Here is a 56560-nt window from a genome sequence, read left to right as displayed (position 1 = left end):
CGGTGGCGTCCACGACCGCCCCGAGGTTGACGTAGGCGATCGCCTCGCTGATCGCGTCGCCGGCCCGCGCGGCCAGCTCGGGCGCCTTCTCCAGGTGGACGAGGGCCTCGACGTCCCGGCCCTCCTCGTGCAGCACCCAGCCGAGCAGCGCCCGCGTACGGGACTGCGCGTCGAGGTCTGCCTCCCGCTCCGCCGCGTCGAGCCCGGCTTCGAGGAGCGGCGTCCAGCCGTCCCTGATCCGCCACAGCATCAGCGGCCACTGCGCGAGCGCGAGCCGCCAGGCACGGTCGTACAGGCCCAGGGCGGCGGCGGCGGCGACCGCACCCTCCAGGGCCGGCCGCTCCGCCTCGTACCAGGCGAGCGCCGCCGAACGGTCCTCGAACTCCCTGATCGCCGGGGGCCTGCGGAACGCGGGGGGCAGCGAGTAGCAGGGCTGGGAGCCCGGTTCCGCGGCGGCGTCGGCCGCGAGTCCCGTGTAGAGGTAGTGGTCGAGGAGGCGGTGCAGGCCCTCGGGGTCCGCCTGCGGGGCGAGCTCGCGGGCGTAGAGGCGTACGAGGTCGTGCGGCGCCCAGCGGCCGGGGACGGACTCGGTGAGCAGATGGGCCGCGGCGAGGCGGTCGAGGTCGGCGGAGGCCTGCGCGGGGGAGGTCCCGGCGAGCGCGCTCGCGGCGAAGCGGTCCAGATCGGGTCCCGTGTGCAGGCCGAGGGCGCGGAACGTGCGGGCGGCGGACTCGGGCAGCTGCTGCACGGTCAGGCGCAGCGCCGCCGCGACCCCGGTGTCCTCGACGTTCAGGACGGCCAGGCGTCCCTGCTCATCGGCCAGTTCGCCGACCATCGCGCCGAGCGTCCACTGCGGACGCTCGGCCAGGCGGGCCGCCGTCACCCGCAGCGCGAGCGGCAGCCCGTCGCACAGTACGGCCAGCCGCGCGGCGGCGTCGGGTTCGGCGGCGACCCGCGGCGCGCCCAGCACGCTGGTGAGCAGCGCCGCCGAGTCGGCCGGCGGAAGGTGCCCGAGGGGGACCGGCCGGGCCGCGTCGGAGGCGATCAGGCCGCCGAGCCGGCCGCGGCTGGTGACCAGGGTCGCGCAGTGGTCGCCGCTGGGGAGCAGCGGCCGGACCTGCTCGGAGGAGCGCGCGTTGTCGAGGACGACGAGCAGCCGGCGGTCCGCGGTGAGCGACCGGAACAGTGCGCCCATCGCCTCGGCGGTCTCCGGCATCCGCTGCGGCGGGGTACCGAGTGCGAGGAGGAACTCCCTCAGGACGGTGCCGGCTTCGGGGGCCGGGGCGTCGCTGAATCCGCGCAGGTCGGCGAAGAGCCGGCCGTCGGGGAAGTCGGCGCGCCGCTGGTACGCCCAGTACACGGCGAAGGCCGTCTTGCCGACCCCGGCGGGCCCGGTGACCAGGCAGACGGGTGCCTCCCCGGCGCCGACGGCCCCGGTGAGCGCGGCCAGTTCGGCGTCCCGCCCGGTGAATCCGCGCGGCGGCCGCGGCAGCAGCTCGGGGATCTCGGCCTCGGCGGGCGGGGCGGGCGCGGCTTGCGCGGCTTCCGCGGCGGGCGGGGCTTCCGCGGCGGGCGGGGCGGGCTGCTGCGGGAGCGGGGGCGGGGGCGGCGCTACGGGTTCGGCGGAGCGCAGGAGCGTCGCGTACGCCTCGCCGAGCGCCTCGCCGGGGTCCACCCCGAGCTCTTCGGCCAGCAGCCGCCGCGTGCGGTGGTACCAGCCGATCGCGTCCGACTGCCGCCCGGAGCGGCCCAGCGCCAGCATCAGCGCGGCCGCCAGGGATTCGCGCAGCGGGTGCGCGACGGCTTCGGTACGCAGCACGGCGGCGGCCCGGCCGTGCTCGCCGAGCTGTCCGTACGCCTCCGCGAGCGCCTCCACCGAGGCCAGCCGCAGCTCCTCCAGGCTGCCGGCCGCCGCCTGGAGGTGGCGGCTCTGCACGGTTCCGGTGAGCGCGGGCCCCTGCCAGAAGGAGAGCGCCTCCCGCAGCATCCGTACGGCATCGGCGGGTGCGCGCTGCACCCCGGCGAGCGCGACGAGCTCCTCGAAGCGGTGCGCGTCCACCAGGGACTCCGGCATCCGCAGCGCGTACGCCGAACCGTGGGTGGAGAGTTCGACTCCGTACGCCGACGCTCCGTGCTCGGCGAGCAGCGCGCGCAGCCGCGAGACATGGCCCTGGAGCACGGTCCTGGCGCGGGCGGGCGGCTCGTCCTCCCACAGGGCGTCGATCAACTGGCTGACCTTGACGGCGCTGTTGGGCCGCAGCAGCATCATGGCCAGCAGGCTGGAGCGCTTGGCGGGCCCCAGCGCCACGTCCCCGCGCTCCGTCACGACGGCAACGGAGCCGAGCAGCCGGAATTCCACCTGGCACCTCCATGATCAGCTCCCCGCCAGACGTCGAGGATACGCAGCCACGGGGCACCCGCCCGACCGGCCGAGACCGCTTACGGCGCCTGAGCGGCGAAGAAGGCGGTCATCGCGGTCGTGCCGGGCGCCGGGGTGTCGTCGGGCGCGAGCCAGTCGGTGGGGCCGGTGGCGTTCTCCCAGGCGGCGTGGCGGTCGGCGAGCGCGGCGATGAAGTCCTGGGCGAGCAGCGAGGCTTCGTACAGATCCTGGTCGGGGCTCTGCGCGCTCGCGCCGACGATCAGGCCGCGGACCTCGGCGGAGTGGCCGTAGCGGAAGGCGCCGTCACCGCAGAGGTGCGGGTCGGTGTGCACGGCCTCGCCGTAGTTGCGGCCGAGGCGGCGGTGGCCGGCGGCCTTGGCGGCGGCGTTCGGCAGGAAGCGGTGGCCCTCGTCGCCGATGGTGATCGCGCCGAGTACGGCCTCCTCGTGCCGGACCCAGGGGTCGGCCGTGGGGTCCAGCAGGACGAAGCCCATGGCCAGCCGGGGGTAGGGGTCGCGGGGCGCGGCGGCGGGCTCGGCGTGGTGGTGGCGCCAGATGTTGGCGGCGCGGCGCAGGCCGAGGTCGAGGAGAAGGGAGTCGAGGGCGGAGCCGGACAGCAGGTACCCGTAGGGGTTGTGGTGGTGGCGGGCGCGGACGGTGAGGCCGTCCGGGGAGACCGCCTCGGCGGGCGGGCAGAGCGGGCCGGGCCGGCCGAGGGCGCTGGGCCGGCCGAGCGAGCTGAGGGGGCCGGGCGAGCTGAGGGGGCTGAGGGGGCTGAGGGCAGGGGCGGTCACGCGATCTCCTCCAAGGATGCGAAGAACATGAGCCATCGAGCGCTGTCCCGCCGGCGGGACAGCGCCGGAACGCCGGGGCGGGGTCGGCGGGGTGGTATAGACCTTGCTGCGGGATGGGGGCGTGGTCAACATGAGCGGTGTCGGGGCTCTGCAAGAGCCGTGTCGATCGCTGGTGTCGAGGTGGAGACGTGGGACCCGTGGGCCGTGATGGGGCAGAGGTCAGGCTGAGCGGTGCGGTGATGGCGCACCCGAAACGGATGGAGGAGGCCCGTCGGCTCGCCGAGGCCGATCCGCGGGGACGGATCCTGGTGACCACGGACCCGGACCCGGACGGGCGTCCGACCGCGCTGCGTACCGCGCTGGTGTCGTGGGGCTGTGTCGCGCCGGACGCCACGCACCACCTGGTGCTGCAGGACGACGTGGTGCTCGCCGAGGGGTTCTACGAGCACGCCGAGCGGGCGGCGGCGGCCGCGCCCGCCGGGGAGGCGATCTCCTTCTACGGCGGCTGGGAGGCCCGCAACGGAGCGGTCGCCCGGCTCGCGGCGCTGACCGGCGCCACCTGGGCGTACACCCTTCAGGAGCACGTGCCGTGCCAGGCGCTGATGCTGCCCGCCCAACTCGCCAGGGAATACGGGGAGTTCCAGGAGAAGCACGGCGGCGGCTGGCCGTACGACGTGGTCGTGCAGCGGTTCCTGAACGAGCGCGGGGTACCGGTCCGCTTCTGCACGCCGAGCACGGTGCAGCACGACGTACTGCCCAGCCTGGCGGGGAACAGCTACCACGGATTCAGGCAGGCGACCTGGTTCGAACGGACGGCCCCGCGGGACGCCGGGGCGGGCGACTGCCCCCGGTTCGCGGTCGTGCCGTTCTACCAGTACGGGGACGCGCGGTGCGCCGTGCGGGACGCGGACACCGGCACCTGGGAGTACCTGGAGACGGAGCGCTGGCTGCGCCGGACCGGGACCCTGGACGACTGCCTCGCGGCGTACGAGGGCGCGGGGCCCCGGCCCGCCCGCCAGGAGCTCGGCGAGCGGATCGCCCGCGCCGTTTGGCTGACCGGGTACGCGCTCGGGGTCGTACTGGCGGACGGGCCGGCGGACGGGCTCACGGGCGCCGAGGAGCCCGACCGGCGGACCGCGTCCACCGTGATGGAGACGCTGGGCCCCGGCGGGCTGTGCGAGGAGTACACCGCCGAGGAGCTCCTGGCGATGGCGCCCACCATCAGGGATCTCGCGCTCGCGGCGATGGACGAGGGCCGCGGGGCGGACCGGTCGGCCCGGGCCGACCGGGTACGGGCGGCCCGCGACGGCTCCCTGACCCGAGTGACCGGCGGTGAGGGCCGGTTCGGCCGGCAGCTGGCGGGGACCCTCGGCGACCTGGGCCTCCCGGCGCGGCACGGAGCGGCCGGGGCCGGGGCCGGTACGGACCCCGGCGCGGCCTACGTCGTCCACCTCGGCGGAGGCGACGGCGCGGGCCTCGACGAGGCGCTGCACGCCGCGCGTACGGCCGGGGCGGAGCGGTTCGTGTACGTCGGGTCCGCCGCCGTCTACCGGGGCGGCGCCCCCGGCGAACTCGCCGAGGAGGCGGTGGGCCCCGACGCCCCGCAGGACGAGGTGGCCCGCGGCTGGTGGGAGGAGGAGCAGCGCTGCCGGGAGTGGGGCGAGGCGGCCGGGATCCCCGTGCAGGTGCTGCGGATCGCCGATCCGGTGGGCCCCTACGCGCCCGCGGACACGGCCTGTGTGCGCTGGGTGGACCTGGCCTGGACGCGCCGTCCGCTGCTGCTCGACCCGCACGGCGTGCACCAGATCCTGGATCACCGGGATCTCGCGGACGCGCTCCGTGCCGTGCTCGCGGCCCCGCCCGCCCAGCCGGTTCTGAATGTGGCCTCCGCCCGGCACGGTGAGGTGGAGCTCGCCGGTCTGCTCGCCGATGTCTCACGGCGTACACCCTGGGAGTGGAGCCAGCAGCCGCTCTCCCCGCGCTGGTCCATGGCGACGGGCCTGATCGAGCGTGAGCTCGGCTGGCGGCCCACCGCTCCCGTCACGGAGGCGATGCGGGCGCTCGCCCAGTGGTACGCCTGCGACATCCACGGGGACTACGACGAGACCGCCGCCCTTCCGGCCTCCGGCTCCTGACCCGACCTGACCCGCCTCAACTCGCCAACTCGCCAACTCGCCAACTCGCCAGCAGAAAGGTCCACTCGCATGTCAGCGATAGCCGGATGGGTCGACTTCGCGCGCACCGCCGAGACGCCCGACCCCATAGCCGCCATGACCTCGGCACTCGCCGGGCGCGGTCCGGGCGGCGAAGGGCTCTGGCGGTCGACGCACGCCGCACTCGGTCACCGGCGCACCTCGCCGTCCGACGCGCAGCCGCTGGCCACCGGCGATGCCGCGGGAAGCCGCACCGTCCTCACGTACGCGGGGCGCCTCGGCAACGCGCAGGCGCTGCGCGCCCAACTGCGCTCCCTGGGCCGCGCGTTCGTCTCCGACGGCGAGGCGGAGGTGGTGCTGCGCGCGTACGAGCAGTGGGGCGAGGAGTGCGCCGAGCGGATCGAGGGCACGTACGCCTTCGCCCTCTGGGACGAGCGCCGCGAGGAGCTGCTCCTGGTACGCGACCGGATGGGGGTGAAGCCGCTGTTCTACGCACCGACGGCGCACGGCGTCCTGTTCGGCTCGGAGCCGAAGGCGATCCTGGCGCACCCCCGGTTCACCCCGGCCGTCGACGCCGGCGGGCTCCGCGACATCCTCTCCATCGCCCGGGTGCCGGGGCACGCGATGTTCCGGGGCATGCGCGAGGTGCGGCCCGGGTGCGTGGTGCGGGTCGGCCGGGAGCACGGGCCGAGCGAGCGGACGTACTGGGCGCTGCGGGCCGGGGAGCACACGGACAGCCTGGACAAGACCGTCGCGACCGTGCGGGAGCTCCTGGAGACGGTGGTCGCGGAACAGTTCGGGCCCGGCGGCGAGCCACCCGCCTCGCTGCTGTCCGGCGGCCTGGACTCCAGCACGCTGACGGCGCTCGCCGCGCGGACGGCGAGCGAACTCGGGACCGGCCCGGTCAGCAGCCTCGCGGTCAACGACCAGGACGCCGAGGACGCCGAGCACGCCGAGGGCACGGACGGCACTTCGGGCAACGAGGACCACCTCTACGCGCGCCTGATGGCCGAGCACGCCGGGACCGACCACCACGAGATCTCCCTCGCGGGCCTCGACCTCCTCGACCCGAGGCTGCGCGCGGACGTCCTGGCCGCGTACGACATCCCGATCAACAAGGGCGACCAGTACGCCTCGCTGCTCAGCCTGTTCCGCGCCGCCCGCGGGTACGCGCCCGTCGCGCTCTCCGGTGAGCTCGGTGACGACGTGTTCGGCGGCTACAACTGGCAGCGCTTCGACCGCTGGGTGCACACCGACACCTTCCCGTGGGTCGAGGAGGGCCGCGGCCGCTTCGACGGCATGGCCACCGTCTTCGACGCCGGGCTGCTCGCGTCCCTGGACCTCGCGGCGTACGAACGCGACTGCCACCGCGACGCGATCGCCGAGCTGGGCGCGCGCGAGGCCGTCGCCGATCCGGCCGAGGCACGGCACCGGGAGGTCACCTACCTCGCCCTGACGCGGCACGCGCGCGTGCTCTTCGACCGGCTCGACCGGCTCGGCACGGCCGCGGGCCTGGACATCCGGGTGCCGTTCGCCGACCCGCGCCTCCTCTCGTACGCCTTCGACATCCCCTGGTCGATGAAGTCGCACGACGGCCGGGAGAAGAGCGTGCTGCGCGCCGCCCTGCGCGACGTACTGCCGGAGCGGGTCGCCATGCGCGTCAAGACCCCCTACCCCAACCTGCGGGACGCGGCTTACGACCGCGTCCTTCGGGAGCGTCTCGCCGCTGTCGTACGCGCCGGGGACAGCCCCGTCCTGCCGCTGCTCTCGGACGGCCTGCGGCACACGCCGGCGCTGGACGGGGTCGGCCGGGCGGTCCTGGAGACGGCGCTGCAACTGGACGACTGGCTACGGACGTACGGCGTACGGGTAGAGCTCTGAGATGACCGACTCCCCCTCCAGCTCCCCCTCCGGCTCCACCGCCACCTTCCTTCCGCCATCACCCCGACCGCCCCTGTGGACGCGTAACTTCACGCTCTACTTCACGGCCCGGATCGCCTCGCTGCTCGGCGACGCGATGCTGCCCGTCGCACTCTCCGTGGCGATGCTGGCGCTCGGGTACGGGGTGAGCGCCGTCGGGTACGCCCTGGGCGCCTGGATGGGGGCGTTCGCTCTGTTCGTGGTGTTCGGCGGCGTCCTCGCGGACCAGATCCACCCGCGGCCGCTGATGATCGCGGCGGATGCCGTGCGGTGCGCCCTGATCGGCGCGATGGCCTTCGCCTTCGCGACCGGGCGGCCCGAACTGTGGTTCATCATCGGCGTGACGGCTCTCGGCGGACTCGCCACCGCGATGTTCCAGCCGGGCGTGAACGGCCTGGTCCCGCAGGTCGCCGCCGACCCGCAGAAGGCCAACGGCGTACTGCGGGTCGCCCAGGGCATCTCCACCATGGCGGGGCCCGCGCTCGCCGGACTCCTCGTCGCCGCGGCCTCCCCGGCCTGGGCCTTCGCGGCGACCGCGGGCACCTTCGCGGCCAGCGGCCTGAGCCTGCTCGCGCTGCGCCTCGGCGCGTACGCCGTGGACCGTTCGGCGTCCACCCTGCAGAACCTGAAGACCGGCTGGCACGAGTTCCGCTCCCGGTCCTGGCTGTGGGCGGTCATCCTGATCTGGTGGGTGCTCGGCGTCTTCGTCTGGGGCCCGGTCGTGCCGCTCGGCGCGGCCTCGGTCACCGGGGCGCACGGGAGCGCCGCGTTCGGCTACGCGGAGGGCGCGTTCGGCGCCGGGTGCGTGCTCGGCGGCCTGGTCGCCATCCGGATCCGGCCGGTGCGGCCGCTGTTCGGCGGGGCGATAGCGATGTTCCTGTTCCCGATGATGCCGCTGGCCGCCGGCCTCGCCCCGGACCTCGGACTGCCGGTGCTGCTCCTCGGGTACGCGGTCAGCGGCACCGGCTGGGCGTTCTGGGGCGTGCAGTGGGCGACCACCGTGCAGACCCAGATCCCCGAGGACCGGCTGGGCCGCGTCTCCGCGTACGAGATCGCGGGCTCGATCCTCGCCGTCCCGCTCGGCCAGGTGATCGCCGGACCGGCCAGCTCGGTCGCGGGCGTCCATGAGCTGCTGCTGCTCGCCGCCCTGGTCAGCACCGGATGCGCGGCGGCGCTGATCGCCACGGCCCCGATCCGGCGGCTGCGGCGCGCGACGCCCGACCCCGCGTGAAGCGGGTCCCACCCTTGACCACACACCACTCCACCCACGACCCCACCCACCACCGAAGGACAGGAACATGCCCAAGCCGTACCGCATGACGGTGATCGGGAGCGGATACCTCGGCATCACCCACGCCGCCTGTATGGCAGAGGCGGGACACCATGTCCTCGCCCTCGACATCGACGCGGAGAAGGTCGCCCGCCTCAACAAGGCCGAACTCCCCATCCACGAAAAGGATCTGGGCGATCTCCTGAAGCGGGGCGTGGCATCGGGCCGCCTTCGCTTCACCACCTCCTACGAGGAGGCCGGGGCGTTCGGCGACGTGCATTTCCTGTGCCTGGGCACCCCGCAGCGTTCCGACGGATTCGCGGCCGATCTCTCACAGCTCGATGCGGCGGTCGACTCCCTCGCCCCCCATCTCGTACGGGAATGCCTCGTCGTGGGGAAGTCCACCGTCCCGGTGGGCACCGCGGAAAGGCTCGCCACCCGTATAGCGCGGAAGGCGCCGGCGGGCACCGGAGCGGAACTCGCCTGGAATCCGGAATTCCTGCGCGAGGGATTCGCGGTGGCGGACACGCTCCGACCGGATCGCATTGTGCTCGGCGTACGGAGTGAGCACGCCGAGCGCACACTCCGAGACGTGTACGCACCCCTCGGCGGTGAAATCCCGTACGTGGTGACGGATTTCGCGACGGCGGAGCTGGTCAAGAGCGCGGCCAACGCCTTCCTCGCCACGAAGATCTCGTACATCAACGCGATGGCGGAGGTCTGCGAATCGGCGGGCGCGGACGTGGTCCGGCTCGCCGAGGCGCTCGGCCTCGACGAGCGGATCGGCGGGCGGTTCCTGCGCCCCGGCCTCGGGTTCGGCGGAGGGTGCCTGCCGAAGGACATCCGGGCACTGTGGACACGGGCCGAGGAGCTGGGCGCCGGGCAGGCCCTGGGCTTTCTGCGCGAGGTGGACGCGATCAACCTGCGCCGCCGGGAGCGGGTGGTGGAGCTGGCCCGGGAGCTGGTCGGGGGCACCCTCGACGGGCGCAAGGTGGCGGTGCTCGGCGCGGCGTTCAAGCCGGACTCCGACGACATCCGGGACTCGCCCGCGCTCGCCGTGGCGGCGGCCCTGGAACGGCAGGGCGCGGTGGTGTCCGTACACGACCCGGTCGCCCTCGACCACGTGCGCAAGGCGTACCCCCTGCTGAACTGCGCCGCTTCGGCGTCGGCGGCGGCGCAGGACGCGCAGGTGGTGCTGCTGCTCACGGAGTGGCGCCAGTACGCGGAGCTGGACCCCGAGGACCTGGTCGCGGCCGTCGCGGAGCGGCGGATCGTGGACGCCCGGCACGCCCTCGACGGGGATCGGTGGCGGGCGTCGGGATGGGAGTACCGGGCGATGGGGCGACCCTGAGAAGGGCTCATAGCTGAGTCGATTGGTCTGGACCTTGCCACGGGACGGCGCAGCCACCATGATCGACGCGAGTCGATCAAGGAGGCGCGATGCGAAGCCCTGGTGATCTCAGACGAGTTGAGGCGGCCCCCCGCCGTGCCGCGAGGGGCCCTTCACCCACAGGCCCCGGCCCTGGGTCCGGCCCCGGCCCCGGCCCCGCCGCCATGGCCGGAATCCCCGCGGGCCGCGGCGCCCCGGCCGGCGCTCCGCCGCTGCGTTCGGACCGGATCTCGCTGCGGCTCCCCGCCCGGCTGCACATCGACGACTGGCTGCACATCGGCCAGACCCTCACCACGGCCGCCGACTCCGCGGCCTGGTGGCTGGGCGACTGGCTGGTCTACGGCCAGGACCGCTATCCGGAGCGATACCGCCACGCCATCGACGGCACGTCCCTCGACTACCAGACCCTGCGCAACTACGCCTGGATCGCGCGGAAATTCGCGGCGGACCGCCGCCGGGCCGGCCTGAGCATGCAGCACCACGCGGAAGTCGCCGCCATGTCCCCGGCCCTCCAGGACACCTGGCTGGACCGCGCCGGGGCGGCGGGCTGGTCCCGCAACGAACTGCGCCGCCGTATCCGCGCCGAGGCATCCTCCTCACCCCCGGCAACAGGAACAGCGGAATCAGCGGAATCAGCGGAATTGCGGCTCTCCGTCTCCGCGGAACGCCACCGCCAGTGGGAGGCAGCCGCCCGGCGCGCCGATCGGAACCTCTCCGACTGGATACTCGACTCCCTGGATTCCGCTTCCGCCGCAGCCATCAACTCCGCCACCAACTCCACCCCACGACAAGGTCATTGACCACACCGAATCCCTCTCACTACGTTTTCACCATCTGAAAAGGACATGTTGTTTCACGCTCGCACGAGGGGAAGGGTTGAGCGCGGTGACGATGGAGACCGGAAACGATCGGGCACGAGTATTCAAGGAGGACGGATTCGCAAAGGTCGGCCAACTCCTCACCGCGGACGAGGTCGATACGTACCGCGAGATCTACGACCGATTCCTCAGCGGCGCGATAGTGAGCGGCGACAAACGCTCCGACCTCGGCAGCCACGTCGGGGAGCGGGACGGCGGCCGGGAGAACATCACCCAGATCATGTGGCCGTCCGCCCTCTACCCGGCACTGCGCGAGATGCCCCTGCACGAGCGCGCCCTCGACATGGCCCGCGAACTCATCGGCCAGGACGCGGTCCTCGACTTCGACATGCTGATCCACAAGGACCCGCACTCCGACGTCGCCACGCCCTGGCACCAGGACATGGCGTACTGGATCGATCTCCCCGACACCCGCGCCGCCTCGATCTGGATCGCCCTCGACGACGCCACGCCCGACAACGGCTGCATGTGGTACGTCCGCGGCTCCCACGAGCTCCCGCTGCGCCCGCACCGCCCCACGAGCGACGGCCGCAACATCGAGTGCGACGGCTCGGAGAACGAGCCCGGCGCCACCGCCGTCCCGCTCCCCGCAGGACACGGCGTCGCCCACGCGGGCGGCACACTGCACTCCTCCCGCGGCAACACGACGGACCACACCCGCCGCGCGTACATCCTCAACTACCGCCCCGCCGCCATGGTCGCCCTCGAACGCGCCCAGGGCGCCGACCACGGCCTGAACGAAAACGTCCGCAAGGTCCGCAACTCGGACGCGACAACACCCTGACCCCCGGGCGGCGTCGATCCGCCGGGGATCCCGTGTGGGGATGCCGTGTGGGGATCCCGTGTATCGCGGGCGTATCGAAAATCGCATACGCCACCGCAACGGCCCTCCGTCTCCAATGGGGGCATGAACCAGAACGCGTCCCTGTCAGCACCGCCACCGCCCCGCCGCACGCGCGGGATCGTGCTCATCGGCCTGGCGATCCTCGGCATGGCGGGCGCCGTGTCCGTCGTGCGGGGGCCGCTCATGATGTCCGCTCCGAGGTGCATGGCCGGGCGGTGGCACGGCTGCTTCGACACGTTCAACGGTGTGGTGCTCATGACGTTGGTCGCGTTGCCGTTGGCCGTGCTGGTGGCGTGGGCTCTGGCGCGCCGCCGACGTGCCGCCGGCATCACATCGGCGTGGCGGATGTCGCTGGCCGAGGTGGGCATGGTCCACGGGACGGTGCCGTTCCTCTGGATGACCATGATGCCGGGCGCCGGGGCCGGCATCGTCCCCGCCCGGGTGAGCCTGGTACCGCTGCGGGACCTGGTCACGATGGGGCCGCTCGGGATCGTCGGCAACCTGCTGGTCTTCGCGGCGCTGGGGTTCTTCGCCCCGATGCGGTTCGCGGCGCTGGCGTCCCTGCCGCGGATCCTGGCGCTCGGGGCGGGCTGCTCGGTCCTGGTCGAAACCGCGCAGTACGTCTTCCAGCTGGACCGGGTGTCCTCCGTGGACGACGTCCTGGTCAACGCCACCGGCGCCGTGCTGGCCGCGCTGGCGTCGCGCCGCCGGTGGCGCACTACGGCGCAAGCGCCGTCGGACCAGCCCCGCCCCGCACTGGCACCGGCAGGCTGAGTCGTGTGCTTAGGCTTCGGACATGCGCGTACTGATCGTGGAGGACGAGCCCTACCTGGCCGAAGCCGTCCGTGACGGTCTGCGGCTGGAGGCGATCGCCGCCGACATCGCCGGCGACGGCGACTCCGCCCTGGAACTGCTCAGCGTCAACTCCTACGACCTCGCGGTCCTCGACCGCGACATCCCCGGCCCCTCCGGCGACGAGGTCGCCCGGCGCATCGTCGCCTCCGGCAGCGGCATCCCGATCCTCATGCTCACCGCTGCCGACCGGATCGACGACAAGGCTTCCGGGTTCGGGCTCGGCGCCGACGACTACCTCACCAAACCGTTCGAGCTGCGGGAGCTCGTCCTGCGGCTGAGGGCGCTCGACCGCAGACGCGCGTACGCCCGGCCCCCGGTCCGCGAGATCGCGGGCCTGCGGCTCGACCCCTTCCGCCGGGAGGTCTTCCGCGACGGACGCTACGTCGCGCTCACCCGCAAACAGTTCGCCGTGCTGGAAGTCCTCGTCGCCGCCGAGGGCGGGGTCGTCAGCGCCGAAGAGCTGCTGGAACGGGCCTGGGACGAGAACGCCGACCCCCTCACCAACGCCGTGCGCATCACCGTCTCCGCACTCCGCAAACGGCTCGGCGAACCATGGATCATCGCCACGGTGCCGGGTGTCGGCTACCGCATCGACATCGGCCCCGATACCGGCCCCCACACCACCCGCCCCGGCAGTGGCAGTGGCAGTGGCAGTGGCAGTGGCAGTACGCATGCGTAGACGCCCAGGGCTCCCAGGGCTCCCAAGGCTCAGCGCCCGACTGAAACTCACCCTCAGCTACGCCGGGTTCCTCGCCGTCGCCGGCGCTCTCCTGCTGGCCGTGGTGTGGGTGTTCCTGCTGCGCTACGTACCCGACACCCCCCAGGGCCTTCTCGGGATCTCGCCCAACCGCTACCTCCTCGTGCGCACCTTCGCCCCCGCCGCGGTCGTGGCGATGGTCTTCCTGCTCGTGTTCGGCCTCGTCGGGGGATGGATCCTCGCCGGCCGGATGCTCGCACCCCTCACACAGATCACGGATGCGGCACGGATGGCCGGGAACGGGTCACTGTCCCACCGGATCCGCATGAAGGGCCGTCAGGACGAATTCCGTGAACTCTCCGACGCGTTCGACGCGATGCTCGAACAACTCGATTCACACGTCGCCGAGCAGCAGCGGTTCGCCGCGAACGCCTCCCACGAACTGCGCACCCCGCTGGCGATCTCGCGGACGCTCCTCGACGTCGCCCGCAAGGACCCCACGCGGGACCGGGGCGAACTCATCGAACGCCTGCACGCTGTCAATACGCGGGCGATCGACCTCACCGAGGCCCTCCTGCTGCTCAGCCGCGGCGACCGCGGAAACTTCCGCCCCGAGAGCGTCGACCTCTCCCTCATCGCCGAAGAAGCCGCCGAAACGCTGCTTCCCCTCGCCGAACAGCGCCGGATCACGCTCGACGTCACCGGCGGGGCGGCCCCGACCAGCGGCTCCGCGGAGCTCCTGCTGCGAATGGTGACGAACCTCGTCCAGAACGCCGTCGTCCACAACCACCCCGCCGGCGGCACCGTGACGGTCCACACCGAGCCGCACGGCGACACGAGCGTGCTGCGGGTCGAGAACACGGGCCGTCGGCTCCCACCGGAACTGGTACCGACCCTCACCGAACCCTTCCAGCGCGGAACGGAACGCGTACGCACCGACGAGCACGCCGGCGTCGGCCTCGGCCTGGCCATCGTGCACAGCATCGTCCGCGCCCACGACGGGACCCTCGACCTCGTCCCCCGCCCCGCCGGCGGTCTCCTCGTCACGGTCCGGCTTCCCGGCACGCCGTAGGGATCTTCACAGGCCGACGAAGCGCCGTAGCAATGTCGCCAGCGGCCTGAACGGCGGACCCTGGAAGAGAGAACCCTGGAGGCTGCCATGGAGATCGTGGAGGAGCGCCCGTACCGCTACCGCATCGATCCGCGGCGCGACATGAGGGTGCCCGGGATCGTGTTCGCCACACGCGGGCTGCTGCGGGACGCCGAGAAGTCGTTGGAGCAGGTCGCGAACGTGGCGACGCTGCCGGGCATCGTGACCGCCTCGTACGCGATGCCGGACGTTCACTGGGGTTACGGCTTTCCCATCGGCGGGGTGGCCGCGACCGACGTCGAGGAGGGTGGGGTCGTCTCCCCCGGTGGTGTCGGGTTCGACATCTCCTGCGGCGTGCGGCTGCTGGCCGCCGACTGCGATGCGCAGGACCTCGCGCCCGTGCTGTCCGCGTTGATGGACGGACTGGGCTGGGACACCCCGCGCGGTGCCGGACGCGGTGCGGTCTGGCAGCTGGGCAGCACTGCTCAGCTCAAGCGGGTACTGGAGGGGGGTTCGCGGTACGCGGTCGAGACGGGCCACGGAGAGCCGCGCGACCTGAGCCGCTGCGAGGACGGTGGGGCGGTACCCGACGCAGACGTGAGGCAGGTGAGCGAACGGGCGATGGAGCGGGGGCTCGGGCAGGTCGGCAGCCTGGGCGGCGGCAACCACTTCCTGGAGGTGCAGCAGGTCGCCGAGGTCTACGACGAAGCGGTCGCCGCCGCCTTCGGACTCGCCCTCGGCCAGATCTGCGTGATGATCCACTGCGGCTCGCGCGGTCTGGGGCACCAGGTCTGCACGGACCACGTCCGGACGATGCACCTGGCGATGCCGCGGCACGGCATCACGGTTCCCGACAAGCAGCTCGCCTGCGCCCCGGTCGACTCGCCGGAAGGGCGCGCGTACCTCGGCGCGATGGGCGCCGCGGCCAATTACGGGCGCGCCAACCGTCAGCTGCTTTCCGAGGCGGCGCGCCGTGTCTTCCGCCGCGAGCTGGGGGCCCGTCTTTCGCTGGTCTACGACGTGTCCCACAACCTGGCCAAGATCGAGACGCATCTCGTGCAGGGGAAGCCGCGTACCTTGTGCGTCCACCGCAAAGGTGCCACCAGGGCGCTGCCGCCCGGCCACTCCGATCTGCCGGAGGACCTGCGCGGGGCCGGGCAGCCGGTACTCATTCCCGGCACCATGGGCACCGCCTCCTACGTCCTGACCGGGGTCCCCGGCGGCGACGCGTTCTCCTCCACCTGCCACGGGGCGGGCCGGGTCCTGAGCCGGCATGCGGCCGTGCGCGCGGTGCGCGGCCGGGAGCTACGGTCCCGCCTGGAGGCGCAGGGGATCGCGGTACGCGGCGCGTCCTTGCAGGGCCTGGCCGAGGAAGCACCGGAGGCGTACAAGGACGTCTCCGCCGTTGTGGAGGCGAGCGAGGGGGCGGGGCTGTGCCGCAAGGTGGTCCGGCTGGTCCCGCTGGGCGTGGTGAAGGGGTAGGTGCTGGATCGGACCGTCATGGATCAGTCCGTCATACGTCGACCGTCACCGCGCAGGACCAGCCGTACGGGCCCGGCGCAAGGTGCACGTCGCTCCACGACACGGCCTTGGGCGTGGCGCCGGTGACCCGTACCGCCGCCAGATCGGTCACGGCCAGCCGTATGTCGAGTCCCCCGTCGTCGGTCGCCTCCGTCTCCACGTCCACTGGCACCTCGCCGTGTACCTCCAGCCGGTAGATGACCTCGTCCAGCGACGCGATCAGCAGGTCGTCGTCGGCGGCCGCGGCCAGCTCGACCTGCCGCACGGCGGTCGGCCGCGCGCCGGAGACGTCCGCGAAGCAGCCCACCATCCCGAGCACAGCCTCCGCCAGACACTGCTCCCGGCTCGCCCCCCAGGCTTCGATCCGCACATCGGCCGTGTGCGGAACCGTCCGGTGACCGCTCTCCTCCTGCGTGTCGTCCTGTGTGTCGTCCTGTGTGTCGTCCTGTGTGTCGTCGGCCATGTCTCCATCATGTGCCCGGTCCGGCCCCGGGGCAGGTGGGCCCCGGGCACCCGCCCGCCCGCCGAGCAACACTGTGAGTAGGCGGACACCGTACCGACCCGATCATCCGGAGCGCCCCGAGGGCCTGCGGCTCGGGCGGAGGGCCGCCTGCTTCAGCCAGGGGAGACGGAGATGAACGGCTCGGTACGGATCGGACGCATTCTCGGCGTGCCGCTGCGCATCCACTGGACGGTGCCCGTGCTTGTGGTCCTCTTCGGATACGGCCTGGGAAGCCAGACGCTCCCCGCCTGGCTCCCGGGCCGGTCGAACGCCACATACACGGCCGCCGGCCTGGTGGGGGCCCTGCTGCTCATCGCAAGCCTGCTGGCTCACGAGGCCGCGCACGCGATCATCGCCCGGACGAAGGACATCCCCGTCCAGGACGTCACGCTCTGGGCGCTGGGCGGGATGACCCAGATGGGCAAGCCGCGCACGGCCGGCGCGGCCTTCCTCGTAGCCGTCGGAGGGCCACTGACCAGCCTCGCCGTCGGCGCGGCGGCGCTCGGTGCGGGCGTCGGGCTGAACGCCCTGTTCGGCTGGGCGGTACCGGCGGCCGTTCTGGTGTGGCTGGCGTGGGTGAACTTCCTGCTGGGAGTGTTCAATCTGGTGCCCGCCGCGCCGCTCGACGGAGGGCGTGTGGTGCAGTCGGTGATCTGGTGGCGTACCGGAGACCGGGACCGGGCCGAACGGGCTGCCGCACGCAGTGGGCAGGTATTCGGCTTCCTGCTGATCGCCGGCGGCTGGTTCTACACCCTGCGCGGCGCCTTGGGCGGTCTGTGGCTGATGGTCACCGGGTTCTTCGTCCTGATCGTCGCCACCGCGGAGCGACGGAACGCCGGAATGGCGGCGGCCCTGCACGGGGTACGCGCGGCTGACGCCATGTCGAGCCCCGTGGAGACCTGCCCCGACTGGCTCACCGTGGAACGCTGTGTCGACGACGTGGCGATGCGGGCCCGCCATTCCGCCCTGCCGCTGATCGACTTCGAAGGCCGCCCCAGCGGCCTGGTCGACCTGTCGCACTTCGCGAAGATCCCCGTGTCGCAGCGCAAGGAAATACGCGTACGTGACATGGCGACCCCGCTGTCGCAGTGCACCACGTGCGCGCCGGACGACCTCTTGGAAGACGTACTCGAAGAGGCCCGCCCGAGCGTGAGCGGCACGCGGATCCTCGTCACCGAAGGCGGCCTCCTGGTGGGCATGATCACCGCACGTGACATCGCCCGGCTCGTCCAGCGCCACTCCCTCCGCGGTACGGACGGTAGTACGAGTTGATGGGTCTCCGTCCCCTCCTGCGGGGCGAAGGGGACAAAGCGCGGGTTCCGCTCGGCGTCGCGCAGGCCCGGAAGATCGTCTCCGGATTCCGGCCGGATATCGTGCTCGCCACCGGCGGGTACCTGGCCGTCCCCGCTGACGGAGTGCGGTCAGTAGTGATAACGAGCCGCAAGAATGACAATTTCCTTGCCCGTGACCAGATAGACGAGACGATGCTCGTCGTCGATCCGCCTCGACCACACGCCGGGCAAGTGGTACTTGAGCGGCTCGGGCTTACCGATCCCCGCGAAGGGGTCACGCTTGACGTCCTCGATCAGCTTGTTGATCCGAGCGAGCATCTTGCGGTCGTTCTTGAGCCAGGACGTGTAGTCCTCCCAGCCCTGATCTTCGAAGACGAGCCTCACGCAGCGCCCTCACGTGCCGCATCCGGCGAGTCGGGGTCGATCAGCTCCCGCTCGGACACGTTGATGTTGGCCAGAGCGTTCTCGTACGCCTTGAGCAAGCGGCGAGCGTTCGCCGGAGAGCGCAGCAGGTACGAGCCTTCGCGCAGCGCTGCATAGTCCTCGGCCGAGACGAGTACAGCATTGCCGTGCTTGGAGACGATCTCGATGGCCTCGTGGTCTTCGTTGACCTTCTTGATCAGCGGAAAGAGCGCCTTGCGGGCTTCGCTCGCAGTTATGGACATGACCTGACCCTTTCCGAGAGTGGTACCGAATAACGTACCACTCATTCTATCCGCGGGGCGAGCAGAATCATGAACGAAGGGCTAGGTACCCCAGCACCATCCCAGCACGGGGACAGCAAGGGGTCGACTCCCGAGGAGCCGACCCCTTGCCAACTGCGAACTTGACGAAAGCGTCTAGCGTACAGTAACGAGCCGATCACACATTGAAGTGGAACGTCTGAAGCCAGATCCTGACCTGCGGCGGAGCCGCATACACCGCCCTGACCAGGCATTTCTCCGTTGGCGTGCGTTGGGCCCCGACGGTCGCTTACGGGTGTCCTGCGGACTCTCTGCGGACTGACCCCTTCGACCTCCACCTCGACCTGGGATGGCGGATGCAGGAAGGGGGACGGCACACCTCGCCCGCGGCACCGGCGGGCTCTATGCGTGTACGAGCTCGGCTGCCATACACCGGGTCGCCGTCCACGACGGCGATGTGGAGGCCTCGACGGCCTCCACCGAGCAGGTTGCCCTGCGCCCGACAGAGGGCGCAGGCTGGACCTAGCGGTGACCCGGGGTGACCGGGTCAGGAAGCGAGGCTTGCGATGAGCACGCTCAGGGAACAGATCGACATCGATGCTCCGGCGGCCGCCGCCTGGGAGCAGCTGCACCGCTTCGACGATTACCCGAAGTTCGTTTCCGGCCTGCGGCACGCGAACGCGCGCGGCGCCGATGTGGCCCATCTCGACGTCAACGCGGGCGGCGGCGAGCGGGAGTTGGAGGCCACGATCACCGACGGCGACGCCGGGCGGGTGATGGCCTGGGAGACCGCCGCCAGTCCGGGCCTGAAGGGAGAGTTCACACTGCGGGCATTGGACGCCGACCACACCCGCGTCCAGGTCCGGCTCGACTACGACCCGGACGCAGTCCGGGAGACCTTCGGCGGCCCGAAGGGCTTCGCCCAGTCCAACGCGATCGCCCAGACCGTCCGGGGCGACCTTGAGCGATTCAAGGGTCTGGTCGAAGGGTGACCCCCTGGGCCCGGCCGACGGGCCGGCCCGCGTCAGCGGCGTGAGGGGTTTGGCTCAATGAGCCAAACCCCTCCAGTGTGCGGCGCGGTCGGACGTCGAAGCGCAACGGACCGCCAACCTGCGCTCGCCAGCCCAGACTGCCCTCACCCAGCGTCTTGCTACCGCTGGCAGGATCCGCACCATGAGCAGTAGCAGGAAATACTCAATCAGCCTGCCCGAGGACCTCGCCGAGGCCGTACGCGCCCACGTCGGGCCCGGCGGCTTCTCCGCCTATGCCGCCGAAGCCCTCGAACAGCGGGTCGCCATGGACAGGCTCCGGGAGATCGTTGCCGACTTCGAGACCGACAATGACGAGCTCACCCGCGAGGAGGTCGAGGCCGCCCGCGCAGTGTTGCGTCATGACCACCGGCAGGCCGGCGGAGCCGCCGCCTAATGCCCGGCACTCTGCTGCTCGACAGTGAAGGCCTCTCGAAGCTCTACCGCAAGGACCGTACCGTTGTGGCCCTGGTCCAAGCGGCCTCGGAAGAGGGCGTCCGCGTGGCCACAAGCGCCATGACCACCCTTGAGGCCAACTACGAGCGCATCCACCCCGCCCGCATCAAGTGGGTCCTCTCCCGCGTCGACGTTCAAGACGTCACCACGGCGATCACCGAACAGGCCGCCACCCTCCTGCGGGCCCACCACCTCCACGGCCACAAGTACGCCATCGACGCCGCCTTCGCTGCCATCGCCCGCACCGCGCCCCAGCCGACACCGCTCAGGATCGCCAACGCTACACAACAGCGACGGCAAGGAGCCGAGGTCTGCGGGACTTCTCCCAGCGTCTGCAACCTGATCGCGGCGCTCACCAACTCCCGTGCCTCGCCTGCAATGCCGCAGCCGTGTCCCAGCCCTTCGCGCGCCTTGCGCAGCAGCTCGGTCCCCAGGAACCCACCGCCTCCGGTGATCAGCACGTTCATGCCGCAACGCGCCAAAGCACGCTGCCGCGGGTCGCCGTTGCTGCCAACGCACGGAAAGCTGGTGCTACAACGGTCCCAGAACCTCCGCACAATCAAGGGCGAGGCGTCCGATGCTTCCGGCTTCACCAGGGGATCGGATCAAGGAATAGATGAAGAGCCCAGCGGCGGCCAGTCCGTGAAGAACCCTGACGTATGTGTCAGTGTTGAAGCTCCACGGGCTGCGGAGAAGTGCCTTGTTCAGCATGATGACCTCAATGGTCACGCTAACGATCATGGCGCATGCCGTGTAGACCATGACCCACCAGATTGAAGGTCCGGGCTCAGCCTCGAAGACAAGTTGCAGACTGGTGCCACTTACGAGCAATGGCACCGGGGCAAGTAGATAGAGCAGAACCGTGACTGGGATGTGCCACGGTCCCATGTAGAAGACATACTCGCCATCGTCGTCATCGTCCTGGACCGTCTCGCGGAAGCGAGGTGTCGCGGGGTCGAAGTGGTAGTGGTTCTGAACGAAGTGCTGATCTCTACCGGCCTGATGTACCTGGGCGGCATCGGAGGCATCGGCCCACATCGACCAGGACTCGTTCATCTCTCCGTCATGACGGGGCAGAGTCACGACTGGGTGATCCTCTGGTCGCGCCCGGCCTGGAACACCTGCCCATTGCCGCTTGCATGGGCAGTCATATTCAGGGAGGGATGGGCACCACCGGTGTTCTCTTGCGCGAGCACCGCGTTGAGCTGCCTGAGGGCGTCAAGAGCCTGAGGCTGTGCGACGAGCAACCCAAGCAAGTACCCGTTCCATGCAGCGACGAGCGCGGCGTGCGTATGTTCCTCACCCGCTTGGAGAGAATCGACGAGAACCCTCCGGTTCTCCTCAAAATCCTCATGGATCGAGTCGGCGGACTCGGGCCGGAACCGTTGCCAGAGCTCTACGACGCCGTCCCTCGCACGCTGCCAGCCATCCGTAGCCATCGCCGAGACGATGGCGGTGCCAGCCGCGCCGGCAACTGCGACGATCTGCGGGACCACACATTCCCCCTGGAAGACGCGGGACGATCTCGTGACTCCATGTGCTGTCGTAACTATAAGGGCGCGTACAGCAAGTCATCAGCTATAGCACGCTGTTGATGGCTCGCGACAGGTCTTTCCAGGAGCTCTCCAACTCAGCTTCGTGCAGCTCGAAGCGCACATGGCGCCAGTCTCCCTCAGCGGCAAGGAGTCGCTTGAAGGCAGCGAGCGACGGTGAAAGCGAGCTGCCCTCCAAGTCCTGATCCGGCGCTACGGGGCACTGCCCTTTCACGCCGCGAACAAAGGGAGATCACACCGCCACGAGCCGCACACGATCGCCGCAGAGCTTGACCATGTCGTCGATATCGGAGGTCAACATGGCCACAGGGCGGTGCTGCCGCAGAGCGGCCTCGGCGACCGCCGCATCGATCGCGTACTTGTGCCCATGCAAGCCAGCACCGATCAGCAGCTTCGAGGTCGCCCTCGCCTCCTCGTCGCCCACCGCGACCACGCGCAGTCCGGAGAGCGCCCAGTTCAGGCGAGACTTGTTCGTGCGGGCGTGGACGACCTCGATGATGGTGAGTGCGCTGATCACGACCTCCATGCCGCGCGAGCGTGCCTCAGCAACCAGCGCCACCACCTGCTCGTCATCGGCGAGTAGCTTCGAGAGCCCTTCGCTGTCCAAGACCAACGTTCCCTCGTGACTCAGCTTGCGGCGGGCCACTCACCCTCCTCGGCGAACACCTCGTCGAAGACCTGCCGCGCTCGCTGGCGAGCCTGCTCGGAGACCGGCCCCTTGCGGTTCTCGTAGTCCGCCAGATACTCGTCAAGGACCTGCCCGCGCAGCTCACGCTCGACCGCCTCGGCGATAAACGCGGAGAACTCCCGCTTGCCCACCCGCGCCCTGATCGCCTCCGCGGTCCCCTCCGGCAGCGACAGGCTCACCCGCGTCGCCGGCCCTTCCCCGATGCTGTACGTCGTCTCGGCCATAACCCAAGTGTGTCAAACGAGTAGGAAAAGCGCTACGGCCTGCGTGCCCGCGAAGCGTCGCGCGACACACAACCCAGCACAGACGCCCTCACCCCATCCCAGCGCAGGAAAAAACCAAGGGTCCGACTCCGAAGAGTCGAACCCCTCTTGACCTGCATGTTTGCCAGATCAGCGGCGTGGTGACGTCAGCCGCTACACGTTGAAGCGGAACTCCACCACGTCGCCGTCCTGCATGACGTAGTCCTTGCCCTCCATGCGGGCCTTGCCCTTGGCGCGGGCCTCGGCGACCGAGCCGCAGGCGACCAGGTCGGCGAAGGAGATGATCTCCGCCTTGATGAAGCCGCGCTGGAAGTCCGTGTGGATGACGCCGGCGGCCTCGGGGGCGGTGGCGCCCTGCTTGATGGTCCAGGCGCGGACTTCCTTCGGGCCGGCCGTCAGGTAGGTCTGAAGGCCCAGGGTGGCGAAGCCGACGCGGCCCAGGGTGGCCATGCCCGGCTCCTCCTGGCCGACCGACTGGAGGAGTTCGAGGGCCTCGTCGTCGTCCAGCTCGACGAGGTCCGCCTCCAGCTTGGCGTTCAGGAAGATGGCCTCCGCCGGAGCGACCAGCGCGGACTGCTCCGCCTTGAAGGCGTCGTCCGTCAGCTCGTCCTCGTCCACGTTGAAGACGTAGAGGAAGGGCTTCGTGGTGAGGAGGTGCAGCTCGTGGAGGAGGTCGCCCTGCTCCGTGCCCTTCGTGATGCCCTTCGAGAAGAGGGTGTCGCCCGCTTCGAGGATCTTCTTGGCCTCGACGACGGCGGCGAGTACCGCGACCTTCTCCTTCTGGAGGCGGGACTCCTTCGTCAGGCGCGGCTCGGCCTTCTCGATGGACTGGAGGTCGGCGAGGATCAGCTCGGTGTTGATCGTCTCGATGTCGTCCTTCGGCGAGACCTTGCCGTCGACGTGGACGACGTTCTCATCCTTGAAGGCACGGATGACCTGGCAGATCGCGTCCGACTCGCGGATGTTCGCGAGGAACTTGTTGCCCAGGCCCTCGCCCTCCGAGGCGCCGCGCACGATGCCCGCGATGTCGACGAAGTCGACCGTGGCGGGCAGGAGGCGCTGCGAACCGAAGATGCCGGCCAGGACGGCCAGGCGCGAGTCCGGGACGCCGACGACGCCGACGTTCGGCTCGATGGTGGCGAACGGGTAGTTGGCCGCCAGCACGTCGTTCTTGGTCAGGGCGTTGAACAGGGTCGACTTGCCGACATTCGGCAGGCCGACGATTCCGATCGTGAGCGACACGTTGGCGACTTCCCGTAGCTGGAGGGGGCGGCGGCCCGGAGTGGGCCACCGGACAGTTTACTTTCCGATGAGTGGGGGTGGACGTACGCGTGTCCACGCACCGGAAGCGCACACTCCGCGCCTAGTTTGGTGGGGTGGAGCAATACAGGACGCGTTCCGTGGTTCACCCACAGCGACAGCAGCGGCCGGGGAGCCCCCCGGCCGCCCTCCGCGGCGTGCCCGCCCAGGGCGGGCGGCCCGGGCGGCGGCCCAGGGGCCCCGTGCTCGGGCGGCGGCTGCCCCGGCCCAAGCTGACCGGGCTCGGCGGCGGACTGTTCGCCTGCGTCGCGATGCTGCTGGTCGCCGGTATCGCCTGGCTGATCTTCGGCTCCTCGCTGTTCGTGTACGGGCTGCTCTTCCTACCCGTCGCCGCGGCCACCGCCCTCTGGGTGCGGCCGGCCGACCTGATCACCGCGCCCATCAGCGTCCCCATCGCCTTCGCCGCCGGAGTGTGGCCCATCTCCGGCGGCTCCGGCGGCTTCGGCAGCCAGGTGATGGGGGTGGTTTCGGCCCTGTCCCTGCACGCCGGGTGGCTCTACGCGGGAACCCTCGTCGCCGCGCTCATCGTGCTGGTGCGCAAGGCCGTGCTGATCGGGAAGCGGCCGAGGAGTACGCCGAGGAGTACGGGGAGTACGAGGAGCAGGCGCATCGCCTAGGGCCGCCTATGCCTGTGCCTAGGCCGGCGGCCTCGCCGCCATCGCCGCCCCGACGATGCCCGCGTTGTTCCGCAGCTCCGCCGGTACGATCTCGGCCCGGATGCCCTTGATCAGCGGCAGGAACTTCTCGGGCTTGCGGCTGACGCCGCCCCCGATGATGAAGAGGTCCGGCGAGAACAGCATCTCCACGTGTTCCAGGTACCTCTGCACCCGGTGCGCCCAGCGCTCCCAGGTGAGCTCCCCGTCCTCCTTGGCCTTGACGGAGGCCCGCGTCTCCGCGTCGTGCCCCTTGAGCTCCAGGTGGCCCAGCTCCGAGTTCGGGACCAGGCGGCCGTCCGTGAAGAGCGCGCTGCCGATGCCCGTGCCCAGGGTCAGGAGGATGACCGTACCGGAGCGGTCGCGCCCCGCCCCGTACGTCATCTCCGCGACGCCCGCCGCGTCCGCGTCGTTGAGCACCGTGACCGGACGGCCGTCCAGACGGGCCGTGAGCAGGGCCGCCGTGTCGACACCGACCCACGCCTTGTCCATGTTGGCGGCCGTACGCGTGATGCCGCCCGTGACGACTCCCGGGAAGGTCACCCCCACCGGCCCGTCCCAGTCGAAGTGGCGCACCACCTCGACGACGCAGCCGGCCACCCCGTCGGGGGTGGCCGGCTGCGGTGTCAGTACCTTGTGGCGCTCCTGCACCAGGTCGCCACGGTCCAGGTCCACGGGAGCGCCCTTGATCCCGGAACCGCCGATGTCCACGCCGAAGATCTGCATGGAATCACCGTACGAAAGGACGCGGGTTAGTTCTCGCTACTTGTCGGCGTTCGCGGCCATCAGCTCGGCCGCCTCCGCGCGCAGGTCGCGGCGCAGCTCCTTCGGCAGCGAGAAGACGATCGACTCCTCCGCCGTCTTGACGATCTCCACGTCCGCGAAGCCGCGCTCCGACAGCCACTCCAGCACCTCTTCGACGAGAACCTCCGGCACCGAGGCGCCCGAGGTCAGGCCGACCGTGGTGACGCCCTCCAGCCAGGCCTCGTCGATCTCGCTCGCGAAGTCGACGAGGTACGCGGCGCGCGCGCCGGCGTCCAGGGCGACCTCGACCAGCCGGATCGAGTTCGAGGAGTTCTTCGAGCCGACGACGATGACCAGGTCCGAGTCGGCGCCCATGGCCTTGACCGCGGCCTGCCGGTTCGAGGTGGCGTAGCAGATGTCGTCGCTCGGCGGCGAGACGAGCAGCGGGAACTTGGTCTTCAGCGCGTCGACCGTCTCCATCGTCTCGTCCACCGAGAGGGTGGTCTGCGAGAGCCAGACGACCTTCGACTCGTCGCGCACGACGACCTTGTCCACATCGTCCGGGCCGTCCACGATCGTGATGTGGTCCGGGGCCTCGCCGGAGGTGCCGATGACCTCCTCGTGGCCCTCGTGGCCGATGAGGAGGATGTCGAAGTCCTCGTTCGCGTATCGGATGGCTTCCTTGTGCACCTTGGTGACCAGCGGGCACGTGGCGTCGATGGTCGCGAGCTTGCCGCGCGCCGCCTCCTCGTGCACCACCGGGGCCACGCCGTGCGCGGAGAACATCACGATCGAGCCCTCGGGCACCTCCTCCGTCCGCTCGACGAAGATGGCGCCCTTCTTCTCCAGCGTCTGGACGACGTACTTGTTGTGCACGATCTCGTGGCGGACGTAGACCGGCGCACCGTACTGCTCGAGAGCCTTCTCGACAGCGATCACGGCTCGGTCCACGCCCGCGCAGTAGCCGCGGGGGGCGGCGAGCAGGACACGGCGGGAAGCGGGAGCAGTCATGGGCTCCATCGTACGGGGGTCTTCGGGAGGCCGGGCGTCGCCCGTTCGGCACAGACTGGGTCGAATGTCCGTACCCCGCGTCACCTGTCCGTACCCCCCGTCACCCCCCGTCCCCCGGAGGAACGATATCGATGGCGTCCGTCACGGAGTCCCGTACGGAAGGCACCGGGCTGCGGCGCAGCCTCGGCATCCGGGACCTGGTCGTCTACGGACTGCTCTTCATCGCCCCCATGGCACCCGTCGGGGTCTTCGGCACCCTCGACGCCACGTCGCACGGAGCCGTCGCCCTCGTCTACCTCGTCGCGACCGTCGCGATGGGCTTCACGGCCTTCTCCTACGCGCAGATGATCCGGGTGGCCCCGCAGGCCGGCTCGGTCTTCACGTACGCCCGCAAGGGCCTCGGCGAGGGGCCGGGGCTGATCGCCGGCTGGATGGCGATGCTCGACTACGCGCTGATCCCGGCCGTGGCGTACCTGTTCTCCGGGATCGCGATGAACGCGTTGGTGCCGGAGGTGTCCCGGTGGGTGTGGACGGCGCTGGCCGTGGTCGTGACCACCCTGCTGAACCTGTGGGGCGTACGGGTGGCCGCGCGCGTGGGGTTCGCCGTGCTGGCCATGGAGATCGCGGTGCTGCTGGTGTTCCTGGTCGCGGCGGTGACCGTGCTGGTCCGGGACGGGGCGCGGCGCGGCTGGCTCTCCCCGCTCACCGGTGACGGCTCGCTGGGCTTCTCCACGGCGGCCGTGCTCGGCGCGGTGTCGGTCGCGGTCCTGTCGTACCTGGGCTTCGACGCCATCGCCTCCTTCGCCGAGGAGGTGACGGGGGGCTCGGCGCGGGTGGCGCGGGCGGTGCTGTTCTGCCTGGCCCTGAGCGGGGTGCTGTTCGTCGCGCAGACCTACCTGGCGGCGCTGCTCACCCCGGTGTCCTCGGCGGAGCTGGCCGCGGACCCGGCGCGGCAGGGGCCGGCCTTCTACAACGCGGTGGAGTCCTCGGTCGGCTCCTGGCTGCACGACCTGGTCGCCGTCAGCAAGGCGATCGGGGCGGCCTTCGCGGCGCTGGCCGGGCAGGCGGCGGCCGGCCGGCTGCTGTTCGCGATGGCCCGGGAGCGGCGGCTGCCGCGCGCCCTCGCGCGCACCTCGCACGGGACGCCGCGGCCGGCCCTGTTGGTGGCGGCGACGGTCACCCTGGTCGCCGCTGTGTGGGCGGCCCGGCGCGACGACGGGCTCGACCACCTGGTCTCCGTCGTCGACGTCGGCGCGCTGACGGCGTTCACCCTGCTGCACGCGTCGGTGGTCGGCTGGTTCGTCGTACGGCGTGCCGAGGGCCCGCCCAAGTGGTGGAAGCACCTGGTGGTCCCGGTCCTGGGCGCGGCGGTGACCGTCGCGGTGATCGTCGAGGCGTCCCGGACGGCTCAGGTGGTGGGGGCGGTGTGGCTGGCGGTGGGGCTGGGCGTGCTGGTGGCCCAGCGGGGCCGACGCGCCGCGGCCGCCCCCTGACCGGTGTCAGCCCTGGCGGCTAGCCTGCGTGCATGGGTCTGAATACGTCGGCTGACGCGCCGCTGCCGGTCGGTCGGGTGTCCCGGCTCATCGGGGGCTGGATCGACAAGCTCGGCCAGGTGTGGGTGGAAGGGCAGATCACGCAGCTCTCGCGGCGGCCGGGGGCGGGGGTGGTCTTCCTGACGCTGCGCGACCCGTCGCACGACATCTCGCTCAGCGTGACCTGCTTCCGCCAGGTCTTCGACGAGGTCGCGGACGTCGTGACGGAGGGCTCGCGGGTCGTCGTACTGGCCAAGCCGGAGTGGTACGCCCCGCGCGGGCAGCTGTCCCTGCGGGCCACGGAGATACGGCCGGTCGGCATCGGGGAGCTGCTGGCCCGGCTGGAGAAGCTGAAGCGCTCGCTGGCCTCGGAGGGCCTGTTCGCGCTGGACCGCAAGAAGCCGCTGCCGTTCCTGCCGCAGCTGATCGGGCTGGTGGTGGGGCGGGCCTCGGCGGCCGAGCGCGATGTGCTGGAGAACGCCCGGCGGCGCTGGCCGGCGGTCCGCTTCGAGGTGCGCAACGTGGCGGTCCAGGGGGTGCACGCGGTGCCGCAGGTGATCCAGGCGGTCAAGGAGCTCGACGCCCTGGACGAGGTCGATGTGATCATCGTGGCGCGCGGCGGCGGCAGCGTGGAGGACCTGCTGCCGTTCTCCGACGAGGAGGTCGTACGGACGGTCGCTGCGGCCCGTACGCCGGTGGTCTCGGCGATCGGGCACGAGCCGGACTCCCCGCTGCTGGACCTGGTGGCGGACCTGCGGGCCTCCACGCCCACGGACGCCGCGAAGAAGGTCGTCCCGGACGTCGGCGAGGAGCTTGAGCGCGTACGCCAGCTGCGGGACCGGGGCCTGCGCGCGGTACGGGGGCTGCTCGACCGGGAGGAGCGGGGGCTGGCGCACGCCCTCGGGCGCCCGGTCTTCGTCCACCCGCAGCGGATGGTGGAGACCCGGGAGGACGAGCTGGCGGCGCTGCTGGCGCGCAGTCGGCGGACGCTGGGGCACCTGCTGGACCGGGCGGACTCGGAGCTCACGCACACCCTCGCCCGGGTGGTGGCGCTGTCCCCGGCGGCGACGCTGGAGCGGGGCTACGCCGTGCTCCAGCGGGCGGACGGGCACGTGGTGCGCTCGCCGGAGGAGGTCTCGGCGGGCGACGAGCTGCGCGCGCGGGTCGCGGAGGGCGAGTTCCACGTACGGGTCACCGCGCCCGAGTAGACCGGCGGCGGCGGCCCGGCGCACTGCCGGGTCCGCGACGCATAGGCCGCACGACACGGACGCTGTGGCCACACGAGACGGACGATGTGGCCGCACGAGACACACGAGACACACGAGGTGGAAAACGGGAATGGCTGAAACCGATACATCGCTGGGGTATGAGCAGGCGCGCGACGAGCTCATCGAGGTCGTCCGCAAGCTGGAGGCCGGCGGCACGTCGCTGGAGGACTCCCTCGCCCTCTGGGAGCGGGGCGAGGAGCTCGCACAGGTGTGCCGGCACTGGCTGGAGGGGGCCCGCGCCCGGCTGGACTCGGCGCTGGCGGCCCGGGAGTCGGGGGGTGCGGGGGGTGCGGCCGGGGGGTCGAAGAATGGCGAGAAGTGATCCCTCTCACCACCGAGCAGATTTAGTTGAAACTTCACCTATCTCGGTCGTAGAGTCGGGACATCGCTTCGCCCCCCCCGCACGTAAGAAGGCTTCCGATGTCTCTCGTTCTTGACTCCGCCGCGCAGGACCTGCTGTTCCGCGAGGCTCGCACCGCGTCCTCGTTCTCCGACGAGCCGGTGACCGAGGAGCAGGTCCAGGCGATCTACGACCTGGTGAAGTACGGCCCCACCGCCTTCAACCAGACGCCGATGCGCATCACCCTCGTCCGCTCCCCCGAGGCCCGCGAGCGCCTGGTGCGGCACATGGCCGAGGGCAACAAGGCGAAGACCGCCGCCGCGCCGCTGGTCGCGATCCTCTCCGCCGACAACGAGTTCCACGAGGAGCTCCCGCACCTGCTGCCGCACTTCCCGCAGGCCAAGGACGCCTTCTTCTCCGAGCGCCCGGTCCGCGAGCAGTCCGCGCTGCTGAACTCCGCGCTCCAGGCCGCGTACTTCATCGTGGGCGTCCGCGCCGCCGGCCTGGCCGCCGGCCCGATGACCGGCGCGGACTTCGCGGGCCTCCAGAAGGAGTTCCTGGACGGCGACCACACCCCGCTGATGGTCGTCAACATCGGCAAGCCGGCCGAGGACGACGCCGCCCCGTTCCCGCGCTCCCCGCGCCTGGAGTTCGACCAGGTCGTCACCACCGTCTGAGCGGGCCCGTAGACCGGTAGACGGACGCGAAGAAGCCGCACGCCCCGGGATTCTCGGGCGTGCGGCTTCTTCGCGTCTGTCTACCGGTCTACGCGGTTCTACGCAGTCTGCTCGAACTTCTACGCGGCCTGCTTGAACTCCAGCGCCGCCGCCATCTCGCCGAGCTGGTCGAAGGAGGCCGTGCCGGTCACCACCGTGACGTAGCCGTCGCCCCGACGGACGAGGGCGTCGTACTTCTCGCCCTCCCAGCGCTCCCACTCGACGCCGGCGACCTGCTGCGTCCGGCCGGTGGCCTTCGCCTGCTGGGTGACCTTGCCGAGGTACCCGGGCGTGGCGTCGCTGGACTGCTCGACGGCCACGTACTGCTTCTGCGGGTCGAGGAAGCCGAGGTGCCAGGAGTTGGCCTTGGTGCGCTCGTAGGTCACCGACGTCGCCCGCCACTCCTTGGGGAGCCCGACGGGTGCGGCCAGCGGGTACGGGGCCGCTCGCCTCGCGGTGATCGTCTCTACCCGGTAGTCGACCACCCGTGTCGGATCGGCGTCGTCGTCATGGGGAATCACGAGGTAGATCCCCGCGACGACAACCCCGATCACCGCCAGCGACCGGACCATGTCCCAGACCGTCTGCTTGCCCTTCATACCTGCCACGGCACCATCGTCCCGCATCACCGGGAGCGATCACCGCCGGGGGTCGGCGCGGCGGCCGCAAGACGTCCGCTCAGGCCAAACGCATGACCGATATTCCGCTCATACGTGACCCGGTCTGCTCAATTTGTCGACGTACCGATAGAGTTCCAGGCACCCTCACATCCCGGCCGTCGTCGTACAGAAAGGTGCGCTCCGATGACCGAGCACAACCTGCCGCCCCAGCTCGAAGTCTCTCCCGAAGCCCCCGACCGCAACCTCGCCCTCGAACTCGTACGAGTGACCGAGGCCGCCGCCATGGCCGCCGGCCGCTGGGTCGGGCGCGGGGACAAGATCGGCGCGGACGGCGCCGCGGTCAACGCCATGCGCACTCTGATCTCCACCGTCTCGATGAACGGCGTCGTCGTCATCGGCGAGGGGGAGAAGGACGAAGCCCCCATGCTCTTCAACGGCGAGCGGGTCGGCGACGGCACCGGCGCCGAGGTGGACATCGCCGTGGACCCGATCGACGGCACCACGCTCAACGCCAAGGGCATGCCGAACGCCATCGCCGTGCTCGCCGCCGCCGACCGCGGCACCATGTTCGACCCGTCCGCGGTCTTCTACATGGAAAAGCTCGTCACCGGCCCCGAGGCCGCCGACTTCGTCGACATCAACGCGCCCGTCTCGGTGAACATCCGCCGGGTCGCCAAGGCCAAGAACATGGCCGTCGAGGACGTCACGGTCGTCATCCTGGACCGCCCCCGCCACGAGGGCATCGTCAAGGAGATCCGCGAGACCGGCGCCCGGATCAAGTTCATCTCCGACGGCGACGTCGCGGGCTCGGTCATGGCGGTGCGCGAGGGCACCGGCGTGGACCTGCTCCTCGGCATCGGCGGCACCCCCGAGGGCATCATCTCGGCCTGCGCCATAAAGTGCCTCGGCGGAACGATCCAGGGCAAGCTGTGGCCGAAGGACGACGCCGAGCGCCAGCGCGCGCTGGACGCCGGCCACGACCTGGACCGCGTCCTGTTCACGAACGACCTGGTGTCCGGCGAGAACGTCTTCTTCGTCGCCACCGGCATCACGGACGGCGAGCTGCTGCGCGGCGTCCACTACCGCTCCGAGACCGCGACCACGTCCTCGCTGGTCATGCGCTCGAAGTCGGGCACGATCCGGCAGATCGACTCGACCCACCGGCTGTCGAAGCTGCGCGCGTACAGCGCGATCGACTTCGACCGCGCGCAGTAGGAGCGGGCCGGCCGACCGGCGGCACAGCGAGAGGCACAGCACAGCGAGAGGGGCGGTTCCCGTGTGCGGCGGGAACCGCCCCTCCGGCGTTCTCGCGTCTACGACCGTCAGCCGGCTGCGGCGATGGGTCCGGCGCCCGGGGTCTGGCGCAATTCCGCCGCCCGGCGGCGGCGCCGGGCCAGCACGACCCGCCGCTCGGCGGCGGTGAGACCGCCCCAGACGCCGTACGGCTCCGGCTGGAGCAGCGCGTGCTCCCGGCACGCGACCATGACCGGACAGCGGGCGCAGACCCGCTTGGCGGCCTCCTCGCGCGAGAGCCGGGCAGCGGTCGGCTCCTTGGAGGGGGCGAAGAACAGCCCCGCCTCGTCCCGGCGGCACACCGCTTCCGCATGCCAGGGGCCGTCCTCCTCCCTCGCCGGCACCCGCGGACTCGGCACGGCGGACGGACGCGCCTGAAGACTCTGTACGGCGGCTACCTGCAAGGACTGATGCGGCGGATGCTGCACGGTCTACTCCTGACGACGTGTACGCAAGCGAGAGACGATGCACCTGTCCCTACCCGCTGCACGCGCCCCTATGCACCGTGTGCCGCTCAGGGGAGGGCTTCGACCGAAACATGACGCCGTCGTGCGCCCCGCGCACCGGGTGCCCGCCGCCGGTAGCCCCGCCAGTCGCCCCGCCGGTATCCGCCAGGGGGGATCCGCCGGACACCCCCTGGCCCACCCCGGCCCCCTACCCCTCCAGGCGCTTGCGCAGCCGCTGCGCCAGGTCCACCAGGCGGGCGCCGAGCTTGGGGCGGGCCTCGATGTTGCCGAGCAGCGCGAAGCCACGCACGATCACCACGGGCGCCTGCGGGTCGGTCTCGCCCCGGCCCTCGCCGCGCACCTCGAAGTTGCCGAGCACCCCGCTGCCGTAGCCGCGCAGGGTGACGTTCTCCGGGACGAGGACCTCGACGTTGCCGAGGACACAGGTCACGTTGATCTCCGTGACCTGCTGTTCGAAGACGGCCTCGGTGAGGTCGATGCTGATGTCGCCCATGACGGAAACGGCCCGGGTGTGGGCACCGGGACGCCAGCGGCCCTTGCGGGCGGAGCTGCTGCACACGGCGACGACGGTCTCCGTGGGCCCGGCGGCGGCCGACCCGGCGACGTAGCCGGGCCCCGGCGCGGGCGCCGCGGCCGGCTGCCCGCCGCCGGGCGCGGGCAGGTCGCGTACCAGCACCTGCAACTCCCCGACCGTCTTGAGGGCGTACAGCGAATCCAGGCGCTCGGAGTGCTCCTCGGAGGTCAGCCGGCCCTCCGCGAGGGCATCGGAGAGGATCTGCGCGATCCGGTCCCGATCGGCGTCGGAGGCACGCAGATCGGCCGGTGCGGCGGGGGCGGCGGGGTGCTTTTCCAGGTCCACGCCGCCCAGCATAGCCAGACACGATAGATCGCGATACTCCTCAGTGGAGTCCCGCGCCCGTCCAATGAGCCTTACCTCACAGCAAAAGCTCCCGGAAGAGGTCCTACGCTGGTTAACCGCGCTGCCAAATGGTCGCCAGTGCTGTCTGCCGAGTGAGGAATGACTGCCGTCATGCCAGAGTTTGCGTACACCGACCTGCTCCCCTTGGGCGAGGACACCACCCCCTACCGGCTGGTGACCTCCGAAGGCGTCTCCACCTTCGAGGCCGACGGCCGTACGTTCCTCAAGGTCGAGCCGGAGGCGCTGCGCAAGCTCGCCGAAGAGGCCGTCCACGACATCCAGCACTTCCTGCGCCCCGCGCACCTCGCGCAGCTGCGGCGCATCATCGACGACCCCGAGGCGAGCGCGAACGACAAGTTCGTCGCCCTCGACCTCCTCAAGAACGCGAACATCGCGGCGGCCGGCGTCCTGCCGATGTGCCAGGACACGGGCACGGCGATCGTGATGGGCAAGCGCGGCCAGAACGTCCTCACCGAGGGCGGCGACGAGGCGGCCCTCTCGCGCGGCATCTACGACGCGTACACCCGCCTGAACCTGCGCTACTCGCAGATGGCCCCGATCACCATGTGGGAGGAGAAGAACACCGGCTCGAACCTGCCCGCGCAGATCGAGCTGTACGCGACCGACGGCGGCGCGTACAAGTTCCTCTTCATGGCCAAGGGCGGCGGCAGCGCCAACAAGTCCTTCCTCTACCAGGAGACCAAGGCGGTCCTCAACGAGGCCTCCATGATGAAGTTCCTGGAGGAGAAGATCCGCTCGCTCGGTACGGCGGCCTGCCCGCCCTACCACCTGGCCATCGTGGTCGGCGGCACCTCGGCCGAGCACGCGCTCAAGACGGCGAAGTACGCCTCGGCCCACTACCTGGACGAGCTCCCCACGGAAGGCTCCCCCCTGGGCCACGGCTTCCGTGACCTCGACCTGGAGCAGCAGGTCTTCGAGCTGACCCAGAAGATCGGCATCGGCGCGCAGTTCGGCGGCAAGTACTTCTGCCACGACGTCCGCGTCGTCCGCCTCCCCCGCCACGGCGCCTCCCTCCCGGTCGCCATCGCGGTCTCCTGCTCCGCGGACCGCCAGGCGACCGCGAAGATCACCGCCGAGGGCGTCTTCCTGGAGCAGCTGGAGACGGACCCGGCCCGCTTCCTCCCGGAGACCACGGATTCGCACCTGGACGAGTCGGCGGACGTGGTCTCCATCGACCTGACCCAGCCGATGGACGAGATCCTCGCGACCCTGACCAAGCACCCGGTCAAGACCCGCCTTTCCCTGACCGGCCCGCTGGTCGTGGCACGCGACATCGCGCACGCCAAGATCAAGGAGCTGCTGGACTCGGGCGCGGAGATGCCGCAGTACCTGAAGGACCACCCGGTCTACTACGCCGGTCCCGCGAAGACCCCCGAGGGCTACGCCTCGGGCTCCTTCGGCCCGACCACGGCCGGCCGGATGGACTCCTACGTCGAGCAGTTCCAGGCCGCGGGCGGCTCCAAGGTCATGCTGGCCAAGGGCAACCGCTCGCAGCAGGTGACGGACGCGTGCGGCGCGCACGGCGGCTTCTACCTCGGCTCGATCGGCGGCCCGGCCGCGCGCCTGGCGCAGGACTGCATCAAGAAGGTCGAGGTCCTGGAGTACGAGGAGCTCGGCATGGAGGCGGTCTGGAAGATCGAGGTCGAGGACTTCCCGGCCTTCATCGTCGTGGACGACAAGGGCAACGACTTCTTCCAGAACCCCGCCCCGGAACCGACGTTCACCCACATCCCGGTCCGCGGCCCGGGCCTGGCGTAACGCGCCGCTGAGCCGGGGCGGGGCGGCTGCGCCCGCCCCGGTTCAGCGCAGTCGTGCCCGGATCCAAGGTCCGGGCGTATCTCCGGTGCGCGTTACAGGTAGGTCACCTGGCGAATGCGGCACCCTTCGGCCCCGAGGTCACGCGGTCACCGACTCCGCGGCCTCGGCCTCGGCCTCGATAGCGGCTAGTTCGTCCATGGCGGGGCGGACGGCCGGATCATCCTTGCCGGTGGTGCGGTGGATAGCGGCCAGGGCGTCATTGCGACGCGTGAAGAGGTCTGGACGCCGTTCGATCTCCACCTCGCGCATCCACCAGTCGAGCCAGTGTGTGAGGTGGCCGATCTTCCCGCTGCGGATGGCGGCGGCCAGCGCGCTTTCCTTGTGCTGCTCCAGCTCCGCCAGGCGGTGCGGGGCGATGCGGGCGAGGGCGACACGTACGGCGTCGGGGGCGCGCTCGGGGCGCGGGATCAGCTCCGCGCCGTGGCCCGACTGTGTGGTCACGGTGTCCTCCAAAGGGTGCCCCGGCCAGGGCATCCATTCCTCGACATCGTCGACGGGGCCGATGCCTTGGAGTGCGATGTGCGGCTCACCGCCGACCGGCGGCTCGTCTGTGTGCATAAGCACCGGCCCCGGAGCCGACGTTCACCACATCCCGGTCCGCGGCCCGGGTCTGGCCTGGCGAGTCGCCGGGCCGGGGCAGGCAGTAATGCCCCGGCCCGACCCGCTCACAGCAAGGGAGCGGCCCGGTGGAAGTCAGTGACGATCCGCCGGAATCCGGTGTGCCCACTGCGGCTCGCATGGCGCAGGGACCACGTGGCAGGCTCCGTACCGTCATCCGCCGGCCCCGAGCCCTCCAGGCACGAGGTGCACTCCATCTCGACTACTGCCCCGCCGCCCGAACGGTCCGAACTCGGCAGCCATTCGGACGGGTTGTGCACCACCACTCCGGCAACGACCTCACCCGCCATGACGGCTACCGCCTCCCACGGGTACGGAGAGTTCGGCCCAGATCCGCTTCCCCGGCCCGTACCGCTCCCCCGCCGCCCACCGGTCCGCGAGCGCGGCCACCAGGCCCCCGCCCGCAGTCCCGTTCCGGATCTGCGGGCAGCACCTCGGGGCGGCCTGGGGCCGCGTCATGCACCTCGATGCGCACACCGGCGGGGAGCCGTACGTACCGGGTCTCGATCTCCCGGCCCGCTGCGGTCCGCGCATGCCTGCCCGCGTTCGTCAGCAGCTCGGAGACCACGAGCAGCGCGTCGTCCTCGATCTGCGCGAGGCCCCAGTCCGCGAGCGCCTTACGCAACTCCGTCCTCGCCCGCCCGACGCACCGCGGATCGCGGTTCCACCTGCGCACGACCAGCCCGTCATCCAGCTCGGCCGAAGGCCCATTAGGGTTCAGCATGTTGACGCTCCTTGTGTAAGCGTTGGCCATGCCCCCGGACCGTTCGCGCGGTCGCGGGGGTCTCTGCATTCGACTCCGGGCACGCCAGACAGACCACCAAGGGTGATGTGGGTGTCACCGAGAGGAGCCGAAACCAGAGTGCTCCGCACCTCCAGCGAACCGCAACCAAATCAATTGGAAAATGTTCCAACTTCATGCGGCGGGACTACCCTTGAGCATTCGACGCCACCTGGAGGGGGCTGCACATGGTCGATCCTCGACCAACTGTCCGACGTCGCCGCCTGGCTGCCCTGCTCGTACAGCTACGAGAGGAGTCAGGCAGGTCGCCCGAGGAGGCAGCCGAACGCATCGGATGCCATCGCTCCAAAATCAGTCGCATCGAGAACGCCCGGCTCGGCATCTCGCTGGGTGAACTCCGCGACCTGCTCACCTTCTACGGGGTTGATGACCCCGCCTTCGTGGAGGACCTCGTCAACCTCGCACGCCGAGGTGGCGAGCGAGGGTGGACACGGCACCTTCGCGCCGCCCTTCCCTCCTACGCCGACCACATCGACTACGAACAGACGGCGCACTACATCCGGTCGTTCCAGCCTCTGTTGATCGCTGGGCTCCTCCAGACCCCCGATTACGCGAGGTCTTTGTACCGGGCCAACCCTGAGATGCTCAGCAGCAAACGCGTGGAGGAGTTGACCTCGATGCGGATGCAGCGCCAGGAGGTGTTGGAACGCGACACCCCACCCCGCATGTGTGTCATCCAGGGTGAAGCCGCTCTCCGCAGCCAGGTGGGAGGGCCCAAGGTGATGAGGCAGCAGCTCGATCACCTGCTGTCCCGGGCGGAACAGCCGAATGTGGACGTACAGATCCTGCCGTTCAGCGCTGGGGCCCATGTCGGCCTGGTCGGCGCGTTCGTCCTCTTCGGCTTCCCCACGCCCGCGTTTTCGGACGTGGTGTGCGTCGAGCACGTCACAGGGACGCTGCACATGGAGACTCCCGAGGAGACCGCCCGGTATACGCTCGCCTTCGACACCTTGCGAACAGCAGCTATGAACACGGCCCACAGCGTGGACTTGATTCAGAGCATCAAGCGTGACCTGTAGACGACAGGAACTTGAGGTACAGACCATGCTCGCCACCGAACTCGGCACCATCTCATGGCGTAAGAGCAGCTACAGCGGTGGAGGTTCCTCGGGCGGTGACTGCGTCGAGGTCGCCGACGTCCAGGGATCTGTGGCAGTGCGCGACAGCAAGCGTCCCGAAGGGCCCGCCTTCCTCGTCTCCGACGTCGGGTGGGGCTGCTTCATGGGCGCCGTGAAGGTCTGAGCGCCTGTCCGGTCGACGGAACATGTGGTCATGGGCGCAGAAGCCGGTAGTGGATGTGGCCGCCCTGGGGGCCGACGCGCTCGAATCCCGACTTGACCAGGACACGGCCGGAGGCCGGGTTGTCCGGAAGGTGCTTGGCGGTCAGCCGGTCCATGCCGGCCGCGCTGAAGGCGAACGTGATGAGTCGGCGGACGGCTTCCGTCGCGTACCCGTTGCCCCAGATGTCTTCGCGCAGGACGTACCCAACGTGGCCCTCCCCGGGCGGGCAGCGGCGGAGCTTGACCACGCCGACCAGGTGACGTCCGGCCTCGATGCCGAGGATGTACTGGACCACCGGATCGGCGAGGCCCCACTCGTGGGCCTGGGCGACGTACCGCTCTGCCTCGTCCCGGGTCATCTCCTCGCGTCCCAGGTAGCGCAAGGATGCACCGCTGTAGATCCGCTGGATACGCGGAGCGTCGCAGGCGCTGCTTGGCGGGCCCGGTTCTCGCGTTGCGCCTGCCAGCCTGGACCCCACGGTCAGCCCGTTCCCGCCTATGCCGTCGCGGCGCTTTGAGGGCGGGCGCTGTGCGGGGTGCGCAGGGCGAGGATGGCGATGTCGTCGTGACCGTCGCTGGGGTGGTGGTCGGCCAGCGTCTGCACGTAGTCCTCCAGTGGCAGGGCGGCGTGGGCGGTGGCGAGTTCGGCGAGCTCGTTCAGACTCTGATCGATGGGGTGGTCCGGGTGTTCGATGAGCCCGTCGGTGAAGAAGACCACGGTGGCGTCCGGGGGCAGGGGGTGAGTGTGGTCGGGGCGGGGATGGTCGGTGTCGACCCCGAGCGGTAGTCCGGGCTCGGCGAACAGGTATTCCGCTCGCCGGTCCGGGGTGATGAGCAGCGGTGGGAGGTGGCCCGCGGTGCTCCAGTGCAGCCTCCAGGCCGGCCCGTCGGGTTCGACGCGCGCCAGGCTGGTGGTGGTGACGGGATTGTCGGTGATGGCCTGCAGGGTGCGGTCGAGCTGGGCGAGGACCGCGCTGGGCGGAGTGCGCCGGTCGAAGAGCAGAGCGCGCAGCATGTTGCGGGTGGAGGCCATGGCGGCCGCGGCATGCAGATCGTGGCCGACCACGTCGCCGATGACGACCGCTACCGCGTCGTCGGGCAGCCGGATGGCGTCGTACCAGTCCCCGCCGAGAGGGTTGGGCTCGGCAGCGGGCCGGTAGATGGCGGCGGTGTCGAAAGGCCGCAGGTCGGGCAGGATCGGCAGCAGAAGCCGCTGGAACTGCTCAGATCCGGCACGGACTTGTTCGAGCAAGCGGGCGCTTTCGATGGCGAGGCCCGCAGCGCCGGCCAGGGCAACGACGATGTTCTCGTCGTGGGCGTCGAAGGGCTGTCCGTCGTATCGCTCGGACAGGTAGAGGTCACCGTAGATCTCACCGCGGACGCTGATGGCGACCCCGAGGAGGGTCCGCAGACGCGGGTGGCCGGGCGGGAACCCGGACGAGGACGGGTGAGAGCGGATGTCATCTGCCCGCAGCGGCTGTGGATGGCGGATCAGGTGCCCGAGGACACCTCGACCGCGAGGGAAGTCGATGCCGGCCAGGTCAGCGCGTTCTTGCTCGGACAGGCCGACAGGAATGAACTGCGCCAGGTATCCGCCGGACTCGTGCAGCACTCCCAGTGCCCCGTAGCGGGCGCCGACCAAGTCCATGGCGGTGGTGACAATACGGTGCAGCACCGCGGGCAGTTCCACCTCCCGGCTGATGGCCAGCACCGCATCCAGCAGGCCCTGCAGCCGGTCCTTGGCCAGGGCCAGCGCCCGAAGTTGCTCGATGATCGGTTCCAGTTCGGCATCCAGGCGACGCCGAAGATCAGGAGTGCCCGGCTGCCGGGGTTCTTCTTCTCTGTCCATCACGGGCGCCTGGCGGCATCGGCCTCCGTGGCCTTGAGTCGGCAGGAGCCGGTGCCGGTCTGGATCAGCGTGCCCTTGAAGGTCGGCCGGTCGGCGATCGCGGCGCACAGCCGGGGGTCAGTGAAGGTCTTGGCCAACGCCCTCGCTGAAACTGTCGGGTCCGACCGGCGGTCACGACGGATCCGCTCGTACAGCCACTCACGCGAGCGGTACACCCGACCCCCTGACACGACCGTGATCAACAAGAGCGCAGCATGACACAGCCAAACAGACCAACCTGCCCATTACTCCCAAAGCGGCATGTCATACCCGAACAGACCTAGGTGGCTCCCACTCTCGCTGCCGAAGCAGTGGCTCCCGCTCTCACTGCCCGAGTGGCTCCCATTCACCCTGTCAGAAGCACGGCCTGGCATCTCCACCGCCACGGGTCCGTTACGGGTGTCGATCGATCAACGCGACTGGGCGTTCCCCACGTTCAAAGCACGGTTCGAGCACGCGGCACGGGACCTGGCTCGGGATGAGGAAACCCCGCACCTGGCGCGGCTGACGCTCACCGAGCGCACCTACGAGCGGTGGCTGTCGGGCGCTGTCCGGCCCAATCCGGACGCCCGGAGAGTCCTTTCCCACCTGTTCGACCATCCGATCGAAGCCCTGCTGGCATCAGCCCCTGTGACTGACGCCGACATCTCGACGGAGGTGCCGCACGCACAGCACAACGTCGGTCCCGGCGTCGACATGGACGAGATGAGAAGGAAGGCAGCGATGGCGGCCAACAGAGCTCTGCGCTACGCGGTCATGGCGGAATCCCAGACACTCGGATCGGAGACCCTGGACCATATCCATGAGGAGGTGGCGCGGATCGCCCGGGCATACCCCAGAGTTCCGCTCCACGACATCCTCGGTGACCTCGTAGAGGTCCAGGACCTCACCTTCCCCGTCCTGGAGGCCAACCGCGCCTCCCCGGCCCAATCCCGCGATCTTCATCTCTACGCCGCGATGTCCGCCGGAATGCTCGCGAAGGCGTCGCATGACCTGGCCGACCCGAGGGCGGCGATGATGCAGGCCCCTGCCGCCTACGTGTACGCCGACAAGGCCGGCCACGGACGGATGTGTGCCTGGACCAGAGGTCTGCAATCCCTCATCTCGTACTGGGCCGGGCGCCCCGCCGACGCCGCCGCCTACGCGGCCCGGGGCAGCGCCTCACTCACCGTCCCGGCCGGGACCGTCACGGTGTGGCTCGCCAGCCTGGAGGCACGCGCTCACGCCGTGCTCGGAGAGGCGCAGAAGGCACACGAGGCCGTCCGGAAGGCCACCGAGGTCCGGGACACCGCTGAATCCGACGACCTTGACGAGGTCGGCGGCATCTTCGTCTTCCCCCGCCCACGGCAGGCCTACTACGGCGTTGAGGCGGCCGTACTCCTGGGCGAGGCGACCGGCGATGTGGAGCGGGACGCGGTGGAGGCTGTGCGGGCGTACCGGACCGCGAAGAGCGAGGCGCCGGACGAGTGGGCCTTCGGCGATGAGGCCGGGGCCTGTACGAATCTCGCCATCGTCCGTATTGGCCGGGGGGATGTGGAGGGTGCCTCGGAGGCAGTGCAGCCCGTTCTCGAACTGCCGCCGTCTCAGCACAACGCGGGCATCGTCATCAGTGCCCGCCGGGTCCACTCCGCGCTCTCCCACAGTTCCGTGCGTACGGCAGCCAGGGCCAGGGAGCTGCGCGGTCACCTGGAGCTGTTCACTGCGACCACCACCCCGTCACTGGCCCGATAGGGTCCGCGGCATGTATCCCGTCACCCACACGACACCACGTCTTGCCCTTCGCGAGATCACCCACGATGACGTCGATGCTGTCCACGCCGTGTACGGCAACGAGGAGGCCACCCGGCACCTGTCGTTCGAGCCGCGCACGCGGGAGCAGGTGGGGAGCATCATCGCCCGCTCCGTGACGTCTGCCGCCGCAAACCCCAGGGACGAGTACTGCCTCGCCGTCACGGCCCGGGAGACGGAGGGGCTGATCGGCTACGCCCGGCTGGCCCTCGACCCGCATCAGCAGAAGGCCGCGACCATAGGCTTCGCCCTTCGCCCGGAAGCGTGGGGGCAAGGTCTTGGGACGGAGACCGTCCACGCCCTCCTGGGCCTCGCTTTCGACCAGCTCGGCCTGCACCGCGTCTGGGCGGCTCGGGCTCCCCTCAACACCGCATCCCACAAGACTCTGATCCGCGCGGGGATGACGGAAGAGGGTCGCATCCGTGAGCACGTCCACGTAGGAGGAGCTTGGCGTGACTCCCTCACCTATTCGATACTTGATCACGAGTGGAGACCAAGCGAAGGCAGCCCGTAGGTCGGGGGCGGGAGGGCCTCGGCGTCGGGTTAACGTCGGGGAGACGGGGAGGCAGCTTTCCGTTCACCCCGGTTTGCAAGGATTTCCGTATGACTGTGATGTCCTCCCTCCGTACCGGCCGTGCCGTCCGCGTGGTCGCGCATCGTGGGGCCTCCCACGAGCATCCCGAGCACACCCTCGCCGCGTACCGGCAGGCCATCGACGACGGGGCCGACGCGCTGGAGTGCGATGTGCGGCTCACCGCCGACCAGCGGCTCGTGTGCGTGCACGACCGGCGGGTCGAGCGGACCTCCGACGGGCGGGGGGTGGTCTCCGAGATGACGTACGAGGAGCTGGCCGCGCTCGATTTCGGGGCGTGGAAGGGGCCCGGGCACTCCGGGGCCCGGGTGCTGCTCTTCGAGGAGCTGCTCAAGGAGGCGCTGGGCGCGGACCGGCCCGTCGGGCTCGCCGTCGAGACCAAGCACCCGAGCCGGGCGGGCGGGCGGCTGGAGGTCGAGCTGGTGCGGATGCTCCGGGAGTACGGACTCGCGGACGGGGCTTCGGGGCGCGTCGAGGTGATGAGCTTCTCGCGGAACGCGCTGACCCGGACTCATCGGCTCGCGCCCGGGTTGCCCACCGTTTACCTGATGGAGCGGCGGCTGCGGCCGGCGCGGCCGCCGTACGCCACGCACGCGGGTCCGGGGATCGACCTCGTACGACAGTCTCCGGGGCTGGTGGGGCGGCTGAAGGCCAAGGGGCTGTCGGTGCGGGTGTGGACCGTGGACGAGCCCGAGGACGTGGAGCTCTGCGTTCGGCTCGGGGTGGACACGATCATCACCAACCGGCCGCGGGACGTGCGGAAACTGCTCCTCGACATGTGAACACCCGGCCGGGGTGCGCCGGCCGGGTGTGGGGGGTCGTCGGTGGAGCGGGGCGGTTAGGCGCTGTGCCCGTTTACGCGCTGTGCGCCGTTAGACGAAGCGCTGGTTCGCGGAGCCGTTGCAGGTCTGCAGGCGCAGCGGTTCGTGGGCGGCGGCGACGGTCAGGCACATGCCCGGGGCCGCAGCGGGGTGGAGGGTGGCGCCGTCGCGGACGAACTGCTGGTTCGCGCCGCCGTGGCAGTTCCAGAGGATCAGGCCGGTGCCGGCGCCGTAGTTGGCGCCCGGGGCGTCCAGGCAGCGGTCGTGGGTGAGTTCGATGTGGACGGACTTCTTCGCGGAGTCGTACCACCAGCCCTGGTTGCGGCCGCCGTGGCAGTCCCAGCCGACCACCTTGGTTTCGTTGGCGCTGGAACCGCCGTAGGAGTCGAGGCAGTTGCCGGTCGCCTCGTTCTTCAGCGGCGCGTAGAGGGAGTCCCAGGCGCCGGCCTGGAGTACCGGGGTGCCGGTGCTCGCGGGGTCGGCGCAGGAGGCTTCGCGCAGGCCCGAGTCGTAGAGCTGGGTCAGACAGGACGCGAACGCGCCGTGGCCCCGGTAGTTCGGGTGGAAGGACTGGCGGGCGGTGTTCTCGTCCCAGGGGAAGTGGTCGCCGAGGTCCAGGTAGAGGCCGCGGGCCCAGGTGTCCTCCATGCACACCTCGTGGCCGTGGAAGAGCCGCGAATTGTCGAGGTAGGTGGCGCCCGAGGCGAGGGCGGCCGCGCGCATGCCCTTCTCGAAGGTGGGCACCGCGTAGTTACGGCCCCAGGTGGCGTCGGAGTCGTAGCCGGCGCAGCCTCCCGGGAGTTTCCCGGGGAAGTTGGGATTGTCGTAGAAGTCGGGGCCGATGGGGCTGGGGTAGCCCATCACCACGAGCTTGTAGTCGGAGTCGGCGTAGCCGGCGTCGCGCATGACCGTCTTGAGGTCCGCGACGGTCGACTCCACCTTGGGCTTGAGGCCGTCCACGCGCGCCTGCCAGCCCGGGCTGTACTTGGGCTCGCAGGTGCCCTGGCTGAGCACCCAGCGGGTCACGCAGTCGGTCATGACGGGGCCGAACTGGAGGTCGTCGTTGGCTCCGGCGACCAGCAGCACCATCTTGATCTTGGTGTTGCGGGCCTTGATGGCCAGACTGTCGCTCTGCACCAGCTCGTCGGCGTACTGCTTGCTGCCGCCGATCTTGATGTTGCCGGTGTAGCCGCCGGAGCAGGCGACATTGAAGGTCAGGTCGGCGGGGATGCCGGTGCGGTGGATCGCCGAGTCCGGCGAGCGGTGGCACTGGTTGGCGGAGGTGTTCGTCGCCGGGTCGTAGTTGCCGACGCCCTCGCCCGAGATCTCGCTGTCGCCGAGCGAGATCAGGCCGGTCTTGCGCTCGTTCAGCGGGCGGATCGCCGAGTCGCCGTAGATCTTGGTGGCCTCCGCCGCGCGGATGGCCTCCAGCTCGGGCGAGAGCGGGGTCACGGCCCCGGCGGGGGTGGCCGCCTGGGCCATGGGGGTGATGGCGGTGACGCCCCCGAGGGCGGCCGCGATCGCCGCGACGGCGGCGACGGTAGATCTGAGCCTGGGTTTCGTGGGTTTCGTACGTACACGTGCCATGAACGCCTCCCCGATATCGGTGTTACCCACGGTATTTACTGGTCAGTAGGGGAGTTGGGAACACTTCGAACAAGACAATTGCTCAACTTTTTGAGGAGGCCACGAACATGACCGACGATCAGACCCGCGACCAGACCCCCGACCAGAGCCCCGACCAGACCCCCGACGGCTACCGCGTCGAGCACGACTCGATGGGTGAGGTACGGGTGCCCGCGCACGCCAAGTGGCGGGCCCAGACCCAGCGCGCGGTGGAGAACTTCCCCGTCTCCGGCCAGCGTTTGGAGCGCGCCCACATCGAGGCCCTGGCCCGCGTCAAGGCCGCCGCGGCCCTGGTCAACGCCCGCCTGGGCGTGGTGGACGAGGACATCGCCGAGGCGATCCGGTCCGCCGCGGCCGAGGTCGCCGAGGGCCGCTGGGACGAGCACTTCCCGGTCGATGTGTTCCAGACCGGGTCCGGGACCTCGTCCAACATGAACACCAACGAGGTGATCGCCACCCTGGCCACCGAGCGGCTCGGCCGCGAGGTGCACCCCAACGACCACGTCAACGCCTCGCAGAGTTCCAACGACGTGTTCCCGTCCTCCCTCCACATCGCCGCGACCGCCGCCGTCATCGGCGAGCTGATCCCGGCCCTGGAGCACCTCGCGGCCGCCCTGGAGCTCAAGGCCGCCGAGTTCGCCGACGTGGTCAAGGCGGGCCGCACGCACCTGATGGACGCCACCCCGGTCACCCTGGGCCAGGAGTTCGGCGGGTACGCCGCCCAGGTGCGCTACGGGGTCGAGCGGCTGCGCGCCGCCCTGCCGCGGCTCGCGGAACTGCCGCTCGGCGGGACCGCCGTGGGCACCGGGATCAACACCCCGCCCGGGTTCTCCGCCGCCGTGATCGCCGAGGTGGCCGCCGCCACCGGGCTGCCGCTGACCGAGGCGCGCGACCACTTCGAGGCCCAGGGGGCTCGGGACGCCCTCGTCGAGACCTCGGGGATGCTCCGTACCATCGCCGTCTCGCTCACCAAGATCTGCAACGACCTGCGCTGGATGTCCTCGGGCCCGCGGACAGGATTGGCCGAAATCAATCTCCCCGACCTCCAGCCGGGGTCCTCGATCATGCCGGGGAAGGTCAATCCGGTCGTCCCGGAGGCCGTGCTCATGGTCGCCGCGCAAGTGACGGGGAACGACACCGCGGTCGCCGTCGCGGGCGCTGCGGGCAACTTCGAGCTCAACGTGATGCTCCCGGTGATGGCCAGGAACCTCCTCGAATCGATCCGGCTGCTCGGCAGCGCGAGCCGCCTGCTGGCCGACCGCACCGTGGCCGGGATCACCGCCAATGTGGCGCGGGCCAGGGAGTACGCGGAGTCCTCGCCCTCCGTCGTGACCCCGTTGAACCGTTACATCGGCTACGAGGAGGCCGCCAAGGTCGCGAAGAAGTCCCTCGCCGAGCGGAAGACGATCAGGGAGGTCGTGCTGGAGTCGGGGTACGTCGAGCGCGGCGACCTGACCCTGGAGCAACTGGACGAGGCCCTCGACGTCCTGCGCATGACCCGGCCCTGAGCCCCTGCCGCCGGGGGCCGGATCCGGTCGTTTCCCGTCCCTTGAGACCTCCGTGACCTGCACCGCAGCGGGCGTAGGGGTACCCGCCCTAAGATCTGCGCATGACAGGTACCGGAGGCGGCGGGGGCGAGGGCGCGGACGCGCGGGGCGGGCACTGGGCGCCGGGGGACCAGATCCTCTGGCGCTACCGCGATCACGCGCCCGGTCTGAAGGGCCAGGTCCACATCTGCCGCCCGGTGACGGTGGTCCAGGACACCCCGGACCTGCTGGCCGTCTGGATGGCCCCCGGCACCGAGTGCGTCAAACCCGTCCTCGTCGACGGCACCCCCCTGCACGCGGAGCCCCTCGCCACGCGCTACACCGCGCCGCGCACCACCGTACGGGCGCGGTGGTTCGGCACCGGGGTGCTGAAGCTGGCCCGGCCCGGGGACCCCTGGTCGGTGTGGCTGTTCTGGGAGCGGGGCTGGCGGTTCAAGAACTGGTACGTGAACCTGGAGCGGCCGCGCACGCGATGGGCCGACGGGGTGGACTCCGAGGACCACTACCTGGACATCGCCGTCAGCCCGGACCGCAGTTGGAAGTGGCTGGACGAGGACGAGTTCGCGCAGGCCCAGCACCTCGGGCTGATGGACCGGGAGCAGGCGGCCCGGGTCCGGGAGGCCGGGCGCGCCGCGGTGGACCTGATCCGGGCCTGGGGGCCGCCGTTCTCCGACGGTTGGCAGGACTGGCGGCCTGATCCGGCATGGCAAGTTCCGGTTCTACCCGAGGACTGGGACCGCACCCCGGCGCATATGACCTCATGAGACCCTTGATGCGCCCCCGGGGTTCAAACGTAGGATCGTCCTCCGCTGGGTGGCGTGCGGCGTTGCCGCGCGGCTGAGCATCCGTAAATGACGTGCCGTACACGGAACTTGACCGGAGATCAACGCAGAGCGAGAGGTAACGAGCCGGACGCGGAATGCGGGGCGGTGGTGCCCCTGCCGCTGAGCGGGTATACCGCGACTGACCGAGTTGAGTGCAGCGCACATCGAGCGCAAACGGACGGAATTCCACGCGTGACGGAGTACCCCACCTCCCAGGAGGGCCCGCAGCCCATCGCCTCCGGCGGAGGTACGGATGACGCCGGCCACGGCAAGGCGCCCATCGCGGCCGCCGAGGCCGTACGCACGCATGCGCCGGTCCCGGGCGGCGAGCCGGGCGGCGGCGCGCCCGCGGCGGCTTCCGACGCCCGCCCGCGCCCCGAGGGCGGGGGCTTCCCCCGGCCCCGCGCGACGGCCGAGGCGGCGGCCGCCGGGGACCCCGGCCAGGGCAGTGCCCGTACCCGGGACGGCGCGGCGGCCCGCAAGGCCGCGGAGGCCGTGAACCCGGGCGCGAAGCCCGCCGCGAAGCCGGCCCGCGCCGCGAAACCGGGCCGCGCGAACCCGGCTGCGAACCCCGCCGCAATGCCGGCCGTGAACCCCGCCGTGAACCCGGCGGCGAACCCGGCCGTGAGCCCCGCGGCGAACCCCGTCGCGGGCGCCGCCGGCGTCGAAGGGATGCCGGAGATCAGCGCCGCCCGGCGGGAAGGCGACCGCCTGCGGTTCGTCGGCGCCGCCACCCGGCGGATCGCGCGCGGCATCGACCTCGACGAGATCGTGCTCGGCCTGTGCCGGGCCACCGTCCCGACCTTCTCGGACGCCATCCTCGTCTACCTCCGCGACCCCCTCCCCGTCGGCGACGAGCGTCCCGTCGGCCCGGTCGTCTTAAGGCTCCGCCGCACCGACCGGCTCCGGCCGATCGACGACCTCACCGGAGCCGGATCGGACACCGCCGGAACCACCGGGACCACCACGATCACCGGGACCACCGGGACCGCCGGGCTCCTGGGCGGCGCCGCCTTCCCGGGGGCCGCCGGCGAACTCGACTTCAGCCAGTTGCCGCTGGTCGGCCCGCAGGGTGACCTGCCCGCAGCCGAGCTGTGCGAGATCCGCACCGGCGGGGCCCTCGCCGAGGTGCTGCGCGGCGTACGGCCCGTCTTCGGGGACTCCGCCGCCGCCAAGGCCGCCCTGCCGGAGCTGCTGGGCGCGGAGCACCCCGTACCGCGCGGCCAGCGCGCCATCCTCGCGCCCCTCCGGGGCCGCCGCCGCGTCATCGGCGCGGCCGTGTTCCTGCGTACCCCCGAGCGGCCCGCCTTCGAGACGAACGACCTCCTGGTCGCCGCCCAGCTGGCCACCCACACCGCGCTCGGCATCGACAAGGCCGTCCTCTACGGCCGCGAGGCATACATCGCCGACGAGCTCCAGCGCACCATGCTCCCCGACAGCCTCCCCCAGCCCACCGGGGTCCGGCTGGCCTCCCGCTACCTTCCCGCCGCCGAGACGGCCCGGGTCGGCGGCGACTGGTACGACGCCATACCCCTCCCCGGCAGCCGGGTCGCCCTCGTCGTCGGCGATGTCATGGGCCACTCCATGACCTCCGCCGCGATCATGGGCCAGCTCCGTACGACCGCGCAGACGCTGGCGCAGCTGGACCTGCCCCCGGCCGAGGTGCTCCACCACCTCGACGAGCAGGCGCAGCGCCTCGGCTCGGACCGGATGGCCACCTGCCTGTACGCGGTCTACGACCCCGTCTCGCACCGGATCACCATCGCCAACGCCGGCCATCCGCCGCCGGTACTGCTGCACCTGGGCGGCCGCGCCGAGGTGCTCCGGGTGCCGCCCGGCGCCCCCATCGGCGTCGGCGGCGTGGACTTCGAGGCCGTGGAGCTGGACGCCCCGGCCGGGGCCACGCTGCTGCTGTACACCGACGGCCTGGTGGAGTCCCGGCTGCGCGACGTGTGGACCGGCATCGAGCAGCTGCGCGAGCGGCTCGCCACGACCGCCCAGCTGACCGGCCTGGACCACCCGCCGCCGCTGGAGGCGCTCTGCGACGACGTCCTCGACATGCTCGGCCCGGGCGACCGGGACGACGACATCGCGCTGCTCGCGGCCCGCTTCGACGGGATCGCGCCCAGTGACGTCGCGTACTGGTTCCTGGACCCGGAGGAGACCGCTCCGGGCCGGGCCCGCCGGTTCGCCCGCCGCGCGCTGACCCGGTGGGGCCTGGAGGAACTCCAGGACTCGCTGGAGCTGCTGGTCAGCGAGGTGGTCACCAATGCCGTGCGGTACGCCGAGCGGCCCGTGACCCTGCGCCTGCTGCGGACGGACGTGCTGCGCTGCGAGGTCGGCGACGACTCCCCGCAGCTGCCCCGCCAGCGCCGCGCCCGGGAGACCGACGAGGGCGGCCGCGGCCTGTTCCTGGTCAACCGGCTGGCCCGCCGCTGGGGCGCGACCCGGCTGAGCAGCGGAAAGGTGGTCTGGTTCGAGCTCCCGTTGCCGGGGGCGCACGAGCGGCGTTGACTGGGCACGAGAAAGAGCGCACGAGAAAGAGCTCAGCGAGAAAGAGCTCAGCGAACCGACCGCCCCATGGGGAGGACGCTCGTGACCCAGGAAGCGCGGCAGGTCCGGCAGGTCCCGTACACGACGGACAACGCCGGGATCCCGGTGGAGAGCGACGAGTACTCGCTCACGGTGAGTCCCGACGGCCCGATCCTGCTCCAGGACCACTACCTGATCGAGAAGATGGCCCAGTTCAACCGAATGGGGTCTCCCCTGCTCGAACGCAGTTGAGAGCTTGGGGAAGGGTCCCCGAGCGGGTGGTCCACGCCAAGGGCGCGGGCGCGTACGGCGTCTTCCAGGTGACCAACGACGTCAGCCAGTTCACCAAGGCCGACCTGTTCCAGCCGGGCCGCAGGACCGAGATGCTGGCCCGTTTCTCGACCGTCGCGGGAGAGCAGGGCTCCCCCGACACATGGCGGGACCCGCGTGGTTTCGCCCTGAAGTTCTACACCGAGTACGGGAACTACGACCTGGTCGGGAACAACACGCCGGTCTTCTTCGTGCGTGACCCCCAGAAGTTCCAGGACTTCATCCGCTCGCAGAAGCGCCGCCCCGACAACGGGCTGCGCGACCACGACATGCAGTGGGACTTCTGGACCCTGTCCCCCGAGTCGGCGCACATGGTGACCTGGCTGATGGGCGACCGGGGCATCCCCAAGAGCTACCGGCACATGAACGGCTACGGCTCGCACACCTACATGTGGGTCAACGGGGGCGGCGAGAAGTTCTGGGTGAAGTACCACATCAAGACCGACCAGGGCATCGAGTTCCTGACCCAGGCCGACGCCGACCGGATCGCGGGCGAGGACCCGGACAACCACCGCCGCGACCTCTACGAGTCGATCGAGCACGGCGAGCCCCCGAGCTGGACGATGCACGTCCAGGTCATGAATGTCGAGGACGCGCCGGGCTACCGCTTCAACCCGTTCGACCTGACCAAGGTGTGGCCGCACGGCGACTACCCGCTGATCGAGGTCGGGCGGATGACCTTGGCCAAAAACCCCGAGGACTACTTCGTCCACATCGAGCAGGCCGCTTTCGAGCCGTCGAACCTGGTCCCGGGCATCGGCCCGTCGCCGGACAAGATGCTGCTGGGCCGGCTGTTCTCGTACCCGGACACGCACCGGTACCGGATCGGGGCGAACTACGACCAGCTCCCGCCGAACCGGCCCCGCTCGCGGGTCGCCTCGTACGCGAAGGACGGCGCGATGCGCTTCGAGCCGTCGGCCGCGGCGCGCCCGTACGCCCCCAACTCGTACGGCGGTCCCGCCGCGGACACCGGCCACTTCGGCGAGCCGGCCGGCTGGGCGGCGACGGGTGAGATGGTGCGCGAGGCGTACACGCCGCACAGCGCGGACGACGACTGGAGCCAGCCGGGCACGATGGTCCGGCAGGTGCTGGACGACGCGGCCCGCGACCGTCTCGTCTCGAACGTCAGCGGGCATCTGAAGGACGGGGTCAGCCGCCCGGTGCGGGAGCGCGCCTTCCAGTACTGGCGCGCCATCGACAAGGGCGTCGGCGACCGGATCGCGGCGGCGGTCCCGGACGCCTGAGGAGCGGGGAAGCGGGGAAGCGGGGAAGCGGGGAAGCACACCGCCGCCCCGCGGCGCGAACGCTGCGGGGCGGCGGTGTACCGCGTCGGGGCGGCGGTGTACCGCGTCGGCGGCGGCGGTGGGCCTACGGCACCGGTAGTACCGGCGGCGGCGGCTTCGGCGAGTTCTTGCTCGGGTCCGGCTTGGGCGAGCCCGTGCTCGTACTCGGGTCCGGCTTCGGCGAGGTCGAGCTCGTGCTCGGCTTCGGCGAACTCTGGCTCGGGTCCGGGCTGTTCTGCGGCGACCGGCTGGTGCTCGGCGACTGGCTGCCGGCGGACTGGCTCGGCGAGGTCGAGGGCGAGGCGCTGCGGCTCGGTGCCTGCACGGCGCCCATCTCGGCGTCCGGCAGCTTGAAGTCGCCCGTCTTCACGCCCTTGAGCGCGGCGAGGGTGTACGCCTTCCAGATCGCGGCGGGGAAACTGGAACCGCCCGCGCGCCCGAGGCCGGCGGTGCCGGTCAGCGTGGTCTGCTCGTGGGTGGTCGGGTCCGAACCGAACATCGCGACGACGGTGACGAGCTCCGGGGTGTACGCGGTGAACCAGGCGGCGACGTTGGACTCGGTGGTGCCCGTCTTGCCGGCGGCCTCGTAGGCGGAGCTGCGCACGGCCTTGCCGGAGCCCTCCTCGACGACGCCGGTGAGCACCTTGGTGACGGTGTCGGCGGTCTTGCTGCTGATGGCCTGGGCGCCGACGGCGGGGCCCGGCTTGTACTCGCGGTCCTTGTGCTCGGCGGTCTTGACGATGGTCGGGGTGACCTTCTTGCCGTGGTTGTCGAGCGTGGCGTAGACGCCTGCCATTTCGACGGTGTTGGCACTCATGGTGCCGAGCGACATGGCGGGCTCGTTCGCGCCCCAGCCGTCGCGGTCCTGCATGCCCAGCTCCAGGGCGGTCTTCTTCACCTTCGGCGGGCCCACGTCCACGATCATCTGGGCGTAGACGGAGTTCACCGACAAGTTGGTGGCTTCCTGGACCGTGATCAGCGGATCGCCGTAGTTGATGTTGTCCTGGTTCTGCGGTTTGAACGCGATGTCACTGCCGACCACCGGGCGCTTGCTGGTGCCGTCGTAGAGGGCGTTCGGGGTGATCGGCTTGTTGTCCTGGGTCGTGGCCCCGTTCTCCAGGGCCGAGGCCAGCACGATGGGCTTGAAGGTCGAGCCCGGCTGGTAGTCGGTGCGCAGGGCGTTGCTGTTCCACTGCTCGGCCCGGCTCGTGCCGCCGTACATGGCGACGATCGCGCCGGTCTTCGGGTCCACGGAGGTGGCGCCGGCCTGCACGCTCTGGTCGACGGGGCGCTTCTTGGTGTCCTTGCGGTCGAGCTTGGACTCCAGCTCGTCGTTGACCGCCTTCTCCAGCGCCTCCTGCTTCTTCTTGTCGATGTTGAGCGTGATCGTCCAGCCGCCGGCTTCCAGTTCCTTGGCGGAGATGCCCTGCTTGGCGAGCTCCTCCGTGGCGGCCTGCACGAAGTAGCCCTTCTGGCCCTCCATGCCGGGGGCGGGCTTGGGCTTGACCGGCTCCTGGAAGGTGATTTCCTTGCGCTTCTCGGGGCTCAGCTTGCCCATCTCGACCATGTTGTCGAGGACCGCGTTGAAGCGGATCGTGACCAGTCGCTTGCCGTTCGGGCCGGCGGTCGCCCAGTCGTACTGGCTGGGGGCCTGGATGACGGCGGCGAGGTAGGCGCCCTGGGCGAGGGTGAGCTTGTCGGCGTCGACGTTGTAGTAGGCCTGGGCCGCGGCCTGGATGCCGTACGCGCTGCGCCCGTAGAAGTTGGTGTTCAGGTAGCCGGCGAGGATCTCTTTCTTCCCCATGCGCTCGTCGACCTTGAGGGAGATGATGAGCTCCCGCAGCTTGCGCGTCGCCGACTGGTCCTGCGTCAGGTAGTAGTTCTTGACGTACTGCTGGGTGATCGTCGAACCGCCGGCGGTGCCCTTGCCCCTGACCGTGTTGAACAGGCCCCGGGCCACGCCCATCATGTCCACGCCTTGGTCCTCGTAGAAGGACTTGTTCTCGATCGCGATGAAGGCCGTCTGGACGTCCTCCGGGATCTTGTCGATCGGAACGATCTCGCGGTTGAGCTTGCCGGTGCGGCTCATGACCGAGCCGTCGGAGTACTTGAAGACGTTGCTCTGGAGCGTCGCGTTGGTGTTCGCGGTGTCGGGCTCGTCCACGGAGTAATAGAGGATGACCAGGGTGGCCATGCCGAGCAGGATCATTCCGAGGAACGTTCCGACGATCTTCTTCCAGGTGAAGAACCGGCGTATGCCAGTGCGTTTGCCGGCGCGCCCCTTGGCGCCCCTGCCACCGTTGCCGCTGGTGGCGCGCCCGCCCTGTGCCCGCCGCGCTCCGCGCTGCTGCTGCGCCCGTCGCGCCTCTGCTCGGCCCATCGCTCCCGCTCCGCTCGATTACCCCCCCGACGTCAGCTCAGAAAACTAACACCGCAGGCTGTGACAAAGGTTGGCCAACCCTGATCAAAACAGGTCATTTCGGACGTGAGAATCAGCACCCACATCACTGGAACCGACGCGCGAGACGACCCGAGGGTTGCGGTGGACTCAAAAAGTGATATCACTTTGCTAGAAGGTGCGAGCGACCACGCATGAACAAACGGGGGCATTCCATGACAAACACATCAGGCGTCGACGCGGCTGCCGGCGCGGCTGCCGGCGCGGGCGGGGGCACGGCACACGAGGTACGCGAGTACGCGGCGCACAGCGTCGGCGGCGGACTCGCCCTGCTTCTGGGCCTGTTGGGTGTGATAGCCGGTGCGGGGCTGATCGCCTGCGGCGCGGTCGCGGTCGCGGCGGGGGCGAAGGCGGCGTTCATCGTGGGCGGCATCCTCGTGATCCTCGGCGCGATCTTCGCGATGAGCGGGCTCAACACGGTGGCGCCCGGCCAGGCCCGAGTGGTCCAGCTGTTCGGCCGCTACCGGGGCACGATCCGCTCCGACGGACTGCGCTGGGTCAACCCGCTGACGTCCCGCGAGAAGATCTCCACCCGCGTCCGCAACCACGAGACGGCCGTCCTGAAGGTCAACGACGCCTACGGCAACCCCATCGAGCTCGCGGCCGTCGTGGTGTGGCGGGTCGAGGACACCGCGCGGGCGGTCTTCGAGGTCGAGGACTTCACGGAGTTCGTGGAGACGCAGACCGAGGCGGCGGTGCGCCACATCGCGATCGAGTACCCCTACGACTCGCACGACGAGGGCGGCCTGTCCCTGCGCGGCAACGCGGAGGAGATCACGGAGAAGCTCGCGGCCGAACTCCACGTACGCGTCGAGGCGGCGGGCGTCCACATCATCGAGTCCCGCTTCACGCACCTCGCCTACGCTCCCGAGATCGCCTCCGCGATGCTCCAGCGCCAGCAGGCGGGCGCGGTCGTGGCGGCGCGCAAGCTGATCGTCGAGGGCGCGGTGGGCATGGTCGAACTGGCCCTGACCCGCCTGGCGGAGCAGGAGATCGTGGACCTGGACCCGGAGCGCAAGGCCGCGATGGTCTCGAACCTGATGGTGGTCCTCTGCGGTGACCGCGCGGCCCAGCCGGTCGTCAACACGGGCACCCTCTACCAGTGAGCCCCGACACCGACGGCGCACCGGAGCCGCCGCCCGCGAAGCCGGGCCGCCAGGCCCGCAAGCAGGTGCTGCTCCGGCTCGATCCGCAGGTGTACGACGCGCTCGCGCGCTGGGCGGGCGAGGAACTCCGCAGCGCCAACGCGCAGATCGAGTTCCTGCTCCGCAGGGCCCTGGCCGAGTCGGGCCGCCTCCCCTCCGGCCCGGGCCCCATCCCGCGCCGGGGGCGCCCCCCGAAGTCCGCGGACTGACCCACCACTGCCGGGCTCCGCGCCATCCAGCCCCGCCGGCGTTTGAGGCGCTGCTGGGGGCAGCGCCTCAAAGCAGCGGCGCCGCACCCGCTCAGTCCGTGGGCCACACCGGCAGCGGCCGCACCGCTTCACGCAGCGCAGCGGCAATGGCCCGGAACTCCTCCTGCCGGGCCGTCCCGGTCCGCATGGCCAGCGCGATCCGCCGCGAGGGCGCGGGCTCGGCGAAGTACCCGGTGGCCAGGTACTCGTTGCGGGCGGTCTCCAGCCGCAGCGCGGTACGCGGCAACAGCGTCACGCCCAGTCCCCCCGCGACCAGCTGTACGAGCGTGGACAGCCCGGCGGCGGTCGTGGTCACGTCCGCCCCGTCGGTGCGCCCCGCCTCGCGGCAGATGTCCAGGGCCTGGTCCCGCAGGCAGTGCCCCTCGTCGAGCAACAGCAGCTGGAGACCGCGCAGTTCCTCGCGCGGAATGTCCCGCCGCCCGGCGAGCGGGTGCTCCCGGGGCGCGAGGAGTACGAAGTCCTCGTCGAAGACGGGCAGTTCGGTGACCCCGGGCATCCCCAGGGGCACGGCGAGCAGCAGCAGGTCGAGGCGGCCGCCGGTCAGCCCCTCCAGCAGCGAGGACGTCTGCTCCTCGTGCACCTGGAGGTCCATCCGCGGGTAGCGCCGGTGGAAGAGCCCGAGCACGCTCGGCAGCAGGTACGGGGCCACGGTGGGGATCACCCCCAGGCGCAGGACCCCGGTGAAGGGCGCCCGTACCGCCTCGGCCTCCTCCAGCAGCCCGCCCACGGCGTCGAGCACGACGCGCGCCCGGGCCGCGATCCGCTCGCCGGCCGGGGAGAGCAGCACCTTGCGGGTGGTGCGCTCCAGCAACTGCACGCCGAGGGCCTCCTCCAGCGCGGAGACGGCCCCGGAGAGCGCGGGCTGGCTCATCCCGATCGCGGCGGCCGCGTCACGGAAGTGCAGGTGCTCGGCGACGGCCGCGAAGGCGCGCAACTGCGCGAGCGTCGGCTGCCTGACCGAGCCGTTGCCCTTCGTGCCGAGCGGCTTGGCGCCGAGCGGCTTCGCTCCCCTATTACCGACAGCCACTGATAGGTACCTCCGATCACCCGGCACAAGAGTATCTATTTCTGTAATCAATGCAGGTGTGTCAGCATGTGAGATCCGTCCAACCCTCTCGGAAAGCCCCCAAAAGGGTCACTTTCCATTCCCCTCAAGGAGAGCGCGTGCTCACTGTCGGCGACAAGTTCCCCTCGTACGACCTCACCGCTTGCGTCTCGCTCGAAGCCGGCAGCGAGTTCGCCCAGATCGACCACAAGACCTACGAGGGCAAGTGGCGCGTGGTGTTCTTCTGGCCCAAGGACTTCACCTTCGTCTGCCCGACCGAGATCGCGGCGTTCGGCAAGCTGAACGAGGAGTTCGCCGACCGCGACGCGCAGATCCTCGGCGTCTCCGGCGACTCCGAGTTCGTGCACCACGCCTGGCGCAAGGACCACGCCGACCTGCGTGACCTGCCCTTCCCGATGCTGGCCGACTCCAAGCACGAGCTCATGCGCGCCTGTGGCGTCCAGGGCGAGGACGGCTTCGCGCAGCGCGCCGTCTTCATCGTCGACCAGAACAACGAGATCCAGTTCACGATGGTGACCGCCGGTTCCGTGGGCCGTAACCCCAAGGAGGTCCTGCGGGTCCTCGACGCCCTGCAGACCGACGAGCTGTGCCCCTGCAACTGGACCAAGGGCGAGAACACCCTCGACGCCGGCGCGCTGCTGGCCGGTGAGTGACGGATGTCCCTCGACTCCCTCAAGTCCGCCGTACCGGACTTCGCCAAGGACCTGAAGCT

The 56560-nt window shown here is 70.7% G+C and carries 52 protein-coding genes and 4 pseudogenes (2 of these 56 only partly in view); 35 read left to right on the top strand and 21 right to left on the bottom strand.

Translation table 11 applies throughout. The annotated features are described in order from the left end of the window. Both MTF65_RS11365 and MTF65_RS11360 read right to left on the bottom strand, forming a co-directional pair. On the bottom strand, positions 1–2359 hold the 5' portion of the coding sequence (locus MTF65_RS11365; protein ID WP_243628426.1) for a BTAD domain-containing putative transcriptional regulator. It extends 359 nt beyond the left edge of the window; 2359 of the gene's 2718 nt are visible here — the first part of the coding sequence; the start codon lies at positions 2357–2359; its stop codon lies off the left edge, out of view. An 80-nt stretch (positions 2360–2439) separates the two neighbouring features. Continuing rightward, positions 2440–3174: a hypothetical protein gene (locus tag MTF65_RS11360; protein WP_243628425.1), complete on the bottom strand. Its 735-nt coding sequence runs from the start codon at positions 3172–3174 to the stop codon at positions 2440–2442. A gap of 239 nt (positions 3175–3413) precedes the next feature. Between MTF65_RS11360 and MTF65_RS11355 the strand changes: the two genes are divergently transcribed. The 10 genes from MTF65_RS11355 (at position 3414) to MTF65_RS11310 (ending at position 15753) form a co-directional block, all read left to right on the top strand. Continuing rightward, positions 3414–5309, top strand: a complete 1896-nt coding sequence (locus tag MTF65_RS11355) for an NAD(P)-dependent oxidoreductase (RefSeq protein ID WP_243628424.1) — start codon at positions 3414–3416, stop codon at positions 5307–5309. A 69-nt stretch (positions 5310–5378) separates the two neighbouring features. Beyond that, a complete protein-coding gene (asnB, locus tag MTF65_RS11350; protein WP_243628423.1) occupies positions 5379–7208 on the top strand; it encodes an asparagine synthase (glutamine-hydrolyzing) in 1830 nt (609 codons plus the stop codon). A gap of 1 nt (position 7209) precedes the next feature. Next, positions 7210–8478 carry an MFS transporter gene (locus tag MTF65_RS11345; RefSeq protein WP_243628422.1) on the top strand — a complete coding sequence of 423 codons (1269 nt, stop codon included), beginning with the start codon at positions 7210–7212 and terminating at the stop codon, positions 8476–8478. 67 nt (positions 8479–8545) lie between these two features. After that, positions 8546–9868, top strand: coding sequence for a UDP-glucose/GDP-mannose dehydrogenase family protein (locus MTF65_RS11340; protein ID WP_243628421.1), 1323 nt, complete (start codon positions 8546–8548; stop codon positions 9866–9868). Between the two features lie 203 nt (positions 9869–10071). Continuing rightward, the gene (locus MTF65_RS11335) at positions 10072–10707 is read left to right on the top strand and encodes an LmbU family transcriptional regulator (RefSeq protein ID WP_243628420.1); all 636 of its coding nucleotides are present in this window, start codon (positions 10072–10074) and stop codon (positions 10705–10707) included. 91 nt (positions 10708–10798) lie between these two features. Beyond that, positions 10799–11569 (top strand): phytanoyl-CoA dioxygenase family protein, encoded by a 771-nt coding sequence (locus MTF65_RS11330; protein ID WP_243628678.1) that lies wholly within the window; start codon positions 10799–10801, stop codon positions 11567–11569. A 123-nt stretch (positions 11570–11692) separates the two neighbouring features. Continuing rightward, on the top strand, positions 11693–12403 hold the full coding sequence (locus MTF65_RS11325; RefSeq protein ID WP_243628419.1) for a VanZ family protein: 711 nt from the start codon (positions 11693–11695) through the stop codon (positions 12401–12403). 22 nt (positions 12404–12425) lie between these two features. Next, positions 12426–13163: a response regulator transcription factor gene (locus tag MTF65_RS11320; RefSeq protein ID WP_243628418.1), complete on the top strand. Its 738-nt coding sequence runs from the start codon at positions 12426–12428 to the stop codon at positions 13161–13163. Beyond that, a complete protein-coding gene (locus MTF65_RS11315; RefSeq protein WP_243628417.1) occupies positions 13156–14253 on the top strand; it encodes a HAMP domain-containing sensor histidine kinase in 1098 nt (365 codons plus the stop codon). The genes MTF65_RS11320 and MTF65_RS11315 overlap by 8 nt, the downstream gene beginning before the upstream one ends. 87 nt (positions 14254–14340) lie before the next feature. After that, positions 14341–15753, top strand: a complete 1413-nt coding sequence (locus MTF65_RS11310) for an RtcB family protein (RefSeq protein ID WP_243628416.1) — start codon at positions 14341–14343, stop codon at positions 15751–15753. Positions 15754–15784: 31 nt separating this feature from the next. Here MTF65_RS11310 and MTF65_RS11305 read toward each other — a convergent pair whose 3' ends face one another. Further along, on the bottom strand, positions 15785–16255 hold the full coding sequence (locus MTF65_RS11305) for an archease (protein WP_243628415.1): 471 nt from the start codon (positions 16253–16255) through the stop codon (positions 15785–15787). Between the two features lie 171 nt (positions 16256–16426). Between MTF65_RS11305 and MTF65_RS11300 the strand changes: the two genes are divergently transcribed. Further along, positions 16427–17566, top strand: a complete 1140-nt coding sequence (locus MTF65_RS11300; RefSeq protein ID WP_243628414.1) for a site-2 protease family protein — start codon at positions 16427–16429, stop codon at positions 17564–17566. 149 nt (positions 17567–17715) lie between these two features. Here MTF65_RS11300 and MTF65_RS11295 read toward each other — a convergent pair whose 3' ends face one another. Both MTF65_RS11295 and MTF65_RS11290 read right to left on the bottom strand, forming a co-directional pair. Continuing rightward, complete coding sequence (locus tag MTF65_RS11295) at positions 17716–17970, bottom strand: Txe/YoeB family addiction module toxin (protein ID WP_243628413.1); 255 nt, start codon at positions 17968–17970, stop codon at positions 17716–17718. Further along, complete coding sequence (locus tag MTF65_RS11290; RefSeq protein ID WP_243628412.1) at positions 17967–18251, bottom strand: type II toxin-antitoxin system Phd/YefM family antitoxin; 285 nt, start codon at positions 18249–18251, stop codon at positions 17967–17969. Before MTF65_RS11290 ends, MTF65_RS11295 begins: the two co-directional genes overlap by 4 nt. Before the next feature lie 584 nt (positions 18252–18835). Here MTF65_RS11290 and MTF65_RS11285 point away from each other — a divergent pair. The 3 genes and pseudogenes from MTF65_RS11285 to MTF65_RS30500 form a co-directional block, all read left to right on the top strand. Next, the gene (locus tag MTF65_RS11285; protein ID WP_243628411.1) at positions 18836–19261 is read left to right on the top strand and encodes an SRPBCC family protein; all 426 of its coding nucleotides are present in this window, start codon (positions 18836–18838) and stop codon (positions 19259–19261) included. A gap of 181 nt (positions 19262–19442) precedes the next feature. After that, positions 19443–19694 (top strand): hypothetical protein, encoded by a 252-nt coding sequence (locus MTF65_RS11280; protein ID WP_243628410.1) that lies wholly within the window; start codon positions 19443–19445, stop codon positions 19692–19694. Continuing rightward, positions 19694–20012 (top strand): annotated as a pseudogene (locus MTF65_RS30500) (DNA-binding protein); the annotation flags it as partial. The gene MTF65_RS11280 and the pseudogene MTF65_RS30500, both read left to right, overlap by 1 nt. Positions 20013–20832: 820 nt before the next feature. Here the strand turns inward: MTF65_RS30500 and MTF65_RS11270 are convergent. From MTF65_RS11270 to ychF, 4 genes are all read right to left on the bottom strand, one after another. Then, positions 20833–21249: a hypothetical protein gene (locus MTF65_RS11270; protein ID WP_243628408.1), complete on the bottom strand. Its 417-nt coding sequence runs from the start codon at positions 21247–21249 to the stop codon at positions 20833–20835. A gap of 289 nt (positions 21250–21538) precedes the next feature. Next, positions 21539–21952: a DNA-binding protein gene (locus MTF65_RS11265; protein WP_243628407.1), complete on the bottom strand. Its 414-nt coding sequence runs from the start codon at positions 21950–21952 to the stop codon at positions 21539–21541. Continuing rightward, the gene (locus tag MTF65_RS11260) at positions 21934–22218 is read right to left on the bottom strand and encodes a hypothetical protein (RefSeq protein ID WP_243628406.1); all 285 of its coding nucleotides are present in this window, start codon (positions 22216–22218) and stop codon (positions 21934–21936) included. The genes MTF65_RS11265 and MTF65_RS11260 overlap by 19 nt, the downstream gene beginning before the upstream one ends. A 192-nt stretch (positions 22219–22410) precedes the next feature. After that, on the bottom strand, positions 22411–23499 hold the full coding sequence (gene ychF / locus MTF65_RS11255) for a redox-regulated ATPase YchF (protein ID WP_243628405.1): 1089 nt from the start codon (positions 23497–23499) through the stop codon (positions 22411–22413). Positions 23500–23714: 215 nt separating this feature from the next. On the opposite strand from ychF, the gene MTF65_RS11250 reads away from it, so the two are divergent. Then, the gene (locus MTF65_RS11250; protein WP_243628404.1) at positions 23715–24194 is read left to right on the top strand and encodes a DUF6542 domain-containing protein; all 480 of its coding nucleotides are present in this window, start codon (positions 23715–23717) and stop codon (positions 24192–24194) included. Between the two features lie 18 nt (positions 24195–24212). Here MTF65_RS11250 and ppgK read toward each other — a convergent pair whose 3' ends face one another. Together ppgK and MTF65_RS11240 are read right to left on the bottom strand one after the other, a co-directional pair. Beyond that, positions 24213–24956 (bottom strand): polyphosphate--glucose phosphotransferase, encoded by a 744-nt coding sequence (gene ppgK / locus MTF65_RS11245; RefSeq protein ID WP_243628403.1) that lies wholly within the window; start codon positions 24954–24956, stop codon positions 24213–24215. 36 nt (positions 24957–24992) lie between these two features. Further along, a complete protein-coding gene (locus MTF65_RS11240) occupies positions 24993–25994 on the bottom strand; it encodes a 4-hydroxy-3-methylbut-2-enyl diphosphate reductase (protein WP_243628402.1) in 1002 nt (333 codons plus the stop codon). 122 nt (positions 25995–26116) lie between these two features. Here MTF65_RS11240 and MTF65_RS11235 point away from each other — a divergent pair, with 122 nt between their 5' ends. From MTF65_RS11235 to MTF65_RS11220, 4 genes are all read left to right on the top strand, one after another. Further along, positions 26117–27478 carry an APC family permease gene (locus MTF65_RS11235; protein WP_243628401.1) on the top strand — a complete coding sequence of 454 codons (1362 nt, stop codon included), beginning with the start codon at positions 26117–26119 and terminating at the stop codon, positions 27476–27478. 32 nt (positions 27479–27510) lie between these two features. Next, the gene (xseA, locus tag MTF65_RS11230; RefSeq protein ID WP_243628400.1) at positions 27511–28725 is read left to right on the top strand and encodes an exodeoxyribonuclease VII large subunit; all 1215 of its coding nucleotides are present in this window, start codon (positions 27511–27513) and stop codon (positions 28723–28725) included. A 130-nt stretch (positions 28726–28855) separates the two neighbouring features. Next, complete coding sequence (locus tag MTF65_RS11225) at positions 28856–29107, top strand: exodeoxyribonuclease VII small subunit (RefSeq protein ID WP_243628399.1); 252 nt, start codon at positions 28856–28858, stop codon at positions 29105–29107. 98 nt (positions 29108–29205) lie between these two features. After that, complete coding sequence (locus tag MTF65_RS11220) at positions 29206–29802, top strand: malonic semialdehyde reductase (protein ID WP_243628398.1); 597 nt, start codon at positions 29206–29208, stop codon at positions 29800–29802. A gap of 119 nt (positions 29803–29921) precedes the next feature. Here the strand turns inward: MTF65_RS11220 and MTF65_RS11215 are convergent, their stop codons facing one another. After that, positions 29922–30440 carry a DUF4245 domain-containing protein gene (locus MTF65_RS11215; RefSeq protein WP_243628677.1) on the bottom strand — a complete coding sequence of 173 codons (519 nt, stop codon included), beginning with the start codon at positions 30438–30440 and terminating at the stop codon, positions 29922–29924. A gap of 204 nt (positions 30441–30644) precedes the next feature. On the opposite strand from MTF65_RS11215, the gene glpX reads away from it, so the two are divergent. Continuing rightward, on the top strand, positions 30645–31676 hold the full coding sequence (gene glpX, locus MTF65_RS11210) for a class II fructose-bisphosphatase (protein WP_243628397.1): 1032 nt from the start codon (positions 30645–30647) through the stop codon (positions 31674–31676). Between the two features lie 107 nt (positions 31677–31783). Here glpX and MTF65_RS11205 read toward each other — a convergent pair whose 3' ends face one another. Both MTF65_RS11205 and MTF65_RS11200 read right to left on the bottom strand, forming a co-directional pair. Further along, positions 31784–32182, bottom strand: coding sequence for a WhiB family transcriptional regulator (locus MTF65_RS11205; protein ID WP_374207204.1), 399 nt, complete (start codon positions 32180–32182; stop codon positions 31784–31786). A gap of 226 nt (positions 32183–32408) precedes the next feature. Beyond that, positions 32409–33080 carry a DUF1707 domain-containing protein gene (locus MTF65_RS11200; RefSeq protein WP_243628396.1) on the bottom strand — a complete coding sequence of 224 codons (672 nt, stop codon included), beginning with the start codon at positions 33078–33080 and terminating at the stop codon, positions 32409–32411. 171 nt (positions 33081–33251) lie between these two features. Between MTF65_RS11200 and MTF65_RS11195 the strand changes: the two genes are divergently transcribed. Together MTF65_RS11195 and MTF65_RS30225 are read left to right on the top strand one after the other, a co-directional pair. Then, complete coding sequence (locus MTF65_RS11195; protein ID WP_243628395.1) at positions 33252–34919, top strand: fumarate hydratase; 1668 nt, start codon at positions 33252–33254, stop codon at positions 34917–34919. 546 nt (positions 34920–35465) lie between these two features. After that, positions 35466–35546: pseudogene (locus MTF65_RS30225) on the top strand (glycerophosphodiester phosphodiesterase family protein); the annotation flags it as partial. A 346-nt stretch (positions 35547–35892) separates the two neighbouring features. Here MTF65_RS30225 and MTF65_RS11185 read toward each other — a convergent pair. Next, positions 35893–36321, bottom strand: a complete 429-nt coding sequence (locus MTF65_RS11185) for an ATP-binding protein (protein ID WP_308407147.1) — start codon at positions 36319–36321, stop codon at positions 35893–35895. 245 nt (positions 36322–36566) lie between these two features. Between MTF65_RS11185 and MTF65_RS11180 the strand changes: the two genes are divergently transcribed. Together MTF65_RS11180 and MTF65_RS11175 are read left to right on the top strand one after the other, a co-directional pair. Continuing rightward, positions 36567–37418, top strand: coding sequence for a helix-turn-helix transcriptional regulator (locus MTF65_RS11180; protein ID WP_243628393.1), 852 nt, complete (start codon positions 36567–36569; stop codon positions 37416–37418). Between the two features lie 25 nt (positions 37419–37443). Then, positions 37444–37641: a DUF397 domain-containing protein gene (locus MTF65_RS11175; RefSeq protein WP_243628392.1), complete on the top strand. Its 198-nt coding sequence runs from the start codon at positions 37444–37446 to the stop codon at positions 37639–37641. 28 nt (positions 37642–37669) lie between these two features. Here the strand turns inward: MTF65_RS11175 and MTF65_RS11170 are convergent, their stop codons facing one another. The 3 genes and pseudogenes from MTF65_RS11170 to MTF65_RS11160 all read right to left on the bottom strand — a co-directional run. Beyond that, positions 37670–38158 (bottom strand): GNAT family N-acetyltransferase, encoded by a 489-nt coding sequence (locus MTF65_RS11170; RefSeq protein WP_308407146.1) that lies wholly within the window; start codon positions 38156–38158, stop codon positions 37670–37672. Between the two features lie 17 nt (positions 38159–38175). Continuing rightward, positions 38176–39528: a PP2C family protein-serine/threonine phosphatase gene (locus MTF65_RS11165; RefSeq protein WP_243628390.1), complete on the bottom strand. Its 1353-nt coding sequence runs from the start codon at positions 39526–39528 to the stop codon at positions 38176–38178. Next, a pseudogene (locus MTF65_RS11160) lies at positions 39528–39659 on the bottom strand (AAA family ATPase); the annotation flags it as partial. The pseudogene MTF65_RS11160 and the gene MTF65_RS11165, both read right to left, overlap by 1 nt. A gap of 307 nt (positions 39660–39966) precedes the next feature. Between MTF65_RS11160 and MTF65_RS11155 the strand changes: the two are divergent. The 3 genes from MTF65_RS11155 to MTF65_RS11145 all read left to right on the top strand — a co-directional run bounded on the left by MTF65_RS11155 (position 39967) and on the right by MTF65_RS11145 (position 42729). After that, positions 39967–41298, top strand: a complete 1332-nt coding sequence (locus MTF65_RS11155; protein ID WP_243628389.1) for a hypothetical protein — start codon at positions 39967–39969, stop codon at positions 41296–41298. 10 nt (positions 41299–41308) lie between these two features. After that, the gene (locus tag MTF65_RS11150; protein WP_243628388.1) at positions 41309–41869 is read left to right on the top strand and encodes a GNAT family N-acetyltransferase; all 561 of its coding nucleotides are present in this window, start codon (positions 41309–41311) and stop codon (positions 41867–41869) included. Between the two features lie 89 nt (positions 41870–41958). Continuing rightward, positions 41959–42729, top strand: a complete 771-nt coding sequence (locus MTF65_RS11145) for a glycerophosphodiester phosphodiesterase (RefSeq protein ID WP_243628387.1) — start codon at positions 41959–41961, stop codon at positions 42727–42729. 90 nt (positions 42730–42819) lie between these two features. Here MTF65_RS11145 and MTF65_RS11140 read toward each other — a convergent pair whose 3' ends face one another. Then, positions 42820–44355 carry a ricin-type beta-trefoil lectin domain protein gene (locus tag MTF65_RS11140; protein ID WP_243628386.1) on the bottom strand — a complete coding sequence of 512 codons (1536 nt, stop codon included), beginning with the start codon at positions 44353–44355 and terminating at the stop codon, positions 42820–42822. A 107-nt stretch (positions 44356–44462) separates the two neighbouring features. On the opposite strand from MTF65_RS11140, the gene MTF65_RS11135 reads away from it, so the two are divergent. The 4 genes and pseudogenes from MTF65_RS11135 (at position 44463) to MTF65_RS11120 (ending at position 50871) form a co-directional block, all read left to right on the top strand. Beyond that, entirely contained in the window at positions 44463–45902 is a 1440-nt protein-coding gene (locus MTF65_RS11135; RefSeq protein ID WP_279398806.1) for a class II fumarate hydratase, read from the top strand. A 101-nt stretch (positions 45903–46003) separates the two neighbouring features. Beyond that, positions 46004–46705: a DUF402 domain-containing protein gene (locus tag MTF65_RS11130; RefSeq protein WP_243628385.1), complete on the top strand. Its 702-nt coding sequence runs from the start codon at positions 46004–46006 to the stop codon at positions 46703–46705. A 252-nt stretch (positions 46706–46957) separates the two neighbouring features. Continuing rightward, on the top strand, positions 46958–49279 hold the full coding sequence (locus tag MTF65_RS11125; protein ID WP_243628384.1) for an ATP-binding SpoIIE family protein phosphatase: 2322 nt from the start codon (positions 46958–46960) through the stop codon (positions 49277–49279). A gap of 66 nt (positions 49280–49345) precedes the next feature. Further along, positions 49346–50871, top strand: a pseudogene (locus MTF65_RS11120) (catalase). Positions 50872–50995: 124 nt separating this feature from the next. On the opposite strand, the gene MTF65_RS11115 reads toward MTF65_RS11120, so the two are convergent. Next, a complete protein-coding gene (locus tag MTF65_RS11115; protein WP_243628383.1) occupies positions 50996–53290 on the bottom strand; it encodes a transglycosylase domain-containing protein in 2295 nt (764 codons plus the stop codon). A 233-nt stretch (positions 53291–53523) separates the two neighbouring features. Between MTF65_RS11115 and MTF65_RS11110 the strand changes: the two genes are divergently transcribed. Then, positions 53524–54474, top strand: coding sequence for an SPFH domain-containing protein (locus MTF65_RS11110; protein ID WP_243628382.1), 951 nt, complete (start codon positions 53524–53526; stop codon positions 54472–54474). Continuing rightward, positions 54471–54722: a hypothetical protein gene (locus MTF65_RS11105; RefSeq protein ID WP_243628381.1), complete on the top strand. Its 252-nt coding sequence runs from the start codon at positions 54471–54473 to the stop codon at positions 54720–54722. The genes MTF65_RS11110 and MTF65_RS11105 overlap by 4 nt, the downstream gene beginning before the upstream one ends. A 91-nt stretch (positions 54723–54813) precedes the next feature. Here MTF65_RS11105 and MTF65_RS11100 read toward each other — a convergent pair whose 3' ends face one another. Beyond that, positions 54814–55809, bottom strand: coding sequence for a hydrogen peroxide-inducible genes activator (locus MTF65_RS11100; protein WP_374207203.1), 996 nt, complete (start codon positions 55807–55809; stop codon positions 54814–54816). A 137-nt stretch (positions 55810–55946) separates the two neighbouring features. Here MTF65_RS11100 and MTF65_RS11095 point away from each other — a divergent pair, with 137 nt between their 5' ends. Both MTF65_RS11095 and MTF65_RS11090 read left to right on the top strand, forming a co-directional pair. After that, positions 55947–56501 (top strand): peroxiredoxin, encoded by a 555-nt coding sequence (locus MTF65_RS11095; RefSeq protein ID WP_243628380.1) that lies wholly within the window; start codon positions 55947–55949, stop codon positions 56499–56501. Between the two features lie 3 nt (positions 56502–56504). After that, positions 56505–56560, top strand: the beginning of a protein-coding gene (locus MTF65_RS11090) for an alkyl hydroperoxide reductase (protein ID WP_243628379.1). The gene runs 481 nt beyond the window's last position; only the first 56 of its 537 coding nucleotides appear in the window; its start codon is at positions 56505–56507; its stop codon lies beyond the right edge, outside the window.

Source organism: Streptomyces sp. APSN-46.1, assembly GCF_022815725.1.
Lineage (GTDB): Bacteria > Actinomycetota > Actinomycetes > Streptomycetales > Streptomycetaceae > Streptomyces.
Note: the sequence above shows the minus strand (reverse complement) of the source record. Positions and strands in the feature narration are given on the sequence as shown.

Coding starts and splice junctions, on each gene's coding strand:
- MTF65_RS11335 (WP_243628420.1), top strand. CDS start 10,072: ATGGCCGGAATCCCCGCGGGCCGCGGCGCCCCGGCCGGCGCTCCGCCG.
- MTF65_RS11180 (WP_243628393.1), top strand. CDS start 36,567: ATGGTCGATCCTCGACCAACTGTCCGACGTCGCCGCCTGGCTGCCCTG.
- MTF65_RS11330 (WP_243628678.1), top strand. CDS start 10,799: ATGGAGACCGGAAACGATCGGGCACGAGTATTCAAGGAGGACGGATTC.
- MTF65_RS11140 (WP_243628386.1), bottom strand. CDS start 44,355: ATGGCACGTGTACGTACGAAACCCACGAAACCCAGGCTCAGATCTACC.
- MTF65_RS11235 (WP_243628401.1), top strand. CDS start 26,117: ATGGCGTCCGTCACGGAGTCCCGTACGGAAGGCACCGGGCTGCGGCGC.
- MTF65_RS11305 (WP_243628415.1), bottom strand. CDS start 16,255: ATGGCCGACGACACACAGGACGACACACAGGACGACACACAGGACGAC.
- MTF65_RS11315 (WP_243628417.1), top strand. CDS start 13,156: ATGCGTAGACGCCCAGGGCTCCCAGGGCTCCCAAGGCTCAGCGCCCGA.
- MTF65_RS11175 (WP_243628392.1), top strand. CDS start 37,444: ATGCTCGCCACCGAACTCGGCACCATCTCATGGCGTAAGAGCAGCTAC.
- MTF65_RS11320 (WP_243628418.1), top strand. CDS start 12,426: ATGCGCGTACTGATCGTGGAGGACGAGCCCTACCTGGCCGAAGCCGTC.
- MTF65_RS11115 (WP_243628383.1), bottom strand. CDS start 53,290: ATGGGCCGAGCAGAGGCGCGACGGGCGCAGCAGCAGCGCGGAGCGCGG.
- MTF65_RS11165 (WP_243628390.1), bottom strand. CDS start 39,528: ATGGACAGAGAAGAAGAACCCCGGCAGCCGGGCACTCCTGATCTTCGG.
- MTF65_RS11240 (WP_243628402.1), bottom strand. CDS start 25,994: ATGGAGCCCATGACTGCTCCCGCTTCCCGCCGTGTCCTGCTCGCCGCC.
- MTF65_RS11260 (WP_243628406.1), bottom strand. CDS start 22,218: ATGGCCGAGACGACGTACAGCATCGGGGAAGGGCCGGCGACGCGGGTG.
- MTF65_RS11145 (WP_243628387.1), top strand. CDS start 41,959: ATGACTGTGATGTCCTCCCTCCGTACCGGCCGTGCCGTCCGCGTGGTC.
- MTF65_RS11280 (WP_243628410.1), top strand. CDS start 19,443: ATGAGCAGTAGCAGGAAATACTCAATCAGCCTGCCCGAGGACCTCGCC.
- MTF65_RS11345 (WP_243628422.1), top strand. CDS start 7,210: ATGACCGACTCCCCCTCCAGCTCCCCCTCCGGCTCCACCGCCACCTTC.
- MTF65_RS11185 (WP_308407147.1), bottom strand. CDS start 36,321: ATGCTGAACCCTAATGGGCCTTCGGCCGAGCTGGATGACGGGCTGGTC.
- glpX (WP_243628397.1), top strand. CDS start 30,645: ATGACCGAGCACAACCTGCCGCCCCAGCTCGAAGTCTCTCCCGAAGCC.
- MTF65_RS11220 (WP_243628398.1), top strand. CDS start 29,206: ATGTCTCTCGTTCTTGACTCCGCCGCGCAGGACCTGCTGTTCCGCGAG.
- MTF65_RS11355 (WP_243628424.1), top strand. CDS start 3,414: ATGGCGCACCCGAAACGGATGGAGGAGGCCCGTCGGCTCGCCGAGGCC.
- MTF65_RS11195 (WP_243628395.1), top strand. CDS start 33,252: ATGCCAGAGTTTGCGTACACCGACCTGCTCCCCTTGGGCGAGGACACC.
- MTF65_RS11225 (WP_243628399.1), top strand. CDS start 28,856: ATGGCTGAAACCGATACATCGCTGGGGTATGAGCAGGCGCGCGACGAG.
- MTF65_RS11150 (WP_243628388.1), top strand. CDS start 41,309: ATGTATCCCGTCACCCACACGACACCACGTCTTGCCCTTCGCGAGATC.
- MTF65_RS11215 (WP_243628677.1), bottom strand. CDS start 30,440: ATGAAGGGCAAGCAGACGGTCTGGGACATGGTCCGGTCGCTGGCGGTG.
- MTF65_RS11110 (WP_243628382.1), top strand. CDS start 53,524: ATGACAAACACATCAGGCGTCGACGCGGCTGCCGGCGCGGCTGCCGGC.
- MTF65_RS11310 (WP_243628416.1), top strand. CDS start 14,341: ATGGAGATCGTGGAGGAGCGCCCGTACCGCTACCGCATCGATCCGCGG.
- ppgK (WP_243628403.1), bottom strand. CDS start 24,956: ATGCAGATCTTCGGCGTGGACATCGGCGGTTCCGGGATCAAGGGCGCT.
- MTF65_RS11300 (WP_243628414.1), top strand. CDS start 16,427: ATGAACGGCTCGGTACGGATCGGACGCATTCTCGGCGTGCCGCTGCGC.
- MTF65_RS11340 (WP_243628421.1), top strand. CDS start 8,546: ATGCCCAAGCCGTACCGCATGACGGTGATCGGGAGCGGATACCTCGGC.
- asnB (WP_243628423.1), top strand. CDS start 5,379: ATGTCAGCGATAGCCGGATGGGTCGACTTCGCGCGCACCGCCGAGACG.
- MTF65_RS11135 (WP_279398806.1), top strand. CDS start 44,463: ATGACCGACGATCAGACCCGCGACCAGACCCCCGACCAGAGCCCCGAC.
- xseA (WP_243628400.1), top strand. CDS start 27,511: ATGGGTCTGAATACGTCGGCTGACGCGCCGCTGCCGGTCGGTCGGGTG.
- MTF65_RS11130 (WP_243628385.1), top strand. CDS start 46,004: ATGACAGGTACCGGAGGCGGCGGGGGCGAGGGCGCGGACGCGCGGGGC.
- MTF65_RS11290 (WP_243628412.1), bottom strand. CDS start 18,251: ATGTCCATAACTGCGAGCGAAGCCCGCAAGGCGCTCTTTCCGCTGATC.
- MTF65_RS11325 (WP_243628419.1), top strand. CDS start 11,693: ATGAACCAGAACGCGTCCCTGTCAGCACCGCCACCGCCCCGCCGCACG.
- MTF65_RS11285 (WP_243628411.1), top strand. CDS start 18,836: ATGAGCACGCTCAGGGAACAGATCGACATCGATGCTCCGGCGGCCGCC.